The organism is Plesiocystis pacifica SIR-1, assembly GCF_000170895.1.
Taxonomy (GTDB): Bacteria; Myxococcota_A; Polyangia; order Nannocystales; family Nannocystaceae; genus Plesiocystis; species Plesiocystis pacifica.
In genome coordinates this window covers 1-57038 of sequence record NZ_ABCS01000043.1, presented here as the reverse complement: position 1 = coordinate 57038, position 57038 = coordinate 1, and the positions used below count along the sequence as shown (strand labels likewise).

Below are 57038 nucleotides of genomic sequence, written 5' to 3'. Positions count from 1 at the left end.
GCCTTGGCGATGCACTCCCCAGGGTCAAGCTCGCCAACCCCGACATCGGGCTCTTTGGATCCGGCCTCGTTCGCACCCGCGGAGGCCTCGTCAGCAAAGTCCCCGTCCTCAGGGGGGATCGGGTCCTCGCCGCAACCCATGAAGAGAGCGCTGGCGATGAGAGGGAGGGAAAGAGCGGTGTTCTTGAGGCGCGGAATTGTCATAAAGTGACTCACTGCCGTGGAATTGAAGCGCTAGGCATCCGTTCGACCTAGGGAATCGGCCAGCAGATGTGCAGGGAGTGTGCCAGCAGAAGCAAGGGGGGAGGCCCTGCTTTAGGGTGCTCACTGACGAATTCTCGTCAGCCTGGTCAAGCCTGCTGGCGAAAACCTCGTCACTACCGCTTGTAGGTGGAGTCTCTACCGGGGTGCTAGGCTGCCAGGAGCATGGACGCGCGTCTGCCTGCCAGGAAGCTGGTCCGACCAAGGCGCTGGCTCAGCACGCTCGGGGCGGCAAGCCTGCTGGCCTGTGGGGATTCGGGCTCCCTCGAGGAGGGCATGGAGCCGCCTAGTCTGATCGAAGCCTGTGAGCCAGAAGCAGTGGAGGTGCTCGAGACCGAGAGCTTGATCTACCGGTCGTATGGTCGGGATTTCCAGGGCATCTGTCCTGGGAGCTTCGAGGCGGCGCAGGCCCACGCCTCATGGGTCGAGCAGATCTGGGGAAGACCCCAAGTGGGAGATGAGGTCCGACTCTATGCGAGCCGAGAGGAGCCCTGCTGGCCATGTACTTCTGGCGCGCTCGCCTGCGTAGAAGAGCGAGTCGCCCATGCGCTCACGGTGCCTCATCGCCACGAGCTGACACACTTGGTCCGGGACCGTTGCCCGAGTCTCATTGAAGAGGGGTTTGCGTCCATATACGGACGCTACTTCTCCTACTACGAGACGGTTGATGAGATTGAGAACGCGATCACGGTGAGTGACGAGGGAGCACTGCCAGGAACGTACTACGGCATTGGTGGGGCCTTCGTCGCCTTCTTGATTAGCCGAGATGGGATGGAGTCACTTCATCAGCTATGCGACTTGGACATCCCCAACACGCTCTCTTTGGCGGAGGGCCTCGAGGAGGTCTATCAGCTTCCGCTCAACGAACTCATCGCTGAATTCGAGGCGGCCCCGGGGAAGGGAAACGCCTACCTCAAGCAGGAGCTTGCCTGCGATGCCCTGGAAGCTGGTGCGGAACTCGAGGTGTTCACGAGCCCAAGCGCTTGGACGATGGACATGGGCTGTGGGGCTCCAGGCGTTGAAGGAGGGCTGGGGCAGTACACCATGGCCCAGCGCCTCATCGAGCTCCCCACAGACGGGCCCTATGCCCTCGAGATGCTCGCTGACCACGACTACCGGATCCAGGTCGAGGTGCGCCACTGTGAACGGGAGAACATGGCCTCCTTGCTTTACGCGACCGAGTTCGTGCCCCTGGTCGCCGAAGAGCCCCGAGAGCTGATTTTCGATCACCTCATCGCAGGCACCTACGTGCTTCGAGTACGAACGGATGAAGACTCAGAGGGAAACAATGGCCCAGGACAAGGCGAGCTGGCGGTCGGGTTTTCGCTCGACTCGTGGCCGTGAGCCACGCTTGTGTTGATCGAAGTCCGAGTTCTACCTTGCCCCCACAGCCGTTTGGGACCGGGGCGCTTCGTCGCTGTCCGCTCCTCCGCTTTGGCTTGGTGGGCAATGTAGTTCGTGCCTATGAGAGGGCATCTGTGTGCAATTGGGAAAGCGGGTGAAAGGCTTCACATGCCGGGGACGCCGGCGATGTCGACCTTGCCGTCCTTGCCGACCTTGACCGAGGTGCCGTCGGCGGCCTTGACCTCGGTGTTGCCCTCGGCGTCGGTCTTGACCACGTTGCCCTCGCCGTCCTTGGCCTCGACGTTGCCCTTGCCGTCGGTCTTGACCTCGGCGCCGTCGGCCCCCTTGGCGACGGTGCCCTCGGGGCCCGTCTTGACCTCGTTGCCCGCGTCGTCCTTGGCCTCGACGGTGTCGCCGTCGACCTTGGCCTCGGCGCCGTCGGCCTTGGCCGAGACCTCCGCGTCGCCGCTCTTCTTGGCGTCCTCCTTCGCCCCGTCCGCCTTGTCGGCCGCGGGGGCCTCCTGCTCGCCGCTGTCACAGGCTGCGAGGGCGAAGACCAGGGGGAGCGCGAGGGCGAGGGTTCGAATCGGTGCGAGTCGCATGGTCCTCTTCTAGCCGAATTCGTCGGCGCATTTCGACGACAATTCACCCAGGCGCAAGTTCGGCGCGATGCTGCTCCCAATTGGCGCCGACCGCTCCGAGCCCAGAGGCGATAAACTGAGCGCCCGCGCCCGTCATGGTCAGCCTGGTCAGCCTCGCGATCCCCTTCTTCTTCCTCTTGATCGGGGTCGAGCTGCTCGCGTCGCGGTTGATGAAGCGCAGGGTTTACCGGCTCAACGACAGCATCGACGATCTCAACTGCGGGACCATCAGCCAGCTCCGCGGCATCTTCACCAAGGTCATCACCTTCGGGGCCTACCTGCTGTGCTTCGCCTTCGGCCGCGAGACCCTCGGGCTGCCCGAGCTGGGCGCGGACCGCTGGTACACCTGGGTGCTCGCGCTGCTCGGGGTCGACTTCGCCTACTACTGGTTCCACCGCTGGTCCCACGAGGTCAACTTCCTGTGGGCGGCCCACGTCGTCCACCACCAGAGCGAGGAGTACAACCTCGCCGTGGCCCTGCGGCAGTCGGCCATCCAGGGGATGTTCAGCTTCTTCGTCTACCTGCCCCTGGCCCTCGTCGGCGTGCCCCCGGCGCTCTACGTGCTGTCCAAGGAGATCAACCTCATCTATCAGTTTTGGATCCACACCCGGCTGATCAAGCGCATGGGGCCCTTCGGGTGGGTGTTCAACACGCCCTCGCACCACCGCGTCCACCACGGCGCCGATCCCAAGTACCTCGACCGCAACTACGCCGGCGTGCTGATCATCTGGGACCGGATGTTCGGGACCTTCCTGGCTGAAGAGGAGGAGCCGACCTACGGCACGACCAAGCCGCTCGCGCGCTGGAACCCGCTGTGGGCCAACTTCGACTACTGGGCCCAGCTCGTGCGCCAGGCCAGGACCATGGACCGGACCCGCGACAAGCTGTGGCTGTTCTTCGCCCACCCCGGCTGGCGCCCGGAGCAGCCCGAGCCCAACCCGCCCGAGGTCCGCGGTCGCGCGCTGTTCGACGCCGACACCAGCCCGGCCCGCAAGGCCTACCTGTTCGCCCAGTACCTGGGCATGCTCGTGGTCACCGTGGGCTTGCTGTTCGGCGGCGAGCACCTCGACCTGGCGGCGAACATCATGCTCAGCGTGTGGATCACGGCCTCGGCCGTGGCGATCGGCGTGGGCTTCGAGAACCGGCCTAGCTTCGCCTGGCTCGAGGCCACGCGGCTGCTCCTGCTCCCGGCCATGGCCGCCGCCATCTTGGTCCCGATGCTGAGCTGGGGCCCGACGGCGATGGCCGCCGTCGGCGCGGCCGCGGGCTTCGCCCTCCTCTCCCTGCTGCCCCTGGCCGTGGGTTGGCTCAGCGCGCCAGCGATCGCCTCCGAGGCTCCCGATCCTTCGGCGGCCGAGTGAACCGTCCAGCCAACTTGGAGACAAGCTCCGCGATGGTCTCCCCCCGTCGACCCTCGCCGCGTATTTTGGACCGAAGCATCGGAGTCGCCGTGGCGGCGGCTCTGGGCCTCGGGGGCCCCCTCGCCCTGCCCAGCCAGGCGCGCGCGGAGGGGCCAGCGGTGCAGGTCCCAAAGAGCCGCCAAGATGCCCCAGGCGAGCAGGCCGCCGAGCCCGCCCCCACCCCCGAAGAAGCGGAGACGGAGACGGAGGTGGAGACGCCCGCGCCCAAGACAGAGGACGCCGAGCCCACGCCCACGCCAAAAGCCACCGAGCCCGCGTCGGCGGCCGAGACGACCCCGGAGGAGCCCGCGCCAAGCTCGGACGCCGCCCCCGCTCCCAACCCCGCGTCGGCCCCCGCCCCCGAGTCGGGCCTGCCCAGCTACGAGGCGGCCGTCGCCCCGGCTCCGCCCGCCGACGGTGAATCGCTGCCCACACTCCCGGGCACGGGCGCCGGCCTGTTCGTGCTCTCGGGCGTCTTGCTGGGGACCAGCGCGATGTCGTTCACGGCCACGGGCTTCGGCGTCGCTCAGGAGTGGGACACCGAGGTCGTCGCAGGCACGGGCGTGCTCGGCTCGCTGATGCTCGGCGCGAGCGCGATCATGTTGGCCAGCGGCCTCAAGCGAAACAAGAAATTCAAGGCCTGGGGCGAGGCCAACCCCGACCTCTACGAGCCCTCCCGCAAGCGCGGCACGGGCATGCTCGCGGGCGGGATCACGGCGACGGCCCTCGGCGGCACGGCGACGCTATGGGGCGGGATCATGCAGGGCTTGCAGTGCTACCACGCCTTCGACGTGTGCGAGCCCTCGCCCCTGCCCCCCGTCGCCCTCGGCCTCGGCCTCGCCTCCCTGACCACCGGCGTGACCCTGCTGATCCTCGCCGACAAGCGCAAGAACAAGTACGACGAGTGGCGCCGCGGCCTCGACCCCGCTCGCTTTCAGGTCGTACCGACGGCCTCCGCCAGCCGCGAGGGCCTGAGCTTCGGCGTCGCCGGTCGCTTCTGAGGGTTGCCATGGACGCGCCTTCGACCCTCACCGCGGTAGTCCTCGGGGTGGCGATGATCCTGGCCGCTCCCCCGGGCGCGCGGGCAGCTCCCGAGCCGAGCGAGGGCGGCCTGCAGCGCTGGGACGCCGAGCCCAGCGAGACCACCCCCTCCGAGCCAGGCGACGGCGACGCGGGCGAGAGCGCCGGGCTGCCCACCTACGCGGACGCGCCGGCCGAGGCCGAGTTCATCGGGGGCTTCGACGCCGCCACGCCCGAGCTTCCCCGCGACGGCCGCGGCCGCGTGGCCTCGGGCGCCCTGCTCCTCGGCGCGGGCCTCGTCGTGTTCGGCACCTCCATGGGGCTGCTCTACACGACCAACGATCCGGGCCTGTGGATCGCCGGCGCGAGCGTGTCGAGCCTCGTGAGCCTCGCTGGCGGCGTCACCCTCGGCGTCGGGCTCAGGCAGCGAAAGTACTACGGAGCGTGGCTGCGCGAGCACGGCTCGAGCCCGCCAACGCGCGGCGTGGGCATGCGCGCCGCGGGGACCACGGCCATCGTCGGCGGCAGCGCGGGCCTCATCTTCGCCAGCGTCGCCCTCGCCAACCCCGATCCGGCGGATCCGCCCTACCCCGAGGTCGTCCTCGCCATGAGCCTGGCGGGCATCGCCTCGGGCATCACCCTGGTCGTGTACGGCAACGCCCGCGCCCGCGCCTTCCGGGCCTGGGAGCTCGATCGAAGCGGCCAAGCGGCGGTTCAGCTGCGGCCGTCCTTTGGCGTCGCCCCCCTGCGCGGCGGCGGCTTCCTGAGCCAGGCGGGCCTGTCCGGCCGCTTTTGACGGCGACTACTCCGGAACTACTCCGGGACGTTGGTGAGCAGACGATCGACGGCGTGCAAGGGCGCGTCGTCGCCCCCCATGAGGTGGGAGATGGCCGAGTAGACCAGGCGCTGCTTGGCGACCAGGGACTTGCCCTCGAACACCGTCGAGGTCACCGCGATGGAGTAGTGCCCGGGGCTGCCGATCTCGACCTCGACCTTGGCGTCGGGGATCTTGTCGAGGACCGAGTCGTGGATCTGCTTGGCGATCGCTTCAGCGCTCACGGGAGGAGCATCGCACGGGCGCTCGGGCGAATCCACCGGGCGCTGTGCGCCGACGCAGCCGTTAGAAACGGCCGCTCAAGCCCACGCCACCTCCGCCCTGGAGCACCATGGGGTAGGGCTGGATGACGGGCTGGAGCTGGGGCCGGCGCGCCACCGGCGGGGTCGGCAGGGGCGGGACGGCCTTGGGCGCCCACCCGCCCGTGGCGGCGTAGCTGCGACGAAAGCGAACGGAGAATACGAAGGCCGTGGGCACGGCCGCGGCCATGGCGATGCCCAGGCCGAGCTCCGTCGCGCCCAGGGCCGTGTCGCCGAAGCTCAGGGCCACGGACCCGGCGGTGACGAAGCCGATGGCGCCGAGCAAGAAGAAGCTCCCGCCCACGGCCAGGCCGCCTCCCTGGGGCCGCCCCTCGAGGCCGCGCGCGACGAGCCAGCGCCGGTGCGCCCCCGAGCGCTTGACCCCGAGGTAGAGGGCCCCGCCCGAGAACGCGAGCATGCCCGCGCTGGACACCGCGATGCCGGGGACGAGCCACGACGCGGGCAGGCGTCGGCGGGCGCCGACGATGGAGGCGAAGGTCGCCCCGGCCGCGGTGAGCCCGATGCCCACGCCGCCGAGCACCAACATGGACCGGCCGTCATCGGGCGCGAGGCCGTGGTCGATCTCGACCGCGGGTGCGAAGCTCGGCGAGGGCTCCGTCTCGCTCGACTCGGGCGGCGGGACGTCCCAACGAACGGGCTCGCGCGCGCCCTCGACCGGGCCAGACTCCGCGGGCTCGGTGGCCTCGGTAGGCTGGGAGGGGTCCGGGACAAACACGGGCGCGGGCGGCTCGGGGGTCTCCGCCTGCCCGGGCTGCTCACCTTGCTCACCTTGCTCGGCCTCGGAGCCATCAGCCTCCGGCTGCGTCGGAGGCCCCGCGAAGGCCCGCGCAGGCCAAGCCATGACCAGCGCCGACACCAGGACCATCGCAGCCTTGCTCATGCCTCGATGGTACCCGCTCAGGGCGCCTCACCAATGATCTTGACCTCGGTCTGCAGCGTCACGCCGTGCACGCGCTCGACCTCCGCGCGGACGAAGTCGATGAGCGCGAGCAGGTCGGCGCTGGTGCAGCGCGGCTCGACGCTGCGATCGACCACCAGCCAATTCGCGTGCTTGGGCGAGACCAGGGCCCCTCCGCGGCGCGTTCCCTTGAGCCCCGCGACCTCGATGAGTCGGCCGGCGTAGTCCCCGGTTGGGTTCTTGAAGGTGCTGCCGTTATTGGGCACGCCCTTGGGCTCCCGCTCGTCCCGGCGCTTGCGCAAGGCCGCAACCTCTGCGTCGATCTCTTCCCGCGGGCGCGGGCGCAGCTCGAGGGTCGCCCCGACCACGATCTCGTCGCGCGGGAGGTCCGAGTCTCGATAGCGAAAGCCGCACTCGGCGTGGGCGCGGACGAGGGTCTCGCCGCCCAGGTCGAGGCTGCGGACCTCTTTGACGACGTCGGTGAACTCGCCGAGGTAGGTGCCCGCGTTCATGATCAGCCCGCCGCCGACGCTCCCGGGCACGCCCCCGAGGAACTCCACGCCGCCGAGCGCCCACTTGGTGGCCAGGGACAACAGACGCCCCGTGGACGCCCCGGCCTCGACCTCGACCCAGGTCGGCCGGGCCTCGGGCTCGGGCCGCCACACCTGGTTGATGCGGCGCAGGTTGATGGCCACGCCGCGCAGGCCCCCGTCGCGCACGAGCAGGTTGGTCCCGCTGCCGATGAAGTGCGTGGGCACCCCCTGTGCGCGACAGCGACGCAGCAGCTCGGCGAGGGCCTCGATGGTCCGGGGCACGGCCCACAGGTCGGCGGGGCCGCCCAGGCGCAAGGTCGTGTGCTTGGCCATGGGCTCGTCGAGGCGCAGCTCGAGGACCTCGGCCAGGGCGGGGTCGCTCAGGCGCAGGCGCTCGACGAGCCCCGCCCCGCGACTCCCCGCAGCTGTCGCCTCGGCGCCCATCAGCCGACGCTGCGCTCGAGGGCCTCGACGAGGCGGTGGCTGACTTGGGTGATGGTGCCCGCGCCCAGGGTCAGGACGATGTCCCCGCTCGCGCACAGCTCGTGCAAGCGCCGGGTGGTCACCTCGACGACCTCGGCCCGGCCGAGGCTCTGGGGCCCGACGAGCACGACGGGGCGCTCGGGCTTGCGGGCGCGCAGCAGCGAACCCAGACCCTCGGCCGAGTAGCCCTCGATGGGCTGCTCGCCCGCGGCATAGACCGGCGTGAGCACGACCAGGTCGGCGGCGTCGAGGGAGGCGGCGAAGTCCTCGTAGTGGTTGCGCAGGCGGGTGTAGCGGTGAGGCTGGAAGGTCGCGACCAGGCGCCGCGTGGGCGCGGCGTCGCGGGCCGCGGCCAAGGTCGCGCGCAGCTCCGTGGGGTGGTGGCCGTAGTCGTCCACGACCACGACCCCGTCGACGTCGCCGCGGACGGTGAAGCGACGCTGGACCCCCTGGAACTCGCGCAGGGCCTTGCGGGTGACCTCCGTGGACACGCCCTGCTCGTCGCACAGGGCGATGGTCGCCAGGGCGTTGAGCACGTTGTGACGCCCAGGCATGGCCAGCTCGAAGCGGCCCCTGTCCTCGCCGTGGGCGGTGACCCGAAAGTGGCTGCGCCCGCCGACGAGCTCGATCTCCGAGGCCCGATAGTCGGCGTCCTCGCTGACGATGCCGTAGCTGACCGTGCGCTTGGTCAGCCGCGGGAGCACGGCGCGGACGTTGGGGTCGTCGACGCAGATCGCCGCCATGCCATAAAAAGGAACGCGGTTGGCGAAGCCGACGAAGGCGTCGAGCAGGGCCTCGAGGGAGCCGTAGTGGTCGAGGTGCTCGGCGTCGATGTTGGTGATGATCGCGTGGGTCGGCGGGAGCACGAGGAAGCTGCCGTCGCTCTCGTCGGCCTCGGCCACGAAGATCTCGCCCGCGCCCAGGCGGGCGTTGGAGTCGAAGCTGTTGACCTTGCCGCCGATCACCACCGTGGGGTCCAGGCCCGCGCCGTGGAGCACCGCGGCGACCATGCTGGTCGTGGTCGTCTTGCCGTGGGAGCCCGCGACGAGCAGGCCCTGCTGCAGGCGCATGAGCTCGCCGAGCATCTCGGCCCGGGGGATGACCGGGATCTTGCGCTGGCGCGCGGCCACGACCTCGGCGTTGTCGGGCTTGATCGCGCTCGAGATGACGACCACGTCCGCGTCGCCGAGGCGCTCCGCCCCGTGGCCGCGGTGGACCGTCGCGCCCAGCCGGGTCAGGCGTCGGGTGATCTCCGTGTCGGCCAGGTCCGTCCCCGTGACCTGATAGCCGAGGTTGACCAGCACCTCGGCGATGCCGCTCATGCCGATGCCGCCGATGCCGACGAAGTGAATGTGAGTGTCTCGTTTGCGGAACATGCGAGCAAGAGCGAGGGGCACCGACTCTACACGGGTGGGGGTGAACGGCAAGGGCAAGGGACGCACGCACCGAACACGCCTCCCTCGGCCCCGACATTCCCGCGTCGGCGCGGGCCTTCCCGTCCGCGCGGGCCTTGAAGTGAAGGACTCGCGTTGGGACCCTGCGCCGGTGAGCGAGTCGCCCGCGAGCCTCGATGAAAAGACCGTCCGCCGCGTCGCCAAGGCCCTGGGCGCATGGTTCAAACGCGACGCTCGGGACCTCCCTTGGCGCCGTACCCGCGACCCCTACGCCATCTGGGTCTCGGAGATCATGCTCCAGCAGACCCGCGTCGACACCGTCGAGAACTACTGGCAGCCCTTCCTCGATCGCTTCCCGACCGTCGAGAGCCTCGCCGCCGCCGAGCAGCAGGCGGTGCTCGAGGCGTGGAGCGGGCTGGGCTACTACCGCCGCGCCAAGCTGCTCCATCGGGGCGCCCAATACGTCCACGAGGAGCTCGGCGGCGAGGTGCCGGGGACCGCCGACGCGCTCCGGGCCATCCCCGGCATCGGCCGCTACACCGCCGGGGCGATCGCCTCCATCGCCTTCGACCAGCCGGCGCCCCTCGTCGACGGCAACGTCGCCCGGGTCCACTCCCGCCTGGCCGCCATCGAGGCCCCCGCCGAGCAAGACGCCAAGGCCGAGGCCCACTGGCGCTTCGTCGCCGGCGTGCTCGAGCACGGAGAGCCCCGCGTCCTCGCCCAGGCGCTCATGGAGCTCGGCGCCACGGTCTGCACCCCGCGCTCGCCGACCTGCCTGACCTGCCCCGTGCGCGAGCACTGCCGCGCCCGCGCGCGCGGGCTCCAGGACCAGATCCCCGCGCCCAAGGTCAAGAAGAAGGCCACCGAGCACCACCTCCTCGCCCTCGCTCTGCGCCGCGGGGACAAGCTGCTGATCGAGCGCCGACCCGACGAGGGCCTGCTCGGCGGGCTGTGGTGCCTGCCGGTGTTCGAGGCGCCCAGCCCCGTGAGCCCCGCCCCCAAGGGCGCGAAGCTCGACGATCTCCGCGCCTCTCTCGAGCGCCAGGCCGGCGAGGCCCTCGGCGTGAAGCTGCGCCTCGAGCCCGCGCCCGCGCCTCGGGTCAAGCACGTGTTCAGCCACCGCATCTGGCACCTGCTCCCCTGGCGCGCGCGCGCCAACCCGGCCCCGCGGACCCGGTCTCGGGGCGACGATCTGCGCCTGGCCTGGCTCGCCCGGGGCAGCGATCCGGCGGGCGGCATCCCGACCCTGACCCGCAAATTGCTCGCGGCGGTCGAGCCCGAAGACTGACCGCCGCGCCGACTCGCGTCGAGGACCGCTCAGCGCTTGCGCTTGGTGGTCTTCTTCTTTGCGGCCTTCTTCTTCGTCGCCGTCTTCTTCTTCGCGGCCTTCTTCTTCGTCGCCGTCTTCTTCTTCGCGGCCTTCTTCTTCGTCGCCGTCTTCTTCTTCGCCGCGGTCTTCTTCTTCGCCGCGGTCTTCTTCTTCGTCGCCGTCTTCTTCTTCGTCGCCGTCTTCTTCTTCGCCGCGGTCTTCTTCTTCGCCGCGGTCTTCTTCTTCGCCGCGGTCTTCTTCTTGGCGACCTTCTTCTTGGTCACCTTCTTGGCGGCCTTCTTCTTGGTCACCTTCTTGGCGGCCTTCTTCTTCGCCACCTTCTTGGCGGCCTTCTTCTTCGCCACCTTCTTGGCGGCCTTCTTCTTGGTCACCTTCTTGGCGGCCTTCTTCTTGGTCACCTTCTTGGCGGCCTTCTTCTTCGCCACCTTCTTCGAGGCTTTCTTCTTCGCCACCTTCTTGGTCACCTTCTTCTTCGCCACCTTCTTGGCAGCCTTCTTCTTCGCCACCTTCGGCGGCTCGATCTCCTCCTCGTCGTCCTCGTCCGCTGCGGGAGTGTCGAGCGAGAGCTGCTCGGGCACGACGGCCTCGGGCTCCACCTCGGGCTCGGGGGCCGGCGCTGGCTCGGGGGCCGGCTCCGCCTGCGTCGGAGACTCGAGCAGGGCCTCGGCGATCTCGGCGAGGTTCATCTCGCCAAAGGGCTCACCCCAACCCAGGGCCTCGGCGGCGTCGATGACCTCACCCAAGGTAGTGCTGGGATCGAGCACCTCCCGGAGCGCCCGAAGCACTTCGCGGCGCTGCTCGGGCAAGAGGTGGGTCTTGTAGGCCTGCTGGAAGCGACTGTCTTGGAGCGCCACGGCGCGGAACCATACACTTTTTTTGGCGCTTCAAAAGCCGCCGACGGGGACGCTCGGCTCGACTTCCCCCGGTGCCTCGCCCGGCGGGAGCTCCTCCTCGTCCTCGCTGTAGTCGACCCCAGGCTTGGGCATCGGCTCCGTGTAGGGCGAAGTGCGCGAGCCCCGAACGCGGCCCTCGGTCACCTTCACGGGGATCGGCTCTACGAGCTCGAATTCGTAGCCCCGAGTGTCGAGCTTCATGGTGTAGCTGCGATCCTTGTACTCGAAGCTCCGCCCCGCCCCGATGGTCGTCTGGCCCTTGCGGGTGTAGCTGCGGTGCTGGAGGACCATCGAGAACATGCGCACCGCGTTCATGTTGTAGAGGCGGTGGCAGCCGTGGCTGAAGCGGCGGAGGATCGACATGTAGTCGACGCTCCCGTGGGTCCGGATGCCGTTGTCGTAGGTCGTGATCGTGCCGTCCTTACGCTCGTGCAGCTTGACGTGGTAGGCGGCTACGAGGCCGTAGGCGGACTTGTAGCCCGGGCCGGTCTCGTCGTAGTTCACGACCCGGCGCATGCGCCCGTCGACGTTCTTGAGCTTGGTCAGCGAACCCGTCGGCGTGCTCGCCGGGGGGATCCACACGGGCGCGGCCATGATGGTCTGCCACACGCGATCACCGACGTCGGAGTTCTTGTAGGCGTAGTACTCTTGGCCGTCGATGAGCTCCGTGCGCCACGACCCGATGGTCGTGCGCCAGTGGACCAGGGGGATGCGCTGGCCCTCGTAGGTCACGTAGAGGGTCAGGTGCGGGTAGCGCTTGCGCGGCTGGCCGCGCTTGTTGCCCTCGTCGTCCCAGGGAAAGTCGTACCAGATGTCGCCGCGGTCGATGACCACGTCGAAGGCCATGTCCTCGGAGTAGTAGGCCGGCAGCGCGGGCAAGCGCACGGCGACGAGCAGCTCGCCAAAGGCGCCCTCGGGCGCATCCTCTGCGGCCGTCGCCAGCTCGCCGAGCTCGCCCAGGCGCGCGAGCGCGCTCTGGGGATCGTCGAGGCCCAGGGCGGCCAGGGTCGCCTCGGTGTACTCCCCGCTCAGGTCGCGCAGGCCGTGGCTCTCACCCTCGCCGTCGGTGAACTGAAAGTCCGGCTTCCAGTCGCGGGCCGAGCCGTCCTCGATCACCCCAGCGGCCGAGATCGTCCGCTCGCCCAGCACCCGGACCAGGCGCTGGTGCACGGCCTCCGTCGGGCTCCGCCCGAGGAAGGCGATGTTCTCGGCCTTGAAGTGACCCCAGCCCATGAGATCGTGCTTCTTCTCGAAGTTCGCCAGGGCGTGGTGGGTGCCGCTGTCGTAGTCGCCCGCGGTGAACTTGCCCTGGCCGTCGCGCTCGTTGAACAGGCTCTCGCAGCGAAAGCGGATCTGCGCGTGGCGGATGACCTGCACCTCGCGGTCGAAGGTCTGGAAGTACTCGTAGGCGCGCTTGGTGTCGGGGTGCTCCGCCGCCGCCGCGTAGTCCTTGGCCGCGGCCGCGTCGCCCATGCCCGCGCTGCGCATCTCCTTTTCGAGCTTCGTCCGGGCCCACCGCCACGAGCGCAGCCGCTTGGACCCCGCCTTCTTCTTGAACGCGATGTTGCCGATGCTCGGGTCGAACACGCTGCGGTCGTAGCCCGCGTCCTCGAGGCACTGCTCGAGGGCGGGGATGGACTGCCACTCGTCGATCACCACGCTGAGCGAGGGCGGGATGCCGTAGAGCTCGAGGTAGTTGTGCTCGTGCTCGGCGAGGGTGTCCCCGTCGTTGTCGACGCGATCGTTGGCCAGCCCGGTGTAGTGGGAGGCGTAGACGTTCTCGCTGAAGTCCTCCACGCCGGGGGTCTTGTGCGTGAAGATGTAGGGCCGCCAGCTGTCGCCGAGGTTGATGACCGTGTAGCCCCGGGCCTCGGCCTGATCGATGGCCAGCTTGCGCGGCGCGTCGAGGCGCTCGGGATCGATGACCCAGGCCTCACCGAGCTCGTGCTCGCGCAGGCTGGTCTTCGTCGCCGCGCCGGGATCGAGCTGCGCGCTCCAATCGTCGGTCGCCGCGTCCTCGCCCTCGTCCTTGTCCTTGCCGTCCTCGACCTCCGCGCCGACGACGGGATCGATGGGCTCTTGGCGCGAGCTGTCGCTCGAGCAAGCCGCCGCCAGCGAGATCGCTGCGAGGGCCGCAGTCGACAAAGCCTGGGTCCACCATGGAGCCGGCGCTCCACCCCGGGGTCCGCGCGCCTCGGCGGCATCCTGCGGCGAGGCCGAGGCGGAAGGTCCAAAATCGACCCCGGACACATCCGGGGCGCTCAATTCGGGCTTGAGGGGCACGTTCACCAGTTTAGCTCCGCGCCCTCTACGATCAAAAAGAGCAATAAAATCCGGGGCGCGCAGAACTTTACAAGCGCGGATCCGCGTGCCAACGTTCGGCCCGCCTGGTAGGAGGGGAGATCCTTGCGTCTTCTGAACATCGTCCTCGCTCACGCTGCAATCTTTGGCATCGCGGCCCTCGCCGCGACCTCATGTCGGGTCAACTACCCGACCACCGCTTTCCGCTGCTCGCCCGGCGGCGACGACCCGAACTGCCCAACGCAGGACTCCGACGAGTACCTGTGCTGCTCGGACGACCCAGCGGCCATCCAGCTCAGCAACATCAACGCCGTCGTCACGCCCAAGTACGTCGGGCGCGACGGCGTCGGCACGCCCCTGTTCTCCGGGGGCAACAACGCGCTCAGCACCCACGGCATGTGCGTCAAGGCCGGCAGCGTCCCGATCGCGGGCGCCCTCGCGGACACCAACGCCACGGGCTGCCCCGTCCCCTGCAACCCGAATTGGGACCAGGACGACCGCGAGGACGTGTGCGGGACCGGTGCGATCTGCTGCCAGACCGTCGAGCTCGAGCCCGAGGACTGCGTGCTCGATCCCGGCCTGGGCAACATGGGCTGCTATCGACCCATCACGGGCCGAGACATCGCAGGCCTCGGCGGCCTCGACTCGACCATGTGGGGCGGCACGGAGCACAAGACCCACCAGGACCCCGCTGGCGCCAACTGCATGACCTTCGTCGCGGGCGCGACGGCTGCGCTCCCCGACGGGGTCGACGGGGCGGACCTGCTCCAGGCCTGCTACCGGCGCCTGGGCGTGGCCGACTCCCGCGGCTTTTGCCTCGGCGGCGACAACGTGGACCTGTGCCCCCTCGAGGTCGCGGGCTACCGCGACGCCTGCGAGCAGCTCAACGACATGAGCGGCCGGGTCGACTGCGACTGAGCCCAGGCCCGACTTCGAGCCTCGACTCGAGCCTCGACACTTGTCAGCGAGCGTCCCTCACTGGGGCGCTCGTTTTGTTTTGTCTGCTCGCATCGCCGGGTTTTTGGGGCTGCACGCCAGCGTAGCTTTCCCATCCGCGCACTGGTCCGCCGCCCGTATTTCCTGTTAGGGTCCCGGCCATGTCGTTTTGGCCCAAAGTGGTCGCGGTCTACGGCGCGGTGCTTGCCACCGCCGCCCTCGTGTCTGGTGCCTGTCAGTGGGACTACGCCACCACGGCGTTCCGCTGTGACCCCAGCAACCCCGATTGCCCCGACTCCGGCGGCGGCCCCTACCAGTGCTGCTCGGACGATCCTGCCGCCCTCGATCTCGGCGATCTCTCAGCCTTCGTGGCGCCGTCCTACGCCGGCGGTGGCGGTACCGGAACGCCGCTGTTCTCGGGCAACAACAACTCGCTCAGCCGCTCGGGCTTTTGCGTGGAGGCGGTCCCCGGGCTGATCGAAGAGGGCGCCGCTGGCTGCCCGATCCCCTGCAACCCGACCTGGGGCAGCGACGACCTGGCTGCGGTCTGCGGTGGCGCCAAGTGCTGCCAGACCGTCGAGCTCGAGGCTGAGGACTGCGCCCTCGATCCGACCTTGGGTGACTCGGGCTGCTACCGCCCGGTGACCGGCGTCGACATCATGGGCTTCGGTGGCGCCGACGCGACCAACTGGAGCGGCTCGGCCCACGCCACCCACCAGGACCCCAACGGCGCAGGGTGCATCACCTTCGCCCAGGGCGACGAGGCCATTCAGGGCGCCTGCTTCCGGCGGCTGTCCGTCGCCGACCAGCGCGGCTTTTGTCAGAACGTCGAGGTCTGCCCCCTCACCCAGCCGGGCTACATCGACGCGTGCTCGGCCCGGAACGCGGCCGAAGGCCTGTCGGGCTGCTGAACTCGACTCAAACGACTCCCCTTCACTGCGCTATGCGCGCATGCTTCGTCGTACCCTCGATGAGGCCACAGATCAGACACGCGAAAACCGCGCCGGCCCTTGCCCGCGCGGTCTTCGCTCATTCGTGGCCATCCTTTAAAGGGCCGCTCCCGTCCATGCCCAGATCGGGGTTGACAGCACCACGGCCCGGACGCATCGATTCGGCCCGGTCGACCCCTCGAACAAAGAGGCCGGCCCGACGGATGGCGTAGTCTGCGCAGTGCGCACGGACGCCTCCTCCCCGACGCCGCACTTCACGCAGCGTGAAAGCTGAGCTCCATGGCCAAGAAAGCCGCCAAGAAAACCGCCAAGAAGGCGGCCAAGAAGAAGACGACCGCCAAAAAGAAGGTCGCCAAGAAGAAGACGACCGCCAAAAAGAAGGTCGCCAAGAAGAAGACGACCGCCAAAAAGAAGGTCGCCAAGAAGAAGACGACCGCCAAAAAGAAGGTCGCCAAGAAGAAGGTCGCCAAGAAGAAGGTCGCCAAGAAGAAGGCGACCGCCAAGAAGAAGACGGCCAAGAAGAAGACGGCCAAGAAGAAGACCGCGGCCAAGAAGAAGACCGCGACCAAGAAGAAAGCCGCCAAGAAGAAGTCGACGGCCAAGGCCACGGTCAAGACCGTGCGCGCCGCACCGGGCAAGTCCCAGGCCGAGGGCAAGCAGCTGGTCATCGTCGAGAGCCCCGCGAAGGCCAAGACCATCAACAAGTACCTGGGTGAGGACTTCGTCGTCCGCGCGTCCGTCGGTCACATCCGTGACCTGCCCAGCCGGGCCCCCCGCGGCACCAAGCAGCCCGTCCCCGGGGTCGACCTCGAGAACGACTTCCGGCCGACCTACGAGATCCTCAGCGAGAAGACCAAGACCGTCGCCGAGCTCAAGCGCGACGCGAAGGCGGCCTCCGACATCTGGTTCGCCACGGACCTCGACCGCGAGGGAGAGGCCATCGCCTGGCACCTCGCCGAGATCCTCGACGTCGAGGCCTCCGTGGCCAAGCGCGTGGTGTTCAACGCGATCACCAAAGAGGAGATCAAGCGCGCCTTCTCCAAGCCCCGGGCCATCGACGTCGACCGCGTCAACGCCCAGCAGGCCCGGCGCATCCTCGACCGCATCGTCGGCTACCAGGCCTCGCCGCTGCTGTGGAAGAAGGTCGCCCGCGGCCTGTCCGCGGGGCGCGTGCAGTCCGTGGCCGTGCGCCTGGTCGTCGAGCGCGAGCGCGAGATCGAGGCCCACGTCCCCGACGAGACCTGGAAGATCGACGTGCGCCTGGCCAGCGAGGTCGACGCGGCCCCCGGCCTCGCCGGCGCGTGGGACGAGTTCATCGCCCAGGTCGACGACAAGGGGCGCGGCCCCAACAAGCGCCGCCAAAACGCGTGGCTGGCCGAGCACGGCAGCGTGTTGACCGAGCTCTACGAGTACAAGGGCGCGCGCCTCAAGCTCGGCTGCTCGGCGGACGAGCCCCTCGATCTGACCAACCGGGTCATCGCCGTGGCCGAGGCCGTGGGCATGCGCAACGTCGAGGTCGACAGCGTCGAGGACCCCGAGGGCAAGGGCCCGGCGCGCTTCGTCCGGAGCGTCCGCGGCGAGCTCGACTTCTCGACCCGCTACACCGTCCGCAAGATCGAGACCCGCCAGACCAGCAGCAAGCCCTCGGCGCCCTTCATCACCTCGACCCTGCAGATGGCCGCGTCGAGCTCGCTGGGCTTCTCGGCCCAGCGGACCATGCGCCTGGCCCAGGACCTCTATGAAGGTGTCGAGCTCGCCGGCGAGGGCCAGGTCGCGCTCATCACCTACATGCGCACGGACTCGACGCACCTCAGCCCCGAGGCGATCAACTCCGTGCGCGAGTTCATCGACGGGCGCTACGGCAAGGCCTACCTGCCCGAGAAGGCCCGCAAGTTCTCCTCGACCAACAAGGACGCCCAGGAGGCCCACGAGGCCATCCGGCCCACGGACGTGAAGCTCGACCCCGAGCTGATCCGCGCGAAGATCAAGGGCCCCCGCGCCGAGGAGCAGTACAAGCTCTACAAGCTGATCTGGAGCCGCTTCGTGGGCTGCCAGATGAACCCGGCGCGCTGGGCCTCGACCTCCGTGCACCTGCACCGCAGCGACGTCGAGACCGGCGCGGTGCTCCGGGCCAGCGGACGCGTGCTCGCCTTCGACGGCTTTTACCGGGCCACCGGCGTGCCCACGGCCAGCGACGAGCAGACCCTGCCCAAGCTCGCCGAGGGCGACACCTACGCCCCCTTCCAGGTCACCCCCAAGCAAAAATTCTCGAGCCCGCCGCCGCGCTACAGCGAGGCCTCCCTGGTCAAGGCGCTCGAGTCCGAGGGCATCGGCCGACCCTCGACCTACGCGTCGATCATCCAGCTGGTCCAGTCGCGCAACTACGTCGAGCAGCGAGACCGCCGCTTCTACGCCTCGGACCTGGGCGAGGTCGTGACCGACAAGCTCATCGAGGCCTTCCCGGACCTCATGGACGTCGGCTACACGCGCCAGATGGAGCGCGAGCTCGACGAGATCGAGGGCCAAAACGTCGACTGGGTCGCGATGCTGCGGCGCTTTTACACCGCCTTCTCGAGCGCCCTCGAGGTCGCCCACGAGGGCATGGCCCACGCCAAGGCCGAGATCCAGCCGGCCCTCTACAAGTGCCCCAAGTGCGGCGCGCGGACCTGCTACCGCTTCGGCCGCAACGGCCGCTTCCTGTCGTGCACGGCCTACCCCGAGTGCGACTACGCGGCGCCCATCGACCGCAAGGGCCGGCCGCTGCTGCCCGAGCGCGTCGACATCGTCAGCCCCGAGGACGGCTCGAGCATGGAGCTCCGCAACGGCCGCTTCGGCAAGTTCCTGGCCTCGGAGAACTACGAGAAGGGCAGCTTCGTGCTCAACCTCGACCGCAAGGGGAACATCAAGTACCCGGCGATCCCCCCCCTGGTCATCGACGTCGAGGAGGGGATCCAGTGCGTCAAGTGTGACGCCCCGCTGAACCTGCGCCGGGGCGCCCGCGGACCGTGGCTGGGCTGCTCGCGCTTTCCCAAGTGTCGCGGTCGCCTGGCCTGGAAGACCCTCGACGAGGAGCTGCGCGCCGACCTCGAGGCCCGCCTCGAGGTCCACGAGGCCGCGAACCCGCGCCCCGAGATCAAGCGCCACGACGGCTCGATCATCCCCGAGGGCACGCCGGTCGAGAGCTTGCTGCTGCCGGGGGGCGTGGCCGAGCTCGAGATTCACCCCGAGGCCGAGGCCGAGCTCGCCCAGCGGATGGAGGCGCCCCTGCCCCCTCCGCCTCGGGTCAGCGCCTGACGAGACCCCCGAACCCAGCCCGCCGTTCTTGCGCGCGCCGGGCTGGGGTCACGTAGTCATTGCACATGGCTCGCGGAGGCGACCGGCGTAGCTTCTTCGCATGAGCCACGCCCGTCTTCCGATGTTCTGCGACCAGTGCGAGCAGACCGCCCACACCTCTGGCTGCGTCGACCGAGGCGTATGCGGCAAGTCCCCCGTCGTCGAGTCGCTGCAAAAGATCCTGCTCTACGCCCTCAAGGGCATGGCCGCCTACAAGGCCCACGCGCGCCGCCTGGGCCAGACCAACGCCGAGGTCGAGGCCTTCATCGAGGAGGCCCTGTTCGCGACCATGACCAACGTCAACTTCGACGCCGAGGCCCTGCTCGAGATGTGCCTCGAGTGCGGGCGCATGAACCTCGAGGTCATGCGCATGCTCAACGACGGGCACATCGAGTGCTTCGGCGAGCCCGCCCCGACCACGGTCGTGGAAGGCCTGCAGCGCGGGCCCGGCATCCTCGTGACCGGCCACGACATCATGGACCTGCACCAGATCCTCGAGCAGGTCGCCGCCAACCCGGCAGCGGTCGCGGCCGGGCTCAAGGTCTACACCCACGGCGAGCTGCTCCCGGCGCACATGTACGCCAAGCTCCGCGCCCACCCTCAGCTCGCCGGGCACTACGGCGGCGCGTGGCAAAAGCAGCGCCGCGAGTTCGACCGCTTCGCCGGGCCGATCGTCGCAACCACCAACTGCGTGCTGATCCCCAACGCCAGCAACGGCTACCTCGGCCGGCTGTGGACCCTGCGCCAGACCGGCGTGCCCGGCTCCCAGCGCGTCGTCGACGCAGACTTCGGCCCGGTCATCGAGCAGGCCATCGCGCTCGGCTCGCTCGTCCCCGAGGGCGAGGCGGAGCAGCTGCGCGAGACGGCGACGGGCCACCACTACACCGCCGTGCTCGCCCAGGCCCCGGCCATCCTCGACGCCGTGCGCGGCGGTCAGCTGCGCCACTTCTTCCTCATCGGCGGCTGCGACGGGGCCGAGATCGGGCGCAACTACTACTCGGACTTCGCCCAGGGCGCACCCCAGGACTCGGTCATCATGACCCTCGGCTGCGGCAAGTACCGCATCCGCGACCACGACTACGGCGAGGTCGCCGGGCTCCCGCGCCTCCTCGATCTGGGCCAGTGCAACGACAGCTACGGCGCCCTGCAGATCGCCATGGCCCTCGCCGACGCCCTCGACTGCGGCGTCAACGATCTGCCCCTGACCCTGGTGATCTCCTGGTTCGAGCAAAAGGCCGTGGCCGTGCTCTTGACCCTGCTGCACCTCGGCGTCCAGGGCATCCGCCTCGGACCCAAGCTGCCCGCCTTCGTCCACCCGGAGGTCCTGCAGATCCTCGTCGACCGCTACGGCATCCAGCCCATCGGCACCGACGGCCGGGCCGACGTCGAAGCCGTGCTCGCGGCCAGCTGAGGGTTCACCGCCACCTCCGCCTTCAACGCGGGGTCAGCTCGTCCAGTAGGGCCGAGCAGGCCTCGCGTAGAATCGTGTAGACCTCGGCGTAGCGCGCCGGGCCGCCGCCGATGGGGTCGGGCACGTCGAGGTCGCGGCCGCGCGCCCGCGGGTTGGCCACGGCGCGCAGCAGCCGGATCTGCGCCTCGTAGTTGGCCAGGGATCCAAAGGCCGAGGGCGCCGCGAGGCGCTCGAGGGTCGCGTAGTTGCTGCGATCCATGACCACGACGTGGTCGAAGCGGCTCAGGTCCTCGCGGAACAGCTGGCGCCCCTCCCCGCTCAAGGCGAAGCCGTGCTCGGCCGCGATCGCCCGGGACAGCTCGTGGGGCGGGCAGCCCTCGATGGCCTGGACCCCGGCGCTGTCGATCTCGAAGCGCTCGAGCACCCCGCGCTGTGTGGCGAGGTGACGAAACAGGCCCTCCGCCAGGGGCGAGCGGCACATGTTCGCGTGGCACACGAAGAGCACGCCGACGCGCGCCGGCTCGTCCGCCATGGCCTACTTGACCTCGTAGATCTTGCGCACGTCGGGGTCGTCGTGCAGGGGCGCGAACGCGGGCTCGACCCCGACCTTCTTCATGAGCTTCTTGTTGCCGCGCTTTTCGAGCTCGGCGAGGTGCTCCTTGGCCAGGTCGAGGTCGCCGGCGTAGGCGGACAGCTTGGCCAGGTTGTAGACCGGCTCGGCGTAGAGCTTGTGGGTGTCGCGGGACCAGGTGAAGAAGGCCTCGGCGCGCTCGCTCTCGCCCTTGGTCATCAGGGCCTCGCCGCGGGCGTTGCCGGCCTTGGCTGCGTCGAGCTTGCTGGCCCCCGCCGCGATCGCGTCGGCCAGGGCCTTCTTGGCGTCGCCGTCCTCGGTGTCGAGGCTCTTGGCGGCGTCGAACAGGCCAGCCACGACGTCCTCGCCGGTGTCTCCGGTTCCCCCGGTCTCCGCCGCCCCGCCGGTCTCCCCCGTCTCCCCGCCGGTCCCGGCCCCCGCCTCCCCGCCGGCCGTGTCTCCGCCAGCGCCCGTCTCCCCGCCGCCGGTGCCATCACCCGCGCCGGCCTCGGCTTGGACCTCGCCGCCCTCGGCGGGCGCTTTCGCGTCTCCGCCCTCGGCCTTGGCGTCCCTCGACTCGCCCTCCGCGGGCGCTTTCGCGTCGCCAGCCTCGGCCTTGGCGTCCGTCGACTCGCCCTCGGTCTTGCACGCGGGCGTGAGCACGAGGAGCAGGGGGAGGATGAACATGGAGGGAGCTGCGAAGCGCCGCATGGGCGAATGCTACCGACTGACAGTCCAACGCACCACCCGGCTCAGCGCCTCGACTGGACTTTGGACCACACGAAACATCCAGGCCCAGCGGTCGTGTTCGATGCGTCACTTCGCGCCTGTCACCGACGAAGGCAATGGCTGCCATCACATTCACGCAGTGCGCCGCCCCCCTCGACTGACGTACCCTGGAGCCCCTCATGCACCTCGCTGCACTACTGACCCTCGCAGTGTCGCCACCGGAGCTGCTCGTCGCAGGCCCCGAGGGCGACCTCCTCGGAGAAGCACAGGCGATCTTCGACGAATCCTGCACCTACTGCCACGACGCGAGCGACGACTACGTCAACCTCGAGGACGCCTCGGCCCTCGTCGGCCTCGCCTCGTCCACGGGCACGCCCTTCGTCGACCCGGGCAACCCCGGCGGCAGCTACCTCTACCTCAAGATGGTCGCCGCCGAGGGCATCGAGGGCGACAGCATGCCCCTGGGCGATGACCCCCTGCCCGCCGAGCAGCTCGCCGCGGTCCAAAACTGGATCGCCTCGCTGGCCCCCGCCGAGCCCGAGCCGACCGGTGAAGGCACCGGCGAGGGTGAAGGCGAAGGCAGCGGCGACGGTACCGGCGAAGGCACCGGCGAGGGCGAGGGCGAGGGCGAGACCAAGCCGCCCCCGGACAAGACCCCCCTGCCCCCGCCGCAGCCCAAGCGCAAGCCCAAGGCGCCCTTCTTCAGCACCCACCAGATCAACCTCCAGACCACGACGACGATGGGCAAGAAGGCCATCTCGTTCCGGATCCACCACCGCTTCGGGCGCGTGGGCGGCTTTGGGGATCGGACCTACCTCGGCATGGCCGGCGGCGCGGTCATGAGCATGGGGGCAGAGTACGGCATCATCGACGGCCTCGACGTCATGGCCCGGTGGACCAGCTCGCGCCTCGACTGGGAGATCGGCACCAAGTACGTGCCCGTCCGCCAGGAGGCCGGCGCGCCCCTGTCCTTCGGCATGTACGCCAGCTTCGAGGCCCTGACCCAGGCGCCGACCTCGGCCGCCAACCGGCTCACGGGCAACTTCCAGGTCATGGTCAGCCGGCTGTGGCTCGAGCGCTGGAGCACCCAGCTGACCGTCAACTACTCGCTGCTGACCAACCACTCGCCCACGGTGTTCGCCGACCTCGACGAGGACGGCACCGCCGAGCAGGTCACCGACGACCGCGGCACCCTCAACGTCGGCCTGGCGAGCACCATCTGGCTGGGCAAGAAGCGCAAGAACGGCATCGACCTCGAGTACGTCCTGCCCATCCCGGCCGGCGACACCTTCTACTACAACGGCGGCGACCAGGCCCCCGACGCCGGTCGGATCGGGTCGTGGGCCGTGGGCTGGTCGGCCAAGCGAGGCCTGCACGTGTTCCAGGTCATCGTGACCAATACGCGCAACATCCACACCAACCTCGCCGCACCCGGCGGCGACACGACCAACCCCTTCTCGCCCTTCGGCGACTTCTACTTTGGCTTCAACATCACCCGGAAGTGGAAGCTGTGATCATGACCGAGCACGCTGGAGCTCCCATGTCGACGTCCTCGCGCACCTTCCTCCCGACGGCGATCCTCGCCCTGGCTCTCACCCCCGCGCTGTGGGGCTGCGGCCTCGAGCCCATCGACGAGGGCGGCGACGAGGGCGGCGACGCCATCCCGGCCGCCGTGCAGCAGGCCTTTGACGAGTCCTGCGCCACGGCCTCGTCCTGCCACGCGACGGGCTCCGCCCTCGTGGTGCTCAGCGCCGGCGAGAGCGAGAACATCCTGTCCACCAACTCGGTCCAGACCGGCGAGCCCTACGTCTCCCTGGGCGAGGTCGGCGACTCGTACATCGCGACCAAGATCCTCTCGGGCGAGATGCCGCCGAGCGAGCAGAGCGCCAACGACAGCGTCAACACGGCGATCATCGTCGGCTGGATCGCGGGCGTTCAGGTCGAGGGCGAAGGCGGCGGGGACACGGGCGAGACCGACTCGGGCGAGGACACGACCGACACCGGCGAGACCGGCGGCGGCGACTGCTTCGTCGACAGCGTGTCCGACTCGCCGGTGTTCACCACCGACGTGTGGCCCACCCTCGAGGGCCGCTGCGCCCTGTCTGGCTGCCACGAGGCCCTCGCCCCCGCCATGCCCGACGCGGCCGGGGCCTACGCGAACCTCGTGGGCGTCGCAAGCGGCGCCGGCATCCCCTACGTCACCGTCGACTCCCCCGACGACAGCTACCTGTGGCACAAGGTCACGGGCACGCACATGTTCGTCGGCGGATTTGGCAGCCAGATGCCGATTGGCGGCGAGCTGTGCACCACGGAGGCCCAGGCCATCTATTCGTGGATCTTGCAGGGGGCCGTGGAGTAGACCTGTCGGGTGCTCCTCGAACGTGTGCGCGTCGTCGGCCTCGGTCCCTTCGAGGCCATCGAGCTCGACCTGTGTGAGCGCCCGGGTGAGCCCCGGGCGTTGACGGTCCTCGCTGGCGACGGCGGCACGGGCAAGAGCACCCTGCTCGCGGCGGTCTCGGCCACGCGGCCGGGCAACCATGTCGTGCAGACCTCGGTCTATCGCCGGCCGGGGACCAAGCCGCAGACCGTGTGCCACTGGCGGCTCGCGGCCGAGGATCCGGAGCGGCCCCACGCCCTGGTCGTGGCCACCCCGGGGACGAGCGCGGGCGCCGACGACAAGGCCGAGCAGCTGCGCCGCCGCGAGGTCGTGCACTTCGACCGCGAGCTCGCGGCCAAGGGCGGCTTCGCCTTCGTCGGCATCCCCGGCACGCGCCGCTTCCCCCGGGCCAACCTGGTCATCGGTGATCCGGCCCGGACCATCCTGCGCCAGGACACCCGCGGCGCCCCGGGCTTTCAGGACGCCAGCGGCGTCGACCTGACCCGGGCCGTGAAGCTCATCCTCGCCTACGCCAAGCTGTCGAGCGCCCTCGCCGGCGACCGACGGGGCGAGGCCGGGGCCGACCCGCGCAGCCTCGGCGCCGCCATCGATGCCGGCATGGGCGAGCTGCTCGCCCCCGTCGGCCACCTCTACCGCGGCCTCGACCCGCGCACCTTCGAGCCCCGCTTCGAGACCCCCACCGGCGAGCTCCTGCCCTTCGACGCCCTCGCCATGCAGGTCCGCCAGCTCGTGGCCATCGTCGCCCTGAGCACCCACCAGCTGTGGGTCGCCCACCGCGGCGCCGACCCCCGCGAGTGCGAGGGCGTGGTGCTCATCGACGACGTCGACCTGCACCTGTCGACCGGCACTCAGCTCGAGCTCCTGCCCCGCCTGCGCCGGGTCCTGCCCCGGGTCCAGTGGGTGGTCAGCACCAACAGCCCCGTGCTCGCCCACTCCGTCAGCGTGGGTGAGCTGGTGACCCTGCGCCGCGACGCCGAGTCGGCGCGGATCCAGGCCTACGAGGGCGAGCTGTCCCTGACGCATTAGCGCCGGCCCAGCCGAGCTCCAAATCACGGCAGTTTCACCCGACCCCGGCGACGGGGTAGAGTCTCGGAATGAGCGGCCGCTCAGCCAACGACCCCCAGGGCGCAGACGAACGCCAGTACCACATCGGGCTGCGCCCCGGAGACGTCGCGCCGGCCATCTTGCTCGTCGGGGATCCCAAGCGCGCCAAGCGGGTCGCCGAGGGCTTCTTCGACGACTACGGCGACCCGATCACCGAGCGCGAGTTCGTGACCTACACCGGCACCTACCGCGGGATGCCGATGAGCGTGATGGGCACGGGCATGAGCGCCGCGAACACCGAGATCGCGGTCATCGAGCTATGCCAGCTGTTCGAGGACGCGAGCTCCGTGGCGATCATCCGGGCCGGCAGCTGCGGGGCGCTCCAGGCCAACATCGGCCTCGGCGACCTGGTCATCACCCAGGCCGCGCACCGCCTCGAGGAGACCTCCCTGGCCTTCGTGACCCCGGGCTACCCCGCCGTCGCGCACCCCGAGGTCGTGCTCGCCCTCGCCTGGGCCTGCGAGGACACGGGCGCTGCGCACCACCTCGGGATCACGGCGACGGCCGCGGGCTTTTACGGCGCCCAGGGCCGCAACATCCCCGGCTTCCCCTCGCGGGTCCCGGCCATCGAGGCCGAGCTCCAGCGCATGGGCATCAGCAACCTCGAGATGGAGGCCTCGACCCTCCTGACCCTCTCGACCTTGCGCGGCTTCCGGGCCGGCGCAGTCTGTGCCGTCTACGCCAACCGCGTCGACAACACCTTCATCGCCGACGCGGACAAGTCCGCCGCCGAAAAGCGCTGCATCCAGGCGGGCCTCGAGGGGCTGCTGAAGCTCTCGAGCCTCGCCCACGCCCGCGGGGACCGACCCTGCTGGCACCCCGGCCTGGGCCTCGTTTGAGCCCTCCTGCGCGGGCCGGCCTTGAGGAGGGCCGGGCGGCGCAGTATCATGGACGGCCTCTGCGCTGTGGCGCGGAGTCCATGGAGTCCAAGACTCCCGTCAACCGCCCGGTGCGACCTGCGCCGGGCGTCGCATTTCGAACGACCATGACCCAACGATTTCCCATGACGCCCGCTGGGCTGCAGAAGCTCCGGGACGAGCTGCGCAACATCAAAGAGGTCCAGCGCCCGCAGAACGTCGCTGACATCGAGACCGCCCTCGGCCATGGCGACCTGCGCGAGAACGCGGAGTACCACGCGGCCAAGGAGCGCCAGGCCGAGCTCGCCGCGCGCATGGCCTACCTCGAGAGCCACATCTCCCTGGCCCAGGTCATCGACCCCGCCGAGATGAACTCGAACAAGGTGGCCTTTGGTGCCACCGTGACCTTGATGGACGCGGACACCGAGGAGGAGGTCGTCTACTGCCTCGTCGGCGAGGACGAGACCAACGTCAAGGCCGGCAAGATCTCGATCACGGCGCCCATCGCTCGGGCGCTCCTGGGTAAAGAGGCCGGCGACGACGCGACCGTGCGCTTGCCCAAGGGCACCCGGGACTTCGAGATCATCAACGTCGAGTACAAAGCCGTCGACTGATGCTCGCCCACTTCGACCTCGACGCTCTACGCGCTCGCGCCGCTGCTGGCCGCGCCCGCGCCCCTGGCCTCGTCCGCGCCGCTGCGCTCCTCGCCCTCGGCCTCGCCCCCGGCGTGTCGACTGCCGGCTGCAAGGGCCAAACCGGCGAGTCGTGCCGGTGCGCCAGCGACTGCCAAGATGGGCTCGTGTGCGTGGTCGAAAACGACGTGCTCGCGCCAGGCGAGTGCGCCATCGACCTCGAGGTTGGTTTCTGCGCCGACGACGACTCCTTGCCCGGGGACAACGTCATCTTCGACATGCCGCTGTTCGACGACATGCCCAGCAAGCGGGACATCGGCGACGGCGGCGAGGATGAGACCGAGTCGACGGACACCGAGACCGAGTCGACGGACACCGAGACCGACACGGGCACCGAGACCGATACCGGCACCGGCACCGATACCGACACCGATACCGGCACCGACACCGATACCGGCACCGACACCGATACCGGCATGGACACCGACACCGGCACCGACACCGGCACGGACACCGACACCGGCACGGACACCGACACCGGCACCGACACCGACACCGGCACCGACACCGACACCGGCACCGACACCACCGGCTGAGGAGGGCGACGCGTGGCTGGCTCGGAGGGAACGCCTGGACACTGGCTGTGGCGCCTCGACGCCGCCGACTGGATCGCCTCGGCCCGACGCGAGGTCGAGCACGGCCAGCGTCGAGAGGACGCGCGCCGTGCCGCGGTGACCCATGCCCGGCGCGCCGGCGGCATGGCCCTCAACGGCGTGCTCGTGGCCCTCGGCGGCCGACCCGAGCTCGGCTGGGACCGCCCGCGCTGCGAGACCGCGTGGGGCCGCAGCTACATCGACCACCTCCGCCGCGTCGCCGCCTCCGACCCGAGCGCGGAGCAGAGCGAGCTCGACCCGAGCCTCGCCGCCCTGCTCGCCGAGCTCGCCGAGCCCGCGCGGGAGCTCCTGGGCATCTCCGTCATGCCCCCCCAGGGCATGGTCGCCCTGTCCCAGCTCTCGCGCCGCCGAGACCCCGCGGCCGGCGAGGCCCTCGATCGCGCGCGCGCGATCGTCGAGGCCTGCGCGCGCTTTGCCCTACCCGACGGGCCCGCCTGAGCTCGGCGACTGGCTTCGCGCTACATTGGCGAAAGCGAGGGTAATCCCTCGCGTTGCCCCACCCGAGCCCATCGCTCCAGGCCCCACCATGACTTTTGTTCGCCTCCCGCCCTTCCTCGCCCTGTCCTTCACCCTCTCCCTCGCGAGCCTGAGCGCCTGCCAGCAAGCGGAGTTCGAAGACGACGAGGGCGGCAACGGGGGCAGCGACGAGCAGGGCGACCAGGGGGATCAGGGCGACCAGGGCGACCAGGGGTCGTCCAGCGAGTCCAGCGGCGGCGAGCCGACCCTCAACTGCGACCCGGGCGACGAGATGCCCTGCCCCGAGGACCAAAAGTGCACGGTCGTCTCGACCCAGGGCGGCGTCCCGGTCTACGACTGCGTCACCGACGACGGGAGCAAGCTGCCCTTCGACCCGTGCACGCCCGCTCCGGGGTCGGGCCAGGACGAGTGCCCCGCCGGCACGGCCTGCATCCCCAGCGAGCCCGACGGCGAGAGCGGCCTGTGCCTCGAGCTGTGCCTCGCCGACGACGACTGCGAGACCTCGCTGTGCACCGAGATGCCTGGCCAGGTCGTGCCGATCTGCGCGCCGATCTGCGACCCCCTCGGGCCGCTGTGCCCCGACCCGCAGACCTGCCAGCGCGTGCGCAACTCGGCCTTCGTGTGCCGCTTCCCCACGGAGAGCGACATCGGGACCACGGCCGAGGTCTGCGACATCGTGACCGACAGCGGCTGCGCCGAGGGCTTCGTGTGCGAGACCGGGCAGATCATCCCCGGGTGCTCCGACCCGAGCTGCTGCACCCCGCTGTGCGACACCTCGGGCGCCGACAGCTGCCAGTCGCCGATGAGCTGCAACGAGCTGCCCCTCGATCCCCTCCCGGGCCTCGAGAACGTGGGCGCCTGCTACATCCCGCAGTGAGCGGGTGCTCGCTTCGCCTCAAGGCAAGGCGTCGATCAGGGCCGCGCAGCTGTCGGCTGCGCGCTCGCTCCCGGCTTCGGGCGGCTGGGCCTCGCCCTCACTCACGCTCCACACGCCAGCCAGAGCCGCCAACGACCCGGGCACGGCCTCGCCGCGGGCCTCGGGCAAGCGCGGCGCCGGCAACAGGTGGATGGCCCCGTCGCCGCAGTCGTGGGGCGCCAGGGCGTAGGCCGGGCCGATGCGTGTGTGGTCGGCGACGGAGGGGATGCCGTGCCAGGTCGGCGCGTGCACCAAGACGCCGTCGACGAGCCACGCGACGTAGACCTGCACCGGCATCTCGCTCTCGTGGCCGCGCTCGCGCAGCAAGAGCACTGGGCCCAGGTCGGTGGTCCAGCCCTCGAGCTCGCAGCGGGCGAGGGTCTCCCCGCACGCGGGCGGAGCCGTACCGGCGCCCAAGTCCAGGACCTCGGCCTCGAGGCCCTGGAGGTTCAACCGCGCGCCCTCCCCTTCGCCGCCGGCCTCGAGCTCGACGCTGACCGGGCAGCCCTCGCCCTCGAAGGACAACACGGCGGCCTCGGGCGAGGCCGAGCAGCGCCGCCCGGACTCGAGCCCCTGGCTCGGCCCGCGCGACGCTCCCTCGGCCCCCTCGCCGCCGCTGGTCTGGGCGACGCAGGCCAAGGCACACGCGAACACCCCCAGCGCGAGCCGGAGGTGTCGAGGCGAAGGTGCGGTCAGGTCCACGGAGCGGACTTCCGGGCGCGGGTCAGCCCGAGGGCGGACGCGGGGCTCACTGGGGGACGATCTGGACCGAGAGCGCCGCGCCCTGGCCCGTCGCCGCCTCGTTCGAGCCCGGGAGCGTCGAGATCCGCCAGATCTGCTGGTTGTCGCCGTTGCGACCGCTCAGCCCCGAGGCCTGGAGCTCGACCAGCGGGTTGCAGCCCGCCATCTCCTCCGTGGGCAGCGGGCCGACGTGCAGCTCGCGGTAGGCCAGCGTGCTCGGATCGTTGATCTGATAGGTGACGCGCAAGGTGTAGACGTTGGTGTTCTCGATCAGCGTCTGGGTGATCTCCTCGACCTCGCAGTCGGGGATGTCGTCGTAGCCCGTGCACAGCCGCTCGGCCCACTCGTCGAACACGGCGCCGCCGTCCGGGCCGTCCTGCTGCTGCTCGGGGCTGACGTTGAGGTACCAGTCGCGCAGGCACTCGCCGTAGTTGACGGTGGCGACGACCCGGGTGGTCCCCGCGAACACGGTGGCGTCGTTCGCCGGCGCCATCTCCACGCGGATGGTGCCGAAGTTCTCGGGCTCCGGCTCCTTGCATCCGTTGATGGAGACGATGCCGCACAGCGCAGCACCCACGATCAAAGTCGACTTCCAGGCCCTCATTTGTGGGGCAGTGTGGCAGAGCCTGCGCCTCCCAGGCAAGCACTCCAGGACCGCGAAGGGCACGGGCGAGCCCGCTTTCCTGGGGCCTGAGCCGTGGGCGTGGGCGACGAGGGAGAGCGAGGCCCTCGAGCCGTCACGCAACTCGCGCAGCTCGAGAGCCCTCCGACTTTTTCGATCGCTGCCCAGCGTGAAAGCCCGGACACGGCGGTCCAAAGATGCGACTGGCGCGGCGTGCCCGCTGCGGCCTCCCTGCAACACCCACCCCGCAGCGACGCCGACGAACGCCGAATGGCCCCAAATAGCCGAATTCGTGATTCTGTAGCGGTTTTGCGACACCTGCGGCTGTGATGGCGGTCACCGGGTGGAGGGGGCCCCACGTGTATCCTCGCCACGCATTTCGCGCACCCCGCGCCTGTTTGGGTCGCGCGCGAGGCCGAGGACTGCCATGACCGCCATGCTCGACGACGCCACCTCCACGACCCGCGCCAGCCGAGCAGGGACTGCGCGCCCGAGCACCCCCGCGGACACCCGGCTCAGCCCCCTCGAGGCCGCCATCGCCCGCAGCCGAGGCTGGTGCCAGGAGTGGTGGGCGCGGATCCACGGGCCCACGCCCTGGCTCGTGGCGGTCCCGGACATCGGGCCGACCTGCGAGGTGCTCCTGGCCGACGCCCTGTTCCACGATCTGTCCGACGAAGAGCGCGAGGGCATGCTGGCGTGGGTCCGGGCCGAGCAGCACGAGGACGGAGGCTGGCGCAACCTCGACGGCGAGCTCGACCTGTCCCTGACCTGCCTCGGCTACTGGGCGCGCATCCAGGGCGGCGAGGATCCGCAGACGCCCGCGCTGGTCCGCGCCCTGCGGCTCATCCACGAGCTCGGCGGCGCGCGCAAGGCCAACCTGACCGTGCGCCTGTGGCTCGCCCTGGCCGACACGGTGCCGTGGTCGTGGATCCCCGCGGTCCCGGCCGAGCTCTACCTGCTCCCCGAGTTCCTGCCCCTGTCGCCCGCGCGCCTGTCCCCGTGGGCGCGGCAGATGGTCAACGCCTTCCACCTGATGGCCGAGTCGAAGGCGCGCATCCACCTCTACCCGGCGCGCGAGCTCCTGCTGCTCCGCGACGGCGAGCTGATCCCCCCGCGGCTGACCTCGCCGGGCCTCGCCGGCGACATGCTCCAGGCCTTCGACCAGAGCATCAAGCTGACCCGCGCCCTGCCCCGCGGCGTCGTGCACCGCCGCTCCCTCAACCAGGCGATGATCTGGCTCGAGGGCAGCCAGCAGCGCCACGGCGGGTGGTTCTCGGCCCGGCCCACCCTCTACAGCCTGCTCGCCCTGCGCGTCGCCGGGGCCCACTCCAACGACCCTCGCCTGGTCCGCGGCCTGGCCTACCTGCGCCGCGCTCGGGGCCAGGTCGAGGCCGGCGGCGCCGTGCACCTCGCCCAGGGGCTCAGCGATCGTCCCCTGGCCAAGGTCGCGCGCCTGGGCCGGGTGGTGAACCTCGAGCAGGACGACCACGAGACCGGCGAAGCCCTGCGCACCCGCGTGCTCGCGGCCGAGCTCGCCCACGCCGGCCCCTGGCAGCGCCGCGCCGACGCCCCCGTGGGCGGCTGGCCCAACGAAGAGCGCGGCCATCGGCACCTCGACCTGCGGGCGACCTGCTCCGTGCTCGCGACCTTGCGCAGCGAGCCCGCGCGCACCCCCGCGGTCCGTGCCAGCTTGCGCCGCGCCGCCGAGGTGCTCTTGGCCATGCAAGAGCGCGACGGCAGCTTCGCCCGCTTCGAGCGCGGCGAGTCCGACGTGCCCCTGTCGCGGCTGCCGTGGCGGGACGCCGACCAGCTCAACCTCGGCGCGCCCCGGGACAGCGGCAAGGTCGTGCTCACGGCCATGGTCATCCGCGAGCTCGCCAGCCTCGGCTGGCGGCGCGAGGACGACCGGGTGGCCCGGGGCCTCGACTGGCTGTTCAACGCCTTCGAGCACGAGGCCCACGGCTGGAGCGTCTCGACCCTCGCCGGCGTCGTGCGGGCCTTCGCCGCCCAGCTCCCGCCCACGGACGAGCGCCGGGCCGCCGCCGAGCAGGCCCTGCGCAAGCGCCAGTGGGAAGACGGCAGCTTCGGCGACGAGCTGTCCACCGCGCGCGCGCTGATCACCTTGCTCGAGCTCCAGCCCCGCGGGGTGCCCTGCGTCCAGTGCGAGCGCGCCGCTCGGCAGCTGGTCGGGCGCGTGGGCCTGCTCGCCCGCGAGCGCGCCAGCGTCCCCGGGGCGAGCTTCTCGGCGCCGCTGCCCGGCTACGGCCTGTCCCCGCGCCTGCGCGATCCGGGCGCGGGCGTCCGCGACCTCCACCTCGCGCTGGTCCGCTTCGCCGAGCGCACCCGCAAGCCCAAGTCCAAGCCGACCGAGCCCGCCAACCGTGATGCCACGCTCCGCGACTGATCCCGCCCCCGCCTCTGCCCCGAGCTCCGAGACCGACTTCGCCGCGCGCTACGACGTCATCATCGTCGGCGCCGGCGTGGCCGGATGCGCCCTCGCCCAGGCCCTCGCCCAGGCCGACGTCGAGGGGCGCCGCTCGATCCTCGTGCTCGATCTGCACCGTGAGGTCTCGCCGCGCTTCTCCGGCGAGTTCATCCACCCCCGGGGCGCCACGGTCCTCGACGCCCTCGGCTTCATGCCCGCGCTGCTCGAGGCCGGCGCCGTCGAGGTCGACGGCTTCGTCGTCCGCGAGCACGCCGACACCGACGAGCCCGTGCGCCTCGACTACGCCTCCGTGCCCAACGAGCGCGCCCGCGGGGTCTCGGTCCACCACAAGCGCCTGGTCCGGTGCATGCGCCAGCTCGCCGCCGAGAACCCCCAGGTCAGCCTGCGCACGCCCTGGCGCGTCACGGACGTGCTCACCCAGCCGGCCAAGGCCCGCAACGCCCGCGACGCCCGTATCTGGGGCGTCGTCGCCAAGGGCCCTGGCGGGCGCGTGGTCGAGCTGCGCGCCGACCTGGTCGTCGCCGCCGACGGCAAGGCCAGCAGCGTGCGCAAGTTCGCCGGCATCCCCGACGCGCGCCGCAACCTCGGCTTCACCGCGGGCCTCGAGGTCGCCGACGCGGCCCAGTCCAACCCGCTGCACGCCAACGTCTACCTCGGCGGCCCCGGGCCCATGCTCTGCTACCCGATCATCCGGGAGGCCGACGGCACCCTGGTCTCGCGGCTGACCTTCGACCTGCCCAAGGACCTGCCCGCCAAGGGCCGGGAGCTCGCGCCCTACCTGCTCGAGACCTTCGTGCCCCACCTGCCCGAGCGCCTCGCCGGCCAGGTCGCCGCCGCGCTCGAGGCCCAGGCCGCCCTCGGGCCCGTCGAGATGGCGCCGACCTTCGACCTGCCCGCTCCGCCCGCGACGGCCCCGGGCCTGGCCCTGGTCGGCGACGCGGCCGGCTGCTCCCACCCGATCACCGCCAGCGGCATGACCATGGGCTTGCTCGACGCCCACTACCTCGCCCTCGAGGCGAGCCGGCGGGCGTCCGTGGCCGCGGACGAGGCGTGGCTCGACGATCGGGCCCTGCGCAACTTCCGGGTCGAGCACGAGCGCTACGTGCCCACGCGCCAGGCCCTCGCCGACGCGATCTTCGAGGCCTTCCGCGGCGAGGACAACGGCGCCCGGGGGATCCGCCGGGCCCTGTTCCACTACTGGCGCAGCGGCGAGCGCCAGCGCGTCCGCTCCCTCGCGCTGCTGTCTTGCGCCGAGCGGCGGCCCCACGTGTTCCTGAGCGAGTACCTCAAGACCGCCCGCCACGTCGTCGGCTCGAACATGACCCCGCGCCACGCCGAGCACTTCCCGGTCCGCGATCGCCTGCGCCAGGTCCACGGCGCCGTCGGGCTGGCGGGGACCAAGGTCGGCCTGGTCGCGAGCGTCGCCTGGTCGCAGCTGCGACCGACCTGGCTCACGGCTTGACCTGCCGCGATCAGGCCGATCCAAACACGACATTTGATTCGGGGTCGAATGTCCCGAGGGATCGCCGAACGCGACATTGGAAGCGCTCCCTCGGTCCGACCACGCGAGCGCGCCAACGCGCTTCAGCACGCTTCAAGCGACGTTTTCCAGGCAATTTGGACTACTGGCGCTCGAGCCTGTGTCGTTTCGCGCTCGCCGCTTTGGTGCCGATCGTCGTCACTTTGCGCTGACGCGAATTGGCAGTCGCCCAATAATTGGCACATTGCAGATTCGCCTTCTTCGACCCGCGTCGCGAATCATTCGAGTTTTCACGATCCTCCCCGTGGCCCAGCTCGTGCAACACCGGGATCCGTGCCCACGCCGCCACTGGGCTGGCAGGCTGAGCTACGTCGACGAGGCTACCGAAACAACCTCTCGGCGCTGGCTTGGCTCGAGCTCGCCATCGAGGTCGCGCGCGCCGAAGTCTCGGGCTTCCGCGCCGCGCTCCGAGACGTCGTGCCGAGCCGCGCCCTCCGCCTGCACCAGGAGCCTGAGCGCTGCGGCGAGCAGCTGAGCCCGGAGGCCGAGGCGCTCGCGCTCGCCGAGGGCCGGCCTTCGCTCACCCTCGACCTCGAGCTCGCGACGATGGCCTTCGCCAGCGAGCTCTTTTTAACCCGCGAGCCGCCGCGCTGGCTCCTGCACCGCACCTTCCCCGGCGCCTGCCTGCTCCGCCTCGACGACGGGAGCCCTGTGCTGCGCGCCCACGCGAGCGCGGGGCTGTCGGGGATGCACCTCGCGTACATGCTCGCGGTCCTCGACTACGCGCGGCTTCAGCTGGGAGACGCCGACGCGGGCGGGGCCGACCCGAGCGCCCTCGTCGCTTCGGATCTCGCCGTCCCCATCCTCCGCGCGTTTGCTCCTACTCCCACCGCGCCGCGACGCGCCCCGGCCTCCCAGCTGCGCGACGCTCGTCGGGGAGCCCTCGCCGTCCTCGACGCCCACGGCCGGGGATCGCTGCCGAGCCGGGCCAAGCTCGGCCCGGCCCTGGCCGAGTTCGCCCAGCTCGCCCAGCTGCGGCGCTTTGGCTAGCAACCACGCAAAGAGGCAGCTCTGGAGAGCTGCCTCGTTGTTGCATCGGATCGCTGGAAGGCTCAGCTGGCGACGGCGGCGACGAGTCGGCCGTCGAGCTCGTAGGCCTTGCCGCAGTTGTCGCACACGCGGTCGCTAAAGGCCCAGACGTGGGCGGCCGTGATCGTGGCCATGCCGCCGGGGACGATGATGGGCAAGATCGTGATGATGCCCGGGCCGAGCATGATGCCGGCGAACACCGTGGCCATGGACAGAATCCACGCGACGAGGACCACGGTCCAGCGAACGATGGGACTCGGACCGGGGGTGACCTTGGCTTTGCAGTGCGGGCAGTTCATGGCGCGTACCGAAGGCTGCCTACCACCTGCCCCTAGGGCTGTCAATCGCGCTACGACCGGCAAAAACAGCGTTCACTTCCATCGATTGGCTACACTCAGAAGGTGCACGAGATCGCTCGCTACCAGCGTGAGTTGCCCGTCTCCCTCGAGCGCATGTTCGAGAACGCCTTGGACTGGGAGCACTTGCCGCACCTGCACGCGAGCAGCTTCGCCGACCTCACTCTCCTCGACCGCGACAGCCGGCGCTGGCGGGCGGAAGTCCTGCTCCAACCCGCCGCCCTGGGCCTGCGCCAGACCATCGAGCTGACCCTCGACGCGGCCAGCGGCGTGTGGATCACGCGCGTGCTCGCGGGCTTCTGTGCGGGCATGGCGATCCACACCCAGGCGCGGGCTCTGGGCGAACGCCGCATCGAGGTCGACGTCCGCTTTCAGACGCCCCGGCGTCGCCCCGTGCGCGCTCGCCTCTACGGCCCGGTCTTGGTCGGGACCTACCGCCGGCTCTACGACGAGGACGAGGCGATGATGGTCGAGCGCCAGGGCGCCCTCGATCGCGTCCGCGCCAGCGCCAAGGCCCGAGCCCAGGCCCAGCGGAGCGCCGAGGGCCGAGCCCTCGGCTCGCGCGGCGCGGTCCTGGACCCGAGCTTTCGCTTCGAACGGGGCGGCGTCCGCTTTCGGGTCACCGAGCTCGACGGGGCCCTCCAGGCCTTCTCGACGACCTGCCCCCACCTCCTCGGCCCCCTCGACGACGCCCCGGTCCGGGACGGTCGGGTGCGCTGCCCGTGGCACGGCTACTGCTTCGACCTGCGCACCGGCAAGGATGAGGCCCACGGACTGCGCCTGGCTCGGGCACCCCGCCTCGAGGAGCGCGAGGGCGCGGTCTGGGCCGTGGCCGCGCGCTCAAACCGATCGGCGCTCTAGCAGACCCGCGCGCAATCTCACTCCATCTTCTGTCCGGAACTCGCTCCAGGACCTCGGTTCGGCCACCCCGGCCCGCGTGACCGCCGAGCGTCCGGGCCCGAGACCTGCCGTGGAGCCCACAGCGCCGACTCGTCGAAAGCCGCCGACAACGGGCCCTCACGCCCCGATGTTTCCAGGGGATCCGTCCCTCGGTGGGGTAGGTCGAGGCGCACTTTCGTTGACACGCGCCGTCGCCCCCCCGTAGGCTCGGCGAGTGAGCCAGATTCGGGTTCTCGTGGTCGACGACGACCCCTGGATTCTCCGCATGGTCTCTTCGAGCCTGGAGAAGAAAGGTACATACAGCGTCGAGACCGCTCGCGACGGTCAACAGGCCCTGCAAAAGGCCATGGCTGCGCGCCCCGACATCATCATCTCCGACGTGATGATGCCGGTGATGGATGGTTGGGCGCTGGCCCAGGCCCTGCGCGCCGACCCCAACCTCGCGGACCTGCCGATCTTGTTCCTCACCGCCCTGGGCAAGGATGAGGATCGGCTCCGGGCCATGGGCCTGCAGCCGGACGACTACGTCTCGAAGCCCTTCCGCTTCGACGAGCTCGAGCGGCGCATCCTCAAGGCCCTGTCCAAGCGCGGCGGCGACTCGCCCTACGGCCAACCCGGAAGCTCCACGCCGGCACCCGGCGGCTTCGGTGGCGGCCCCACGCCCGCCGCCTACCCCGGCGCGCCCGGAGGTGGCCTGCCTGGCGGACCTGGGGGTGGTTTTGGGGGCGGCCCCGCGCCGGGCTACGGACGCCAGCCCTTCGGCAACTCGGGCTTTGGCAACCGCGGCTTTGGTCCCATGCCCGGCGGCCAAGGAGGCGGCTACCCCCCGCAGCAGCAGGGCTATCCCCCGCAGCACGGCGGCTACCCCCCGCAACAGCAAGGCTACCCCCCGCAGCAGCAGGGCTACCCCCCGCAGCAGCAGGGCTATCCCCCGCAGCAGCAGGGCTACCCTCCGCAGCAGCAAGGCTACCCCCCGCAGCAACAGCAAGGCTACGGAGCCGACCCCAACCAGGGCTACCAGCCCGGTGGACCCGGCGGCTTTGGACCTCCCGGCCAGCCCCCCGCGCCCCACGGAGCGCCCCCCGCCCAGGAGATCCCCGCCGCCACCCCACCCCCGGTGGCGCCCGAGGAGAGCACCCCGGCGTCGCGCGAGCACCCCGGAAGCGGGAGCGCGGGCTCCTTCTCAGGCGCGATGAAGCGCACCGGCCTGTCCGGACGCCTCGAGCAGCTGGGCCTGTCGAGCCTGCTCGTGATGATGGAGATGGAGCGCAAGGACGGCGTCCTCCAGATCCAGCGCGCCGAGGACAAGATGGTCGGCCGGATCTTCCTGCGCTCGGGCCAAGTCATCCAGTCGCGCATCGAGAAGGACGACGACGACCGCGACGGTCGAGAGAGCGTCTACTTCATGCTGACCTGGACCAAGGGCCGCTTCCACTTCACCGTCATGGACGTGGAGATGGAAGACCAGGTCCAGACCTCGACGACGAGCCTGCTCATGGAGGGCGCGCGGCTCATCGACGAAGCCAACCGCTGACACCGCCGGCACCCTGCGTCGGCCCCCCTTCGCTCGAAATCGGCCCACGGCAACTGCGCGTGGAGTCGGGTAGCATGGCGAACATGACGACGGTCCCGCCTCTCGAGCCCGCGAGTCGGAGCGGAGTGTTCGGGCCCAGTCCCTCGGACAGCTTGCGCGAGACCCTCGACGACGAAGAGCTCGATCTGTCCTCCGTCAGCATGCTCGAGCTCCGGGCCCAGCTCGAGCACGAGCGAGACACGGCGCGGGCCGCCGGTCGCCTCGCCGAGTTCGAGACCGTGCGCAACGCGGCGCCCAACGCCCGCGACGACGAGCTCCTCGACGACCCGCCCGTGGGCGAGCACCACCTCGGCCGCCTCGGAGGCTGGCGCGCGACCTGGGGCACCCGTGCCCTCGTCGCCGCCGTGCTCGGCACGGCCCTGCTCGTCGGCCTCGGCGTGTTCGCCCAGAGCACCCATGAACAGCGTCAACGTTGGCTCCACCCCTTGCCCGAGCTCGAGGCCACCATCGACCCCGGCTCCCCGCGGGAGATGACCATCGAGGACGGCAAGATGCGCCTGGGCCTGGCCCGCGAGGCCCCCTCGGTCAACCTCATCCACCTCCCCGACCGCGACATCACCCTGGCCCGCGGCTACGCCAAGGCCCAGTTCAAGGTCGAGGTCCGCGACGGGAAGACGGTCAAGTTGGTCGTGCTGACCGGGGCGATCCGCGAGACGCTGACGCACCCCGACGCCGTCCCGCTGCTGGACTGAGTCGTGGACGTGGGGCAGGGAGGGCGTGGCGTCGTCCACGACGGCTAAAATAGTCAGGGACTGTGAAAAGTTCACAGTCCCTGAGTCGTGGACGTGGGGCAGGGAGGGCGTGGCGTCGTCCACGACGGCTAAAATAGTCAGGGACTGTGAAAAGTTCACAGTCCCTGAGTTCGACTGGACTCGACCGAGCTCTGGAAAATTCGAGGGTCGCGGCTTGCCCCGAGGCCTTCGATCCCGTACATACCAATCAGTCGGCTCTGATGCCCCGAGGACATGCACGTCAGCAGCTGCTCGATGCAGCCGAGGAATTGGTGTTGGCCCACGGCCTGTCCGCCGCCACCGTCGACGAGATCTGTCGTCGCGCGGGGGTGACCAAGGGCGCCTTCTACCACCACTTCCCCTCGAAGGGCGCGCTCGCCCTCGCCCTCCTCGACCACTACTTCGAGCAGATCGCCGCCGCCTTCACCATCGAGGTCGACAGCCCCGACCCCCGCGAGCGCCTCGATGAGATGCTCGAGCGCGCCGAGGAGGTCGCCGCCGGGCCCGAGCTGCGCCGAGGCTGCGTGATGGCCGTGATGGCCCTGGAAGTGTCCGATAGCGACGATCGCCTGCAATTGGCCATCGCCGATCGCTTCGACCAGCTCGGCTTCGGGCTCGAGACCACGCTCCGCCATGCGCTCCGCGGCGAGGGCCGATCGGTCAAGGCTGCGCGCGCCGAGGCGGGCTTTTTGGCCCGACAATTCCTGGTCTGCCTCGAGGGCGGCATCACCTTGTCGAAGGCGCACCGCGACCCCGAGCGCATCGTCGAAGCCGTGCGCTTTTATCGAGCGAGCGTCACGGCGCAGCTCGACCGCAAGACCTGAGCGGCGAGCGCTCGCTCGAGCCGTCCGGGCTTCGGCCTGCTCTTTTTTCATCCCAAAACATACCAACTAGTTCGTACAGTAAAATCGATCAACCCACACCACGGAAAGCCAGACCCATGACCCTCGACATGAACACCACCGCCTTGCTCATCACCGATCCCCAGCGCGACGTCCTCGCCTCCGACGGCGCGCTCGCCGATCTCCTCCACGCCCAGGTCGCGCAGCGGCAGGTCGTAGCCAAGCTCCGCAAGCTCCGCGACGCCGCCGCGGCGGCCGGGCTACCGATCCTCTACTCGACGCTGATCCAGCGCGACGAGCACCACGCCGCGCCGCCGTCCAACGCCCCGATCTATCAGCTCCTGCGCCAGCGCGGGGCGATGCGCGAGGGCGCGGGCGGGGCCATCGTCGAGGCCCTCGCTCCGACCCCGAGCACCGTGCTCGCCACCCCGCGCGCGGGCATGCTCGCGTTTGGAACCACCGACCTCGACCAGCTGCTGCGCGCCCGCGGCATCCGGACCCTGATCATGGGCGGCATGGTCCTCAACCTGTGCGTCGAGGCCAACGTCCGCGCCGCCGTCGACCACGGCTACGAGGTCGTGCTCGTCTCCGACGCGACGGCGACCACCTCCGACGAAGCCCACGCCGGGACCCTCGCGACCTTGAGCCTGATCGCCCAGCGCATCGTCGAGACCAGCGAGCTGCTCGCGGAGCTGAACTCGAGCGCCGCCGCCTGAGCACGCAGGCCCCCATCGACGCTCAGCCGCCTTCGACCAAGCCCGCCGGCAAAGCGATCACGCCGGCGAGCTCCTTTGGCCAGGGCGCGACATAGCGAACCCCATCGCCGGTGGTCGGGTGCGGCAAGCTCAACGCCCGGGCGTGCAGGGCCTGGCGCCACAGGCCCAGCCGCGCCTCGAGCTCGGCCACGGGCTCGCCGTCCTCGACCACGGCGAGGAACTCGTCCTCCTCGGCGGCGTAGAGCTTGTCGCCGAGGATGGGATGGCCAATCTCGGCCAGGTGCACGCGGATCTGGTGCGTGCGTCCGGTCCGAGGCAGGCAGCGCACCAGGGTGATCGGCTGGCCTCGATGCTCCCCGTGGGCGAGGACCTCGATGGTCGTCTGCGCCGGCAGGCCGCCCTCGTCCACGGGGCGCGGGCCCATCTTGATCATGATCTTCGAGCCCACGGCGGACCCGAGGGGCATGTCGATCAACCGGGGCCCCTCGGGCAGCTCGAGGCGGCCGAGGACGATGGCGAGGTACTCCTTGTGGACCTCGCGGCGAAAGAAGCTGCCCTTGATCTTGGGCCCGCTCGCCTTGCGCCGACCAAAGATGATCACCCCGGAGGTCTCGCGATCGATGCGGTGGGCCATCTCCCAACCGTGCTTGGGCCCGAGGCGCCGACGCATGAGCGCGGTCAAGGTGTGCCGGTGGTAGCGGGCCGTGGGGTGCACGGGCAGGTTGCCGGGCTTGTCGAGCACGAGCACGTCGGGATCCTCGTGGACGACGCCGTAGTCGAGGATGACCGCGGGCTCCTCGGGCGCCGGGCGGCGGATGATCACCACCTGCCCCCCGCGCACGCGCAGGGCGTTCTTGGTCAGCACCTCGCCGCTGCTTCGACAGCGCACGTTGCCCGCCGCGAGCAGCTTGTGGACCCGCGTCCGCGACATCCGAACGAAGCGCAGAGACAAGAAGCGGTCGAGTCGATAGCCGTCGCTGCCCGGCCCAACCTCGAGCTCGAACTCGATGTAGACCCGGCCGTCCTCGCCCTCGACGAGGTCGTCGTAGACCAGCTCGTCGGGGAACTCGCCCGCTGGCCCGGGACTCGCCACGCCGCCATCGGCGTAATTTGCGCCCATGTCCTCCGGGACCATTCGAGCATCATACTCAGCCCCCACCGCCCTGACTTCACTCCAAAACACCGTTTCAATGGCAAACAGGCCCCTGAGAATAATAGCTACCAAAGCTGACATCCTGGAGTTCGGTGCTATGGTTCGAAGCCATGACTTCTCCTGACCCCAAGCAAAAAGAAGGCGGCGGCATGCTCCCGGCGATCCTCGCTGGTGCGGGCATCCTGCTCATCGGCGGCCTGCTCTTCTTTGGTGGCGACGACGACAAGAAGGAAGCCAAGCAAGCCAAGACCGATACCAAGGCCAGCGCGAGCGCGGATACGGCCAAGTCCAAGTCCGGCAGCGGCGGCGTGGCGGCGCGACCCACCGACGACGCCAAGCCCTCGCCCAAGCGGACCAAGCCCAAGCTCAACCCCGTGGTCGAGAACGCCATCGTCACCAACGGGATGGCCCCGGACCCGGGCAAGAAGAAGGAGCCGACCAGCTTCGACTCCGTCGAGGACGAGATCGCCTACTGGGAGGACCGCCTCGTCGCCGCCAACCGCAACCTCGAGATCCGCCAGATGGCCGTGGAGCGCACGCCGAAGATCGAGGAGAAGATTCGCAACGGCAACGACCCGGTCAACGGGCTCAAGGAGTTCGAGAAGCGCAAGCAGGTGGTCAAGGACAACCTCGAGAAGGCCGAGGCCGAGGTCGAGGCCATCGAGCTCAAGCTCTCGGGGCTCAAGGGCTAAAAAGCCTCGAGAAAATTCTGGGGACGGGAGATCGATCCTGGCCCTAGCGCGTGACCCGGGACATGAGCGCCCCTCGCCGTTCCCCCGCGCACACTGCCATCGCCATCGCCGCCAGCGTCGCCTCGCTGGCGGCGATCGTGTTCATGGGCCTCGGTGGCCTCGAGGCTCGGGCCCAGAGCGAGGTCGCGGACGACGCTCAGGACGGGGAGCTCGCCGAACCCGAGACAGAGCTCGAGACCAAAACCCAGACCTCCCAGGCGAGTCACGCCAAGGCGCCCGCCCCCGCTCCCCTCCCCGCGGCCGCGCCGACGCCGACGGCCGCCGCGAACGACGACGCCACCCCGCAAGCCGACGCGCCGGCCATGGTTCGTGTGCCCGACGTCGCCGGTGAGCGGCTGTGGGTCGCCCGCAAGCACCTGCGCGAGGTCGGCCTCGTCCTCGCCCCGCGGGATCAGTGGAACCGCGACCGGGTCGTCCCGACGCCCGACTACGGGGCCTACGTCGTCGGCGAGACCGAGGTGATCGGCACCGAGGTCCCGGCGGGGTCGAAGGTCGAAGTGCCCATCGACTACTGGTCGCCCAAGTGGGGCCGCGGCTACTGATGCTCCTGCCGGTGGACATCGAGTGGGTGTGGCGACCGCTGGTCCACGCGGCGCTCATCGGCTGCCTGTTCGCGCCCCTCGAGTGGCTGCTGCCCGAGCGCGAGCCCGAGCCCGGGGCTGAACCGGAGCCGCTGGCCTCCCCGCGTCGGCGCACCGACGCGGCCTTCGCCACGATCGGAGCCGTGCTCACCGAGATCGCGCTCTTCCTCGTGCTCGGCTGGACCCTCGCCCAGGCTGGCCGGTGGACCCCCGAGGCCCTCGTCACCTGGGAGCCGCCGCTGTGGCTGTCCCTCGCCGCTGGGCTGTTGATCTTCGAGCTCGCCGGCTACGCCTACCACCGGGCCGCCCACGCCCTCCCCCTGCTGTGGCGCCTCCACAGGGTCCACCACAGCGCGCCGCGCATGGACTGGCTCGCGTCCTTTCGCCAGCACCCCGTGGAGATCGTCCTGGTCACCCTCGCCCAGAACCTCCCCTTGGTCCTGCTCGGCATCCCGCTGGGCGCCCACGCCCTGGTCGTGGTGCTGCTGACGGTCAACACGGCCTTCGTGCACTCGGACCTGCGCGTCAACCTGGGGCCCCTGCGCGGGCTCGTGGCCACGCCGCGCTTTCACCATCGCCACCACGATCGCGCGGGAGCGCCCCGCAACTTCGCCGCGCTCTTGCCCGCCATCGACCTGCTGTTCGGCACCTACAGCGACGAGCGGGCCACGGACTTCGGCGTGGACGAGCCGACGCCGACGAGCTTCTGGGGCCTGCTCGCCTCGCCCTTTGGACGTCGCCAACGAGGCGCCCTCCGCTAACGCTTCCTCCCCTGCTCGCGCCCGGCCTCGGCGATACTGTCGGGGCTGGTCATGGCGCGAGTGGAGCACGACGAGGAGCGCGGCGAGACGCGCGAGGCCAGCCAAGCTCGGGGTCGGCGGCCCAGCGACGAGCGCACCCTCGACGGCATCGCCGAGACCCTCGCGCCCGAAGACCCGCCACGCCCGAAGGCGGGGGCGCACCTCGACTCCGCCGAGCTCGACGCGGTGTCCATCCCCGACGCGCCGATCAGCCTGGCCGCGCGCCAGCGCAAGGCCGCCGTCGCGGCCATGCTGTTCGACGAGGCCCCCCAGCGCCCGGTGCAGATCGCCCGCTACACCGTGCTCCGCGAGCTCGGCCGCGGCGGCATGGGCCTGGTCTACCTCGCCTACGACGACCAGCTCGATCGCCGCATCGCCCTCAAGCTCCTGCGCGGCGCCAAGGACCACAGCGTCGCCGCCGATCGCATGCAGCGCGAGGCCCAGGCCATGGCCCGCCTGAGCCACCCCAACGTCGTCGCCGTCTACGAGGTCGGCAGCTTCGAAGGCCAGCTCTTCGTCGCCATGGAGTACGTCGCGGGCCGAGACCTGCGCGGCTGGCTGGACAGCCTCGACGCCGCCCAGCGCTCCTGGGCCGAGATTCTCGAGCCCTTCTTGCAAGCCGGCGAGGGCCTCGCGGCGGCCCACGCCGCCGGCATCGTCCACCGCGACTTCAAGCCCGACAACGTGCTCGTGGGCAACGACGGCCGGGTCCGCGTGGCCGACTTCGGCCTGGCCTACGCCCTCGAGGGCCACGAGACCCCCTCGCCCTCAGTGCTCGAGCTGGACCTCGCCGCGGATGAAGGCTTCGGGACTGGTTCGAAGCCTGGTTCGAGTCCTGGCTCGAGCCCGGGCTTTGCGACCGCCTCGAGCTCGGGCTCCTCCCGCCACAACAAGCTCGACGTCGCCCTGACCAAGACGGGCGCCATGGTCGGGACGCCGGCCTACATGGCCAAGGAGCAGTTCGCCGGCGCGCGGACCAACGCGCGCACCGATCAGTTCAGCTTCTGCGTCGCGCTGTGGGAGGGCCTCTACGGCCAGCGACCCTTCGCCGGCAACAGCCTCGGCGCCCTCGCCCGCGCCGTGAGCGAGGAAGACATCCTCGAGCCCCCGAGCCACGCGGAGGTCCCCGAGTGGCTGCGCGCCGTGATCGCTCGGGGCCTGTCCGCCGACCCCGACGAGCGCTGGCCGTCCATGCGCGCGCTCCTCGACGCCCTCGTCGACGACCCCGACGTCCGCCGCCGCCGGATCCTGCGAACCGGCGCCTTCGGCCTGTCCCTCGCCCTCGTGCTCACCTCTTTGAGCGCCGTGGCCGTGACCAAGGTGCGCCAGAGCCAGCGCCAGAGCTACTGGAACGACTTCACCGAGGACCTGCTCGAGCTCGAGCGCCGCCGCGGCCTCGAGCAGGCCACCGACGACGCCCGCCGAGCCCGGGACGCGACGCGGATGAGCGTGTTTCGCCGCTTTGGTCGCAAGGCCGAGGCGGTCGACCACGAGGACCCGACGACCGCGGCGCTGCTGCTGCGCGAGGTCGAGACGGAGATCCGCGAGAGCCAGGCGTGGATCTCTGCGGCGAATCAGACGCTCGGGCGGCCGATTAGTCATGCGGTGTTCGAGGGGCACGAGGGGCTAGTCCACACTCTCGTATTCTCCCCGGACGCCCAAACCGTCTACTCCGGCGGCGCCGGCGGCAAGGTCATGCGCTGGTCCGTCGAGACAGGCGCTGCAGATCCAGAGACTCCGATCATTCAACACGAGCAGAGCGTCACTTCGCTCGCGCTGAGCCCTGACGGACACACCCTCGTGTCGGCCTCTGAGGACCGCAGCGTGCATTTATGGACCGACTACGCCCCCACGAGTTCCCGCGAGCTCACGCGCCACGGAGGCGGCGTCAACCAGGTCCGCTTTGACCCCAGCGGCACGCGTGTCCTCACCGCGTCCGAGGACGGCAGCGCCCGCATCGTGTCTGTCGATACTTCGGCCGAGACGCTCACCCTCGATGCCGGGTCCCCGGTCAACCTCGCCACCTTCAGCCCAGATGGACGGCGCGTACTGACGGGCTCTGACGACAGCAAGGGCCGCGTTTGGACAGCTCACGGCGAGCTCTCCGCGACGCTCTCGGCTCACACCAAACCGATCTATCGCGGGCTCTTCACGGCCGCTGGCGACATTCTCACGGGCTCCGATGACGGCACGGTTCGTCTGTGGCGCGGCGCGTCTCGCTGGGCCGACGGCGAACTCTTCATCCAACACGACAGCTACGTCTCCGACCTCGATCAGCGCGGCCAGCTCATCGTCTCGACCTCGACCGATGGCTCTGTCATCGCGCGTGAACTCGACGCGAGCATCTCTCGGCAGCTTCGCCCTCCGGGGGAGAGAGCCTGGACGACGGTGCTCCCTGCCGTGGGCCAGCACGCGATCGTCCTGTCCTTCGACGGAACCGTGGAGCTCCGACGCCTGAGCGACGGCAGCCTCGAGCGCAGCTTGCTCGGCCATCGCCAGGCCCTCTACGTGGGCGCTGCCGACAGCACTGGCCGGTGGCTGGCGACGGGCTCTTTCGACGGTAGCGTTCGCCTTTGGCCGCTCGACCGGCGCCCCCTCTCGACTGCCCTGCGCGGCCACTCGGAGGCGCTGACGGACATCGCCATCGACCACGTGGGGCAGCGTCTGTTGACGACTTCCCGGGACGGGAGCGCGCGCTTGTGGTCCTCCGTCGATGGCCACCAGCTGCGCCAACTCTCTGCGTCGAAGTCCAGCATCAACACGTCCGAGATCAGCCCCGACGGTCGCTACGTCGCTCTGGCCTTCGTGGAGGAGGGGATCCAGCTGTGGGATACCGAACGCTGGGAGCAGCGCGTACTCGCCGAGCACAAGACAGCGGTCGTCGATCTCGCCTTCGACAGCGCCAGCGCACAGCTCGGTTCGGCCTCCTATGATGACCGGGCCACGATTTGGAACGTCGCAGATGGCTCCATTCGCTCGGTGCTCCGCGGACACACTGGCAACGTCGGCTGCATCGACTTCGAGCCCGGCGGCCAGCGTGTCGCCACGGCTTCAGACGACGCGACGGTGCGGATCTGGAACACCAGCAGCGGCGCGCTGCTCACGACCTTGAACGGGCACGAAGGGCCCATCCGCGACCTGGCCCGCAGTCCTGACGGGCACACCCTGGCCACCGCGTCGCAGGATGGGACAGCACGCTTGTGGCCAGACTCAAACCCTGAGCACGCTCTCGTCCTCGCTGGCCACGACGCGTCCGTGTGGCGAGTGAGCTTCGACGCGACGGGCGAGCGAGTGCTCACGGCATCCACGGACGGCCACGCGCGGGTCTGGCAGACCGCCGACGGAGCCCTGCTCGAGACCCTGAGCGATCACGGCGGCGAGGTATGGGCCGCGATCTTCCTTCCCGGAAATCGCGTCGCTACGGCGTCGAGCGATCAGACCATTCGAATCTGGACCATCGGGGATCCGCGCCCGCCCATCGTACTCACAGGCCACGACGCGTCCGTCGTCGGGCTCGCCGCGACCAACGGGCGCTCGCTGGTATCCATCTCAGTCGACGCCACGGCCCGCCTTTGGGACCTCGAGCAGCTGAGCTACGACGCGGACGCGCTCCAGGGCGCCCTGTTCGCGTCCACCACCTGGTGCCTTGCGCCCCATGTTCGGGTCCGAGAGCTCGGGGAGAGCTCGAGCCATGCGGCTCGAAACTTCGCAGGCTGTGAGGAGCTCCATGGGCGCTGAATCACAGATCGTTCAGAGTACGTCGATGGGGTTGGTCTGGACGATGTTGCCAGTCGGATCGGAGACGGTGAACTCCAAGCTCGCGCGAGTCACTCCTGGCGTGTCGACCATGACCCGGACGACCCGAAAGCCTGCGTTGAGGTCGGCGACCGCTTGTGACCCGAGGTTCACCGTGGTCACGTTCATCAGCTCGTCCGTCGCGGTCAGCTCCACGTCGAGGATGAAGCCGGCGTAAGCGGTATCGATGGTCATGTTGACCGCGTCGTCGGTCTCCTCGCCGCCACCAGGCTGGATGTTGCAGTGCGGGCAGATCGGCGTCTCGGGCTGGGGCCGGACCAGCTCGTTCCAGGAGATCACCTCACACACCGGGTTCGGATCGACGACCGGCTGGACCGAGGTCGCCATGTTCGTCGTCGGGTCGTTGAGCACGGCCTGGACCTCGCTCGAGTAGTCGCCGAGGTTGCCCTTGGGATCGGGCGCCTCCGCCGAGCAGGTCAGCCAGGGCACCTCCGGCGCGATCGCTCCGCACACCGACAGGCGACGCACGGGCAGGTTCGCAGCGCCAAGTTGGAAGTCCGAGGTCTCCCCGATGGCCCAGCCGCGCTCCCACACGGCCTCCGCGACCTCGGCCGGGGTCAGGTCCGGGCGCACGCTGATCAGCTGGGCCGCGGCCGCGGTGACGGCCGCGGTCGCCACGGAGCTCCCCGACAGCGGCGTGGTCAAGACCCCGGCATCGTCCATGGCGACGCCGCTCGAGCCCGTGGCGACCTGGCGCGGGGTCCCCTTCAAGCGCGCGTTGATCAGCGCCTCGTCGTGGCCGTCGACCCCGCCGACGGCGTAGACCAGCGGGCGGTAGGTCGGGGTCTTGGGGAACACGGGGTAGTTGTCCTCGTCGGCCGGCCAAAAATCCATGGCCTTGCAGTAGCTCGGCTCCGGCGCGGGCACGCCCTCGTAGGTCGCGGGCGCGAGGCCGCCGACGTGATTGCCGGGGCAGGCCTCGTCGGGGTTGTTGCCGGCGGCGGTGAACACCAGCGCGCCCTGGCACGAGGCGTAGCGCAGCACCTCCTCGAGGGCCTGCTTGGGGCCGCGGTCGGGGTCGAGGACGGTGTCGTAGAGCGCCGGGTCGGGGCTCCAGCCCACGCTCAGGTTGAGCACCATGCGCGGCATCACGGCGTCGGGATCGGCCTCCCAGGCCTCGCGCTGCGCCTTGACGTAGTAGTAGATGGCCAGGGCCAGCGAGCCCTGCGAGCCCAGGCTGCCGCCCTCGTACCAGTCGATCAGCCCCGTCCGCTCCGAGCGATCGAGGGCCAGGGAGTACTCCACGGACTGGGTGCACTCCTTGCCCTCGTGGGGGCAGAGCACGTCGCGGATCAGCTCGCCCATCTGGTCGCCGTGGTCGCTGACCGGGGTCAACCAGGGCAGCTCGGCGGCCTCTTGGGAGAGCGAGTCGATCACCCCCACGCCGGGGTAGCCGGCGACCGGCAGGCTCTCCGCCTCGGCGGCCGAGAGCGCGTCGACGTTGGCCAAGAAGGCGTCCCGGAGCGCGCGCACGTTGCCCTCGTCGGACAGGTCGCCCTGGACGTACTCGCCGAGGCAATCCGGCGCGACAAACTCGAGCGGCATCATCGAGTAGTTGTCGATGGCGTCGAACAAGCTCGCGTACATGCCGTCGTCGACGGGCGCGTAGCTGGGCTGCCACTCGAACATGCAAAAGCGGCGCAGGCCGTCGGGCACCGGCCCGCTCAGCCCCGCGACGTGGGGCGAGCCGGTCGAGAACATCTCCGAGCCGACCCACTCGTTGGGGATGTCGAAGCCGTCGCAAGAGCCCTCGTCGGGATCGATGAGCACGCCGATGACGCGCCGGGTGCCGGGGCACTCGACCGGGGGATGGGCGCCCATGGTCTCGTGCTGCGACCGCCCCCCCAGGGGCAGCGCGTCGTCCTCGGCGGCGTCCATGGCCTCCCCGGCCTCCGCGCTCGCTCCCGGCTCGCCGAGCTCGAGCTCCGAGCCGGGCGCCTCGCCCGAGTCGCAGGCCCCGAGCAGCATCGCGCTCGCCAAAATCACGCCAAACTTCGTGGTGGTGTTCATCGCTCCGTGTCCCATCCGGGCCTTTCCTGGCCCTGCCACGGTTGTTCCCGCGACCGGCCCAACGGTTTAAGCGTCGCTGCACTTTTTTGGGCACGAGCCCAAATGCGCATAGCGAGCTCGGAAAGGCGCGCTCACGCCCCGCTGGAATCGTCCTCTGAATCGCCCTGGGGACCGCCCTGGGCGGCCGCGAGGGCAATCTCGCGCAGATCCCGTGCCCAGGCCTCCAAATCCGTACTCGTGCTCTCGAGCAGCACGTCTCCGACGTTCATGGTCTCGAGGCGCTCGGCGAGGAGCTTGCGACCCCGCCGGAGCCGGCTCTTCATGGTCCCGTGGGCCACGCCCAGGGCCAGGGCGACCTCCCGGTCGGACATGTGCTCCCAGTAGTGCAGCTCGAGGGCCACCTGCAGCTCGAGGGGGATCCCGCGCAGGGCCTCGAGCAACAGCCGCTCCTCCCGACGCCGCGCGAGCACACCGCTGGGTGTGGGCTCGAGGTCGCGAACGGCCGAGGTGCCGGCGTCGAAGTGCAGGCGATCGCGGGCGCGGCTGCGGTAGTGCCGACACAGCTGGCGGTAGGCAACGGCGAACAGCCAGCTGCGAAAGCTGCCCTCCCCGCGGTACTTGTCGATGCTCTCGACGCAGCCCAGGAAGGTCTTTTGGACCAGGTCTGGCGCGTCGGGGCCGACCTTGCTCTGAAAAAAACGATCGACGGCTTCAAAGTGCCGCTCGAACAAGAGCTTACCGGCGCGCTTTTGGCCTGCCCGCCAAGCCTCGACCAACTCCGCATCCGTCGCCATTGCGACGACCAGTGTAGAGCCCGAGGGCGCGGGGATCCACGGCCGCGGACGATGCGAATCGCATTGCGCGAAGGCCTCGCTCCGCTCCGTAGACCGCTTCCAGCACACCCGCACGGCTCAATCGACGCGGTAAGGGATCACGACGGTGTAGCTGCCGCGCTTGATCTCGAGATCGTAGTGCTTGGCCGCCTCGGTGGTGGCCGAGGCCGTCATCAGCCCGGTGATGCCCTTGAGCTCGACGCCGTTGAGCTCGGTGAAGGCGTCGCCGACCTGCCAGCCCAGCGCGTCCGACAGCGCGCCCGGCCGGGCGAGCTCGTAGTAGCCGTCGTCGCCCTGCAAGACCAGGGTCGAGTCGGCGTCGAGCAGCCAGGGCTGGCTCGTGACCATCGCAAAGAAGTCCTCGTCGATCACCAGCTCACCCGAGGTCAGATCCTCGGACACATGGCTTCCGGGGGTCCAGACCTCGGCGGGGTCGCCCCAGGTCGAGCACAGACCCAGCTCCGGCCCCGACTGGCCCTGCAGCGACGCGCAGCTCGACTGGGCCTCGGCGAGGGTGTCGCCGCACATGGCGAAGCTCTGCGCGCCCACCTCGCAGACGACCGCGGACTGAGAGGGTTGACATTCGAGAGCACACACCTCCCCGTCCTCGACCGAGATACCATCGGCACAGGCTAGCGAGACCGAAAAAGCGGTGACAGCAAACAGGTTGTAAAAGCGTGAACGGACCATGATGAATCTGTTGCCGCACACCCACGCTCTGGAGCGAGCCGAAAGGTGAGCTGGGAGCCAGTCTCGGGGCCCCGACCCGGCGGTCGGCGCCCGCCACAAACACCTGATATCAATCACCTTTTTACCCACCCCCCGCATCTGACCGGTCAGCCTGGCGGGCCCGCCCTCGCGGCCTGTTCGGCACCGCCAGACCCTGAAGTAGGGTCGATAGTGGGGTTACGAATGGTAACGCATACGAACCATTACGAACACGTACACATTGTCCGCTCAAACAGCGTTGATTCTAACCAAAACGAACCGATGGCAACGGAGACGAACCAAGACGCTCCGTCCGCCCGCGGCATTCGAAGCGAACATCAAAACATTTTAAAAACCAAACAAAAGGGCCGCCCCCGTCCCCGGGGGCAGCCCTGCGGCTCAGGCCGTCAACCGCTCAGTAGCGGTAGTGCTCGGGCTTGTAGGGGCCCTCGACGGGGATGCCGAGGTACTTGGACTGCTCCTCGGTCAGCTTGGTCAGCTTGGCGCCGACCTTGGCGAGGTGGAGGGCGGCGACCTCCTCGTCGAGCTTCTTGGGCAGGACGTAGACCTTGCCGGTCTCGTACTTGGCGGTCTCCTGCCACAGGGTCAGCTGGGCGAGGACCTGGTTGGTGAAGCTGGCCGACATCACGAAGCTGGGGTGGCCGGTGGCGCAGCCCAGGTTCACGAGGCGGCCGCGGGCGAGCACGATGATGGCGTGGCCGTCGGCGAACACGAAGCGGTCGACCTGGGGCTTGACGCTGATCTCGGTCACGTCCTCGGCGTTCTCGAGCGCGGCGATCTGAATCTCGCTGTCGAAGTGGCCGATGTTGCAGACGATGGCCTCGTCCTTCATGCGCTTCATGTGCTCGAAGTTGATGACGTCGGCGCAGCCGGTGGCGGTCACGAAGATGTCACCGACGGGGGCGGCCTCGTCCATCGTGGTCACCTCGAAGCCCTCCATCGCGGCCTGGAGCGCGCAGATGGGGTCGATCTCGGTGATCAGCACGCGGGCGCCGAAGCCCCGCATGGACTGGGCGCTGCCCTTGCCGACGTCGCCGTAGCCGCAGACCACGACGGTCTTGCCGGCGACCATGATGTCGGTCGCGCGCTTGATGCCGTCGGCGAGGCTCTCGCGGCAGCCGTAGAGGTTGTCGAACTTGCTCTTGGTGACCGAGTCGTTGACGTTGATGGCCGGGACCTTGAGCTCGCCCTTCTCGGCCATCTTGACCAGGTTGTGGACGCCCGTGGTGGTCTCCTCGGACAGGCCCTTGACCTCGGCGAGCAGGTCGGCGTGCTTCTCGTGCATCCAGTTGGTCAGGTCGCCGCCGTCGTCGAGCAGCAGGTTGGGGCCCTTGCCGTCGGGCCACAAGATGGTCTGCTCGACGCACCACCAGTACTCCTCCTCGGTCTCGCCCTTCCAGGCGAACACGGGCACGCCGGTGGCGGCGATGGCCGCGGCGGCGGAGTCGTCGGTCGAGTAGATGTTGCAGGAGGACCAGCGGACCTCGGCGCCGAGGGCCGTGAGGGTCTCGATCAGCACCGCGGTCTGCACGGTCATGTGCAGGCAGCCGCAGATGCGCGCGCCGGCCAGCGGCTTGCTCGCGCCGTGGCGCTCGCGCAGCGACATGAGCCCGGGCATCTCCTTCTCGGCGAGCTGGATCTGCTTGCGGCCGGCCTCGGCCAGGCTGATGTCGGCGACCTTGTAGTCGTTGGTGGTCTCGTTGGTGGTTGCGTCCATGATGTCGGTACTTTCCGTGGGGTTTTGGGTCGTTGATCGACGCGTCAGCACAGCGGGCGCTCAGCGGTAGTGTGGCACCCAGCCCGAGCTGTCCTGGAACAGGCGTACGCAACGGATCTGTTTGCGATCGGTGAGATAGAAGCGGTGGTACTTGTCTTTGGGCACGACGATGAGGTCGCCGGCCTCGACGGTCACCCGCATCCAACGGTCGTCGTTGTCGCGGATGTCGAAGATGCCCTCGCCCTCGAGCACGAAGCGGACCTCGTCGTCGGTGTGCAGGTGCTCGTCGGCGAACTTGGCACAGATGGCGTCGAGGTTCTCGGTGTCGGGGCGCAGCTCGATGACGTCCTGCTCGATGTAGCCGCGGTCGCGCTTGAGGGTGTCGAGGCTGGGCTGGTAGGCCTCGCCCGCGATCTCGAGGGCTTCGTAGGTCACGCCCGCGCTGCGCAGGTGCGCGATGTCGAGGGTCGGGTAGTCAGTTTGGGGGTCGATCCAGGCGAGTTGCATCGGGAGGGTCTCGGTCGTCTGAGGAGGGATCAGAGCGGGAGTTGAGGTCCGGTCAGAGCGGGAGGCCGAGGCGGTGGGCCTCGACGGCGGCGCGCAGGAGGTAGTCGAAGCACTCGGCCTGGGTCTTGGCCTTGACCCAGTCGTGGCCCCACACGTAGATGCCGTGGCCCGCGACGATGACCGCGTCGACGTCGGGGTAGCGCGCCATCGCCTCGGCCATGGAGTCGCGCAGCTGGGCCTCGCGGGCGGTGTTGGGGATGATCGGCACGACCAGCTCGTCGAAGCAGCCCATGCCCCGCAGGCCCTTTTGCATCTCGAGGTTGCGGCAGCGAAACTCGCCGGCCTCGCCCGCGGGGCTGAACAGCCGGGCCGCGAGCACGGCCCAGATCGAGTGGCTGTGGATCACCGCCCCGGCGTCGCGCATGCGAAAGGCGTTGAAGAACAGCGGCTGGCACTCGGAGATGCGCAGCTTGGGGTTGGTCGGGGCCTCGACGACCTCGGCCCGATCCCACACGCCGTCGGCGAGCAGGAACACGTCCTCGGGGGCGATGCGCTCTTTTTGCACGCCCGAGGGGGCCATCCACACGCCCCGCTCGTCGCGAATCGAGATCCCGCCCCCGGTGCCGCTGACCCAGCCGAGGCCGTAGAACTGTCGGCACAGTTCGGCAATGAGCGCGGCGGTCGGGCGCTCCGTGGCGGATTCGGAGGACTGAACGACGGAATCGAGCATCGCGGACCGTCGTGAGGATATACGCTGGGGCCACAACCACCAGGCCGGGACCCGTGCGGAAGCTCCCCCCTGATCGCGCGCCGACGGGCCCGCAGCCCGGCTCGAGCGCTACTCAGGCCCCATTTTCCCGTCTGCGGCGCCCCGCTATGCTGGCGGCATGCGCGGCAGCGATCTCACCACCCTCCTCGGCGGCACCCGTCACGCTCCCGCCACGCTCTCGAGCCTCGCCCTCGCCCTCGTCCTCGTGGGCTGCAAGGGAGGCGACGCGCCCGCACCCGCGCCGAGCGAGCAGGCGTCGGCCAAGGCCGAGAGCCCCGACGGGTCCAACGCGAAGGCCGAGCCCGCCCCGGCCGCGCCCGCGGACCCCCAGCGCGCGGACAAGCTCGCGGACCTCGACGATCTGTGCGCGGCCCTCGACCACGACTACAAAGACGGGACCTTGCGGGACTACTACGCCAAGGTCGAGATGCGCACGGAGTGGGGGAAGGCGCAGCGCGAGACTGGCGACGAGGCCATGCAGCCTGGGCGCCTCTTGGAGAAGGCCGTCGCCGAGCTCGACCCCAGCGGCGACGCGCCCGAGCTCGGCAACTGCCGGACGCTGCTCGACTACATCGACGACGTCGAGTGAGCCGAGTGGCTCGGGTGAGTTCGACGTCCCTTCCCAGAGCACATCCACGCGGGCCCATCGAGTCGATCGAGGGTATCCTCGGGGGCGGTGACACCAGCGGGCCCCCGCGGTGTTGTTGCAGACGACCACCACCCGCCCCCCCAGACCCAAAAAGCGATGCGTCTCGCCACGTACCCCGGTCCGCAAACGCGGGCCAAGCCAAGGGTCGAGGCCGTGATCCAGACCATGGAATACCGACACTTCACCTCCGTCGAACCGACACTCCCGATGCGCCACCTCAGCCAAGCTTTCTCTAGTCCCCTCTTTTCTTCCCTCGCCTGCGCTGGCGCCCTCGCGGCCGCGGTGTTGCTCTCTCCAGAGGCCCAAGCCGGTGGCCTCGACGCTTGCGGCGACGTGTTCGTGGCCGGAGACGCCGAGTGCGAAGTGCTCGTCGAAGGCGGCTGCAAGGCCGAGTGCGAGCCCTTCGCGTTCAACGCCTCGTGCGCCGCCGAGGGCTCCCTCGAGTGCTCTGGAGGCTGCAACATCGAGGCAGAGGTCGAGTGTACGGGCAGCTGCCAGGCCTCCTGTGAAGCGGAGTGCGAGGTCGACCCGGGCGCCTTCGACTGCCGGGCCTCCTGCGAGGGCAACTGCGCGTCCAACTGCCAGGCGCAGTGCGCCGGGTCCGAGGACGGAGCCGAGTGCCGGGCCTCCTGCGAGGCGACCTGCTCCTTCGAGTGCGGCGCCGCCTGTGACATCGACGCGCCCCAGGCCGACTGCGTGGCCCAGTGCGAGGGCTGCTGCGGCGGCGAGTGCCGGGCCGAGATCAACATGGGCTGCCAGCTCGACTGCCAGGCCGACTTCTACGTCGACTGCAAGGCGGACCTGCAGGGCGGCTGCGAGGCTCAGTGCGAGGCCCCCGAGGGCGCGCTGTTTTGCGACGGCCAGTTCATCGAGGTCAGCGCGAGCGCCTTCGACAACTGCGTCGCCGCGCTCCAGGACATCCTCGACATCGACGTGTCCTTCGAAGCGGAGGCCTCGGCCTCGGCCTCCCTCAGCTGCGCCGTCGAGGACGAGCCGGCCCGCGGCGGCGCGGCGTGGATGGGCTTGGGCCTGATCTGCCTCGCGGCCCTGCGCCTGCGCAAGGACTGATCCTTCGATCCGAATGAAGAACAGCCCCGGCCTCGAACGCGAGGTCGGGGCTTCATCGTGCCACGCTTGCGCCGCCCTCCCGCCCGTGGTGAAACCATGGACGGGAAGACGCCCGCGTGGACGCCACCGACACCAACGAGCGCGACCCGCTGCTCGACGCCGACACCCTGCTCGGCGACTCCTCCGACGGCGACGAGGACGAACACCTCGACGCGGAGGCCTTCCCAGACCACGGCGCGGGCCAGGGACCTGCCCAGGGACCTGCCCAGATCGGCCGCTTCGTCGTGCTCCAGCGCCTCGGCGAGGGCGGCATGGGGGTGGTCTACGCCGCCTACGACAACGAGCTCGATCGCAAGCTGGCGATCAAGCTGGTCCGTCCGGAGCGGGCCGCCGCCGACACGCGGGTCCGGGTCAAGCGCGAGGCCAAGGCCATGGCCCGGCTGTCCCACCCCAACGTCGTCCACGTCTACGAGGTCGGCGAGTTCGAGGAGCAGATCTACGTGGCCATGGAGTTCGTGACCGGGCCGACCCTCGGCGCCTGGGTCCGCGGCCTCGAGCCCCCGGGCAGCCCGCCGGCCCACAGCTCCCGCGAGCCTCGCTGGCAGACGATCCTCGAGGTCTACATCCAGGCCGGACGCGGGCTCGAGGCGGCCCACGCCGCGGGCATCGTGCACCGGGACTTCAAGCCCGAGAACGCCATCCTCGGCGAGGACGGGCGGGTCCGGGTGCTCGACTTTGGCATCGCCCGGGGGACCGCAGCGCCAGCGCGGGAGCCCGGCCCGCACCCCGCCACGGCGAGCGCGAGCGGCCTCGGCAGCGAGCCGGCGTCCGCGACCTCGGGCGCGAGCTCCTCCGTGGGCAGCTCGTCCGGGGTCATCGTTCGCTCCGGCGACTCGGCCGAGGCCCTGCCCGAGGACCTGCACGCCGCCGGCTTGCTCGAGACCGCCGTCGCCACCGACCAGACCGACCCCCTGTCGACGCCGCTGACCATGACCGGGGCCTGGGTCGGCACGCCGGCCTACATGTCCCCGGAGCAATTCCGCGGCCACGACATCGACGCGCGCAGCGATCAGTTCGGCTTCGCCGTCGCGCTCTACGAGGCCCTCTACGACCAGCGCCCCTTCGCCGGCAAGAACCCCACGGCGCTGATGAACAACGTCGTCGGCGGCAAGATCCTGCCGGCGCCCCCAGGCTCCGAGGTCCCCCACTGGCTCCGCGCCCACCTGCTCCGGGCGCTGTCCGTCGTCCCGGGCCGTCGGTGGCCGAACATGACCCAGCTCCTCGACGCCCTCGAGGACAACCCCGAGCGCCGTCGTCGTCGTCGCCGCCGTCGCCTGGCCATCGCCGGGGCCAGCCTGCTGGTGCTCAGCGGCCTCGGCGGCTTCGCCAACGACCAGTGGCGGCGCGCCCAGCAGGCCGAGGAGGCGAGGATCCGCGCGCAGGCCGAGGAGGCCCGGGCCCAGCGGGCGGAGGCCGAGGCTTCCGCGGCCCGAGACC

At 70.1% G+C, this 57038-nt stretch carries 52 protein-coding genes (1 of these 52 running past the window's edge); 32 read left to right on the top strand and 20 right to left on the bottom strand.

Annotation, left to right across the window (positions count from 1 at the left end; genetic code table 11):
- Positions 1-203, bottom strand: the 5' portion of a protein-coding gene (locus tag PPSIR1_RS21515; protein ID WP_006973264.1) for a hypothetical protein. It extends 1135 nt beyond the left edge of the window; 203 of the gene's 1338 nt are visible here — the first part of the coding sequence; the start codon lies at positions 201-203; its stop codon lies off the left edge, out of view.
- Positions 204-425: 222 nt separating this feature from the next.
- On the opposite strand from PPSIR1_RS21515, the gene PPSIR1_RS21510 reads away from it, so the two are divergent.
- Entirely contained in the window at positions 426-1604 is a 1179-nt protein-coding gene (locus tag PPSIR1_RS21510) for a hypothetical protein (RefSeq protein WP_086001567.1), read from the top strand.
- 164 nt (positions 1605-1768) lie between these two features.
- Here PPSIR1_RS21510 and PPSIR1_RS21505 read toward each other — a convergent pair whose 3' ends face one another.
- The gene (locus tag PPSIR1_RS21505) at positions 1769-2206 is read right to left on the bottom strand and encodes a hypothetical protein (protein ID WP_006973262.1); all 438 of its coding nucleotides are present in this window, start codon (positions 2204-2206) and stop codon (positions 1769-1771) included.
- A 134-nt stretch (positions 2207-2340) separates the two neighbouring features.
- On the opposite strand from PPSIR1_RS21505, the gene PPSIR1_RS21500 reads away from it, so the two are divergent.
- From PPSIR1_RS21500 to PPSIR1_RS21490, 3 genes are all read left to right on the top strand, one after another.
- The gene (locus PPSIR1_RS21500) at positions 2341-3606 is read left to right on the top strand and encodes a sterol desaturase family protein (protein WP_006973261.1); all 1266 of its coding nucleotides are present in this window, start codon (positions 2341-2343) and stop codon (positions 3604-3606) included.
- Between the two features lie 89 nt (positions 3607-3695).
- Positions 3696-4646, top strand: a complete 951-nt coding sequence (locus tag PPSIR1_RS21495; protein WP_006973260.1) for a hypothetical protein — start codon at positions 3696-3698, stop codon at positions 4644-4646.
- 8 nt (positions 4647-4654) lie between these two features.
- On the top strand, positions 4655-5461 hold the full coding sequence (locus PPSIR1_RS21490) for a hypothetical protein (RefSeq protein WP_157595798.1): 807 nt from the start codon (positions 4655-4657) through the stop codon (positions 5459-5461).
- Between the two features lie 17 nt (positions 5462-5478).
- Here the strand turns inward: PPSIR1_RS21490 and PPSIR1_RS21485 are convergent, their stop codons facing one another.
- The 4 genes from PPSIR1_RS21485 to murC form a co-directional block, all read right to left on the bottom strand.
- The gene (locus PPSIR1_RS21485) at positions 5479-5724 is read right to left on the bottom strand and encodes a BolA/IbaG family iron-sulfur metabolism protein (RefSeq protein ID WP_006973258.1); all 246 of its coding nucleotides are present in this window, start codon (positions 5722-5724) and stop codon (positions 5479-5481) included.
- Positions 5725-5785: 61 nt separating this feature from the next.
- Positions 5786-6700, bottom strand: a complete 915-nt coding sequence (locus PPSIR1_RS21480; protein WP_006973257.1) for a hypothetical protein — start codon at positions 6698-6700, stop codon at positions 5786-5788.
- Positions 6701-6717: 17 nt separating this feature from the next.
- Positions 6718-7695 (bottom strand): UDP-N-acetylmuramate dehydrogenase, encoded by a 978-nt coding sequence (gene murB, locus PPSIR1_RS21475; RefSeq protein ID WP_006973256.1) that lies wholly within the window; start codon positions 7693-7695, stop codon positions 6718-6720.
- A complete protein-coding gene (murC, locus tag PPSIR1_RS21470; protein ID WP_006973255.1) occupies positions 7695-9110 on the bottom strand; it encodes a UDP-N-acetylmuramate--L-alanine ligase in 1416 nt (471 codons plus the stop codon). Before murC ends, murB begins: the two co-directional genes overlap by 1 nt.
- Positions 9111-9279: 169 nt before the next feature.
- Between murC and mutY the strand changes: the two genes are divergently transcribed.
- A complete protein-coding gene (gene mutY / locus PPSIR1_RS21465; RefSeq protein ID WP_006973254.1) occupies positions 9280-10416 on the top strand; it encodes an A/G-specific adenine glycosylase in 1137 nt (378 codons plus the stop codon).
- A 29-nt stretch (positions 10417-10445) separates the two neighbouring features.
- On the opposite strand, the gene PPSIR1_RS49495 is transcribed toward mutY, so the two are convergent.
- Both PPSIR1_RS49495 and PPSIR1_RS21455 read right to left on the bottom strand, forming a co-directional pair.
- A complete protein-coding gene (locus PPSIR1_RS49495) occupies positions 10446-11312 on the bottom strand; it encodes a hypothetical protein (protein WP_006973253.1) in 867 nt (288 codons plus the stop codon).
- A 30-nt stretch (positions 11313-11342) separates the two neighbouring features.
- Positions 11343-13496, bottom strand: a complete 2154-nt coding sequence (locus PPSIR1_RS21455; RefSeq protein WP_006973252.1) for a L,D-transpeptidase family protein — start codon at positions 13494-13496, stop codon at positions 11343-11345.
- A gap of 261 nt (positions 13497-13757) precedes the next feature.
- On the opposite strand from PPSIR1_RS21455, the gene PPSIR1_RS21450 reads away from it, so the two are divergent.
- The 4 genes from PPSIR1_RS21450 (at position 13758) to hcp (ending at position 20282) form a co-directional block, all read left to right on the top strand.
- Positions 13758-14570: a hypothetical protein gene (locus PPSIR1_RS21450; RefSeq protein WP_006973251.1), complete on the top strand. Its 813-nt coding sequence runs from the start codon at positions 13758-13760 to the stop codon at positions 14568-14570.
- Positions 14571-14749: 179 nt separating this feature from the next.
- Positions 14750-15499 carry a hypothetical protein gene (locus PPSIR1_RS21445; RefSeq protein ID WP_157595797.1) on the top strand — a complete coding sequence of 250 codons (750 nt, stop codon included), beginning with the start codon at positions 14750-14752 and terminating at the stop codon, positions 15497-15499.
- 657 nt (positions 15500-16156) lie between these two features.
- Positions 16157-18832 (top strand): topoisomerase DNA-binding C4 zinc finger domain-containing protein, encoded by a 2676-nt coding sequence (locus PPSIR1_RS50275; RefSeq protein WP_006973248.1) that lies wholly within the window; start codon positions 16157-16159, stop codon positions 18830-18832.
- Positions 18833-18953: 121 nt separating this feature from the next.
- Positions 18954-20282 carry a hydroxylamine reductase gene (gene hcp, locus PPSIR1_RS21430; protein WP_006973247.1) on the top strand — a complete coding sequence of 443 codons (1329 nt, stop codon included), beginning with the start codon at positions 18954-18956 and terminating at the stop codon, positions 20280-20282.
- A gap of 22 nt (positions 20283-20304) precedes the next feature.
- Here the strand turns inward: hcp and PPSIR1_RS21425 are convergent, their stop codons facing one another.
- The gene (locus PPSIR1_RS21425; protein ID WP_006973246.1) at positions 20305-20814 is read right to left on the bottom strand and encodes a low molecular weight protein-tyrosine-phosphatase; all 510 of its coding nucleotides are present in this window, start codon (positions 20812-20814) and stop codon (positions 20305-20307) included.
- A gap of 3 nt (positions 20815-20817) precedes the next feature.
- Positions 20818-21564 carry a hypothetical protein gene (locus tag PPSIR1_RS21420; protein WP_006973245.1) on the bottom strand — a complete coding sequence of 249 codons (747 nt, stop codon included), beginning with the start codon at positions 21562-21564 and terminating at the stop codon, positions 20818-20820.
- A 197-nt stretch (positions 21565-21761) separates the two neighbouring features.
- Here PPSIR1_RS21420 and PPSIR1_RS49475 point away from each other — a divergent pair, with 197 nt between their 5' ends.
- The 8 genes from PPSIR1_RS49475 (at position 21762) to PPSIR1_RS21380 (ending at position 28601) form a co-directional block, all read left to right on the top strand.
- Entirely contained in the window at positions 21762-23096 is a 1335-nt protein-coding gene (locus tag PPSIR1_RS49475) for a DUF5777 family beta-barrel protein (RefSeq protein ID WP_198154574.1), read from the top strand.
- Positions 23097-23122: 26 nt separating this feature from the next.
- Complete coding sequence (locus tag PPSIR1_RS21410) at positions 23123-23941, top strand: hypothetical protein (protein ID WP_157595795.1); 819 nt, start codon at positions 23123-23125, stop codon at positions 23939-23941.
- A 9-nt stretch (positions 23942-23950) separates the two neighbouring features.
- Complete coding sequence (locus tag PPSIR1_RS21405) at positions 23951-25006, top strand: AAA family ATPase (protein WP_157595794.1); 1056 nt, start codon at positions 23951-23953, stop codon at positions 25004-25006.
- 68 nt (positions 25007-25074) lie between these two features.
- The gene (locus PPSIR1_RS21400; protein WP_006973241.1) at positions 25075-25923 is read left to right on the top strand and encodes a nucleoside phosphorylase; all 849 of its coding nucleotides are present in this window, start codon (positions 25075-25077) and stop codon (positions 25921-25923) included.
- Between the two features lie 146 nt (positions 25924-26069).
- Positions 26070-26555, top strand: a complete 486-nt coding sequence (greA, locus tag PPSIR1_RS21395) for a transcription elongation factor GreA (protein WP_045116475.1) — start codon at positions 26070-26072, stop codon at positions 26553-26555.
- Complete coding sequence (locus PPSIR1_RS49470; RefSeq protein ID WP_006973239.1) at positions 26555-27169, top strand: hypothetical protein; 615 nt, start codon at positions 26555-26557, stop codon at positions 27167-27169. The genes greA and PPSIR1_RS49470 overlap by 1 nt, the downstream gene beginning before the upstream one ends.
- A gap of 12 nt (positions 27170-27181) precedes the next feature.
- Entirely contained in the window at positions 27182-27685 is a 504-nt protein-coding gene (locus PPSIR1_RS21385) for a hypothetical protein (RefSeq protein ID WP_006973238.1), read from the top strand.
- An 88-nt stretch (positions 27686-27773) separates the two neighbouring features.
- Positions 27774-28601 carry a hypothetical protein gene (locus tag PPSIR1_RS21380; protein ID WP_006973237.1) on the top strand — a complete coding sequence of 276 codons (828 nt, stop codon included), beginning with the start codon at positions 27774-27776 and terminating at the stop codon, positions 28599-28601.
- Positions 28602-28619: 18 nt separating this feature from the next.
- Here PPSIR1_RS21380 and PPSIR1_RS21375 read toward each other — a convergent pair whose 3' ends face one another.
- Positions 28620-29342: a hypothetical protein gene (locus PPSIR1_RS21375; RefSeq protein WP_157595793.1), complete on the bottom strand. Its 723-nt coding sequence runs from the start codon at positions 29340-29342 to the stop codon at positions 28620-28622.
- 46 nt (positions 29343-29388) lie between these two features.
- Positions 29389-29958, bottom strand: a complete 570-nt coding sequence (locus tag PPSIR1_RS21370) for a hypothetical protein (protein WP_157595792.1) — start codon at positions 29956-29958, stop codon at positions 29389-29391.
- Between the two features lie 472 nt (positions 29959-30430).
- On the opposite strand from PPSIR1_RS21370, the gene PPSIR1_RS21365 reads away from it, so the two are divergent.
- The 3 genes from PPSIR1_RS21365 (at position 30431) to PPSIR1_RS21355 (ending at position 34979) form a co-directional block, all read left to right on the top strand.
- Complete coding sequence (locus PPSIR1_RS21365) at positions 30431-32407, top strand: prenyltransferase/squalene oxidase repeat-containing protein (RefSeq protein WP_006973234.1); 1977 nt, start codon at positions 30431-30433, stop codon at positions 32405-32407.
- Positions 32388-33911: an FAD-dependent monooxygenase gene (locus PPSIR1_RS21360; protein WP_006973233.1), complete on the top strand. Its 1524-nt coding sequence runs from the start codon at positions 32388-32390 to the stop codon at positions 33909-33911. Before PPSIR1_RS21365 ends, PPSIR1_RS21360 begins: the two co-directional genes overlap by 20 nt.
- A 351-nt stretch (positions 33912-34262) precedes the next feature.
- The gene (locus tag PPSIR1_RS21355) at positions 34263-34979 is read left to right on the top strand and encodes a hypothetical protein (RefSeq protein WP_006973232.1); all 717 of its coding nucleotides are present in this window, start codon (positions 34263-34265) and stop codon (positions 34977-34979) included.
- 62 nt (positions 34980-35041) lie between these two features.
- Here PPSIR1_RS21355 and PPSIR1_RS21350 read toward each other — a convergent pair whose 3' ends face one another.
- The gene (locus PPSIR1_RS21350; RefSeq protein WP_006973231.1) at positions 35042-35317 is read right to left on the bottom strand and encodes a hypothetical protein; all 276 of its coding nucleotides are present in this window, start codon (positions 35315-35317) and stop codon (positions 35042-35044) included.
- A gap of 102 nt (positions 35318-35419) precedes the next feature.
- Here PPSIR1_RS21350 and PPSIR1_RS48115 point away from each other — a divergent pair, with 102 nt between their 5' ends.
- The 5 genes from PPSIR1_RS48115 to PPSIR1_RS21325 all read left to right on the top strand — a co-directional run bounded on the left by PPSIR1_RS48115 (position 35420) and on the right by PPSIR1_RS21325 (position 40157).
- On the top strand, positions 35420-36235 hold the full coding sequence (locus tag PPSIR1_RS48115; RefSeq protein ID WP_006973230.1) for a Rieske (2Fe-2S) protein: 816 nt from the start codon (positions 35420-35422) through the stop codon (positions 36233-36235).
- Positions 36236-36488: 253 nt separating this feature from the next.
- A complete protein-coding gene (locus tag PPSIR1_RS21340; protein ID WP_157595791.1) occupies positions 36489-37808 on the top strand; it encodes a response regulator in 1320 nt (439 codons plus the stop codon).
- Positions 37809-37891: 83 nt separating this feature from the next.
- Positions 37892-38560 carry a hypothetical protein gene (locus PPSIR1_RS21335; RefSeq protein WP_157595790.1) on the top strand — a complete coding sequence of 223 codons (669 nt, stop codon included), beginning with the start codon at positions 37892-37894 and terminating at the stop codon, positions 38558-38560.
- A gap of 260 nt (positions 38561-38820) precedes the next feature.
- Positions 38821-39423, top strand: a complete 603-nt coding sequence (locus PPSIR1_RS21330) for a TetR/AcrR family transcriptional regulator (RefSeq protein WP_086001563.1) — start codon at positions 38821-38823, stop codon at positions 39421-39423.
- A 116-nt stretch (positions 39424-39539) separates the two neighbouring features.
- The gene (locus tag PPSIR1_RS21325) at positions 39540-40157 is read left to right on the top strand and encodes a cysteine hydrolase family protein (RefSeq protein ID WP_006973226.1); all 618 of its coding nucleotides are present in this window, start codon (positions 39540-39542) and stop codon (positions 40155-40157) included.
- Positions 40158-40179: 22 nt separating this feature from the next.
- Here the strand turns inward: PPSIR1_RS21325 and PPSIR1_RS21320 are convergent, their stop codons facing one another.
- Positions 40180-41292, bottom strand: a complete 1113-nt coding sequence (locus PPSIR1_RS21320) for an RluA family pseudouridine synthase (RefSeq protein WP_157595789.1) — start codon at positions 41290-41292, stop codon at positions 40180-40182.
- Positions 41293-41420: 128 nt separating this feature from the next.
- Between PPSIR1_RS21320 and PPSIR1_RS21315 the strand changes: the two genes are divergently transcribed.
- From PPSIR1_RS21315 to PPSIR1_RS21300, 4 genes are all read left to right on the top strand, one after another.
- Complete coding sequence (locus tag PPSIR1_RS21315; RefSeq protein ID WP_045116472.1) at positions 41421-42002, top strand: hypothetical protein; 582 nt, start codon at positions 41421-41423, stop codon at positions 42000-42002.
- A 62-nt stretch (positions 42003-42064) separates the two neighbouring features.
- Entirely contained in the window at positions 42065-42604 is a 540-nt protein-coding gene (locus tag PPSIR1_RS21310; protein WP_006973223.1) for a hypothetical protein, read from the top strand.
- An 11-nt stretch (positions 42605-42615) separates the two neighbouring features.
- A complete protein-coding gene (locus PPSIR1_RS21305; RefSeq protein ID WP_157595788.1) occupies positions 42616-43404 on the top strand; it encodes a sterol desaturase family protein in 789 nt (262 codons plus the stop codon).
- 51 nt (positions 43405-43455) lie between these two features.
- Positions 43456-47181, top strand: coding sequence for a protein kinase domain-containing protein (locus PPSIR1_RS21300; RefSeq protein ID WP_045116471.1), 3726 nt, complete (start codon positions 43456-43458; stop codon positions 47179-47181).
- A 12-nt stretch (positions 47182-47193) separates the two neighbouring features.
- Here PPSIR1_RS21300 and PPSIR1_RS21295 read toward each other — a convergent pair whose 3' ends face one another.
- From PPSIR1_RS21295 to mtnB, 6 genes are all read right to left on the bottom strand, one after another.
- Positions 47194-49269: a S8/S53 family peptidase gene (locus PPSIR1_RS21295; RefSeq protein WP_006973220.1), complete on the bottom strand. Its 2076-nt coding sequence runs from the start codon at positions 49267-49269 to the stop codon at positions 47194-47196.
- A 131-nt stretch (positions 49270-49400) separates the two neighbouring features.
- Positions 49401-50063, bottom strand: a complete 663-nt coding sequence (locus PPSIR1_RS21290) for an RNA polymerase sigma factor (RefSeq protein ID WP_006973219.1) — start codon at positions 50061-50063, stop codon at positions 49401-49403.
- A gap of 117 nt (positions 50064-50180) precedes the next feature.
- Complete coding sequence (locus PPSIR1_RS21285) at positions 50181-50651, bottom strand: hypothetical protein (RefSeq protein WP_006973218.1); 471 nt, start codon at positions 50649-50651, stop codon at positions 50181-50183.
- 574 nt (positions 50652-51225) lie between these two features.
- Positions 51226-52548 (bottom strand): adenosylhomocysteinase, encoded by a 1323-nt coding sequence (gene ahcY / locus PPSIR1_RS21280; protein WP_006973217.1) that lies wholly within the window; start codon positions 52546-52548, stop codon positions 51226-51228.
- A 60-nt stretch (positions 52549-52608) separates the two neighbouring features.
- Positions 52609-53055: a 1,2-dihydroxy-3-keto-5-methylthiopentene dioxygenase gene (locus PPSIR1_RS21275; protein ID WP_006973216.1), complete on the bottom strand. Its 447-nt coding sequence runs from the start codon at positions 53053-53055 to the stop codon at positions 52609-52611.
- Between the two features lie 52 nt (positions 53056-53107).
- The gene (gene mtnB, locus PPSIR1_RS21270) at positions 53108-53785 is read right to left on the bottom strand and encodes a methylthioribulose 1-phosphate dehydratase (protein ID WP_006973215.1); all 678 of its coding nucleotides are present in this window, start codon (positions 53783-53785) and stop codon (positions 53108-53110) included.
- A gap of 157 nt (positions 53786-53942) precedes the next feature.
- Here mtnB and PPSIR1_RS21265 point away from each other — a divergent pair, with 157 nt between their 5' ends.
- The 3 genes from PPSIR1_RS21265 to PPSIR1_RS21255 all read left to right on the top strand — a co-directional run.
- Entirely contained in the window at positions 53943-54413 is a 471-nt protein-coding gene (locus PPSIR1_RS21265) for a hypothetical protein (RefSeq protein WP_006973214.1), read from the top strand.
- A gap of 342 nt (positions 54414-54755) precedes the next feature.
- Entirely contained in the window at positions 54756-55541 is a 786-nt protein-coding gene (locus PPSIR1_RS21260) for a hypothetical protein (RefSeq protein ID WP_006973213.1), read from the top strand.
- A gap of 116 nt (positions 55542-55657) precedes the next feature.
- The coding region (locus PPSIR1_RS21255) for a serine/threonine-protein kinase (protein ID WP_006973212.1) at positions 55658-57038 on the top strand (1381 nt) is incomplete at its 3' end.

Excerpts from the sequence above, each read along its gene's own strand:
- PPSIR1_RS21510 (WP_086001567.1), top strand. The coding sequence starts at position 426 with ATGGACGCGCGTCTGCCTGCCAGGAAGCTGGTCCGACCAAGGCGCTGG.
- PPSIR1_RS21505 (WP_006973262.1), bottom strand. The coding sequence starts at position 2,206 with ATGCGACTCGCACCGATTCGAACCCTCGCCCTCGCGCTCCCCCTGGTC.
- PPSIR1_RS21500 (WP_006973261.1), top strand. The coding sequence starts at position 2,341 with ATGGTCAGCCTGGTCAGCCTCGCGATCCCCTTCTTCTTCCTCTTGATC.
- PPSIR1_RS21490 (WP_157595798.1), top strand. The coding sequence starts at position 4,655 with ATGGACGCGCCTTCGACCCTCACCGCGGTAGTCCTCGGGGTGGCGATG.
- PPSIR1_RS21480 (WP_006973257.1), bottom strand. The coding sequence starts at position 6,700 with ATGAGCAAGGCTGCGATGGTCCTGGTGTCGGCGCTGGTCATGGCTTGG.
- murB (WP_006973256.1), bottom strand. The coding sequence starts at position 7,695 with ATGGGCGCCGAGGCGACAGCTGCGGGGAGTCGCGGGGCGGGGCTCGTC.
- murC (WP_006973255.1), bottom strand. The coding sequence starts at position 9,110 with ATGTTCCGCAAACGAGACACTCACATTCACTTCGTCGGCATCGGCGGC.
- PPSIR1_RS21445 (WP_157595797.1), top strand. The coding sequence starts at position 14,750 with ATGTCGTTTTGGCCCAAAGTGGTCGCGGTCTACGGCGCGGTGCTTGCC.
- hcp (WP_006973247.1), top strand. The coding sequence starts at position 18,954 with ATGTTCTGCGACCAGTGCGAGCAGACCGCCCACACCTCTGGCTGCGTC.
- PPSIR1_RS21425 (WP_006973246.1), bottom strand. The coding sequence starts at position 20,814 with ATGGCGGACGAGCCGGCGCGCGTCGGCGTGCTCTTCGTGTGCCACGCG.
- PPSIR1_RS21420 (WP_006973245.1), bottom strand. The coding sequence starts at position 21,564 with ATGCGGCGCTTCGCAGCTCCCTCCATGTTCATCCTCCCCCTGCTCCTC.
- PPSIR1_RS49475 (WP_198154574.1), top strand. The coding sequence starts at position 21,762 with ATGCACCTCGCTGCACTACTGACCCTCGCAGTGTCGCCACCGGAGCTG.
- PPSIR1_RS21410 (WP_157595795.1), top strand. The coding sequence starts at position 23,123 with ATGTCGACGTCCTCGCGCACCTTCCTCCCGACGGCGATCCTCGCCCTG.
- PPSIR1_RS21400 (WP_006973241.1), top strand. The coding sequence starts at position 25,075 with ATGAGCGGCCGCTCAGCCAACGACCCCCAGGGCGCAGACGAACGCCAG.
- greA (WP_045116475.1), top strand. The coding sequence starts at position 26,070 with ATGACCCAACGATTTCCCATGACGCCCGCTGGGCTGCAGAAGCTCCGG.
- PPSIR1_RS49470 (WP_006973239.1), top strand. The coding sequence starts at position 26,555 with ATGCTCGCCCACTTCGACCTCGACGCTCTACGCGCTCGCGCCGCTGCT.
- PPSIR1_RS21380 (WP_006973237.1), top strand. The coding sequence starts at position 27,774 with ATGACTTTTGTTCGCCTCCCGCCCTTCCTCGCCCTGTCCTTCACCCTC.
- PPSIR1_RS21365 (WP_006973234.1), top strand. The coding sequence starts at position 30,431 with ATGACCGCCATGCTCGACGACGCCACCTCCACGACCCGCGCCAGCCGA.
- PPSIR1_RS21360 (WP_006973233.1), top strand. The coding sequence starts at position 32,388 with ATGCCACGCTCCGCGACTGATCCCGCCCCCGCCTCTGCCCCGAGCTCC.
- PPSIR1_RS21350 (WP_006973231.1), bottom strand. The coding sequence starts at position 35,317 with ATGAACTGCCCGCACTGCAAAGCCAAGGTCACCCCCGGTCCGAGTCCC.
- PPSIR1_RS21335 (WP_157595790.1), top strand. The coding sequence starts at position 37,892 with ATGACGACGGTCCCGCCTCTCGAGCCCGCGAGTCGGAGCGGAGTGTTC.
- PPSIR1_RS21330 (WP_086001563.1), top strand. The coding sequence starts at position 38,821 with ATGCCCCGAGGACATGCACGTCAGCAGCTGCTCGATGCAGCCGAGGAA.
- PPSIR1_RS21325 (WP_006973226.1), top strand. The coding sequence starts at position 39,540 with ATGACCCTCGACATGAACACCACCGCCTTGCTCATCACCGATCCCCAG.
- PPSIR1_RS21320 (WP_157595789.1), bottom strand. The coding sequence starts at position 41,292 with ATGGTCCCGGAGGACATGGGCGCAAATTACGCCGATGGCGGCGTGGCG.
- PPSIR1_RS21315 (WP_045116472.1), top strand. The coding sequence starts at position 41,421 with ATGACTTCTCCTGACCCCAAGCAAAAAGAAGGCGGCGGCATGCTCCCG.
- PPSIR1_RS21310 (WP_006973223.1), top strand. The coding sequence starts at position 42,065 with ATGAGCGCCCCTCGCCGTTCCCCCGCGCACACTGCCATCGCCATCGCC.
- PPSIR1_RS21300 (WP_045116471.1), top strand. The coding sequence starts at position 43,456 with ATGGCGCGAGTGGAGCACGACGAGGAGCGCGGCGAGACGCGCGAGGCC.
- PPSIR1_RS21295 (WP_006973220.1), bottom strand. The coding sequence starts at position 49,269 with ATGAACACCACCACGAAGTTTGGCGTGATTTTGGCGAGCGCGATGCTG.
- PPSIR1_RS21290 (WP_006973219.1), bottom strand. The coding sequence starts at position 50,063 with ATGGCGACGGATGCGGAGTTGGTCGAGGCTTGGCGGGCAGGCCAAAAG.
- ahcY (WP_006973217.1), bottom strand. The coding sequence starts at position 52,548 with ATGGACGCAACCACCAACGAGACCACCAACGACTACAAGGTCGCCGAC.
- PPSIR1_RS21275 (WP_006973216.1), bottom strand. The coding sequence starts at position 53,055 with ATGCAACTCGCCTGGATCGACCCCCAAACTGACTACCCGACCCTCGAC.
- mtnB (WP_006973215.1), bottom strand. The coding sequence starts at position 53,785 with ATGCTCGATTCCGTCGTTCAGTCCTCCGAATCCGCCACGGAGCGCCCG.
- PPSIR1_RS21265 (WP_006973214.1), top strand. The coding sequence starts at position 53,943 with ATGCGCGGCAGCGATCTCACCACCCTCCTCGGCGGCACCCGTCACGCT.